Source organism: Halobacillus aidingensis (assembly GCF_900104185.1).
Lineage (GTDB): Bacteria > Bacillota > Bacilli > Bacillales > Halobacillaceae > Halobacillus > Halobacillus aidingensis.
In genome coordinates this window covers 129,374-187,044 of record NZ_FNIZ01000001.1, presented here as the reverse complement: position 1 = coordinate 187,044, position 57,671 = coordinate 129,374, and the positions used below count along the sequence as shown (strand labels likewise).

Here is a 57,671-nt window from a genome sequence, read left to right as displayed (position 1 = left end):
CCGAACATGCCCATTGCTGATCCTCTTTTTTCAATAGGGAAAACAAGGAACATAATCGTCTGCATTAAAGGAAGGATAATCCCGGCACCAGAAGCCTGTAACACTCTTCCTGTTAAAAGAACCGAAAAGTTAGGGGCGATCCCGCAGACAAGTGTACCGAAAGCGAACAATCCAACAGCTGTCATAAAGAGTCCTCTCGTAGAAAAACGTTCAATTAAAAAGGCTGTAATAGGGATCATGATTCCGTTCACTAACATAAAGATCGACTGCAGCCATTGCGCTGTATTCGCGTCCAAATTCAAATCGGCCATAATGTGAGGCAGGGCCGTAGCTAACAGGGTCTGGTTTAATATAGCTACAAAGGCGCCTGAAATAAGCACGATCATCAAAGGGACACGATTAATTTCTTGAGATGACATGATTTAACCTTCTTTCTAAATTACTTAGGCAACTAATGAAATATCATACCATAAGAAATGTAATTTGTTCAGTATCCTGCATATAATTCCTATTAAAAAATTAGGCCTCTAATATTATATCGCCGAAAAAACAACGCCTGCTCATGGCAGACGTTGTTTTGCTTAGGCTGTTTTCTTTTTTCCGAAGTAAAAGAGTCCGAAAAAGATACCGATTGCTGTCATGGCGACCGCTACGATCAACGTCGGCCAAGGCCCGAATTGAGCAATGAACGGAACGGATAAGGCCGTCACAAAGCCTCCGCCTAAGAAGGGTTCATAAAAGAGCTGTTTGTATCCGAATGCCTCAAAAGCAGGGGACTCGTTATCAGGATCGACGACGCGCATCAATAGTAACCCTGTTGCAGTGACACCCATCGATTGTCCAAAGTCTCCAATTCCACGTTCAAACCAGTACTGCGGAATCATTCTAGGAGCAAGCACGAGGAAACCGAACAAGTTCCATGCAATCCCTGCAGCCGCTAGAATGACAAATGGAACGAGGTATTCACCGATGACATCCAATGATACTGTAGAGATCGCCGACAGAATAAGGATATCAAGCGCAAGTCCTTGAATTCTGTTGATCATTCTTCGATCAACAAGGTTGTACTTGTCCTTTTTGCTGAAAAAGATTTGAAGAGCGATTCCGCCGATCATCGCGAGCGGGAATAATGGAATATAGCTCATAAAATCGGAACCTATGGTAATAGACTCAAGACCAATCAATCCTTGCAACAATAACCAACCAAGTAAAATAGCTATAAATACGATGGATAAATGGAAAGATAAGGGTTCAATTGATTCCGGGCGTAAGGTCATTTTCCCCGCTGGTTCACGGTTTTGATACTCCATAACTCCACGCTTTCTCAAATTAGAAAAGTCTTCCACGTCTTCAATCACTTTTGTCTTTTTATTACGAACACCCCAGTTGATGAGGATGATTCCAAAAATGACACCGGATAATACACCGATCGTCGCAAGGCCGATGGCTAAATCGAAAGCTTCGGCAAAACCAAGCTCTTCGAAAGTGCTCGCCATACCGGCAGCCGTCCCATGACCACCTTCAAAAGCGACCTCAATCAAAGCTCCTGACATAGCAGGGAGGTCAAAGAAAGGAACTAAGACGAGGACAGCAAGTGTAATCCCGACCACATACTGCCCCCAGCCAACAGACCATCCAAGCGCCAACTGTGGACCAGCGTAATGCCAAATATCTTTTAACTTAGGAATGGCAGCTCCGAGAAAAAGCGAAGCAAATACTACATTGATCATGAGTCCAGGAAGGGCAGACCAAACCTCTGTAATGGATTCTGTCATGACACCATTCGAGAAAAAGCTGTCTTCCGGCATGAATTTTCCGAGTACTTGGGGACCAAGGAAGAGTGCAATAAACCCACCGATAATGGATGAGGGTAAGAATAAATTTTGTAATAACGTCCACTTGACGCGGATGATTTTACCGATCAAAAGGAAGACACCGATATAAAGGAGTGCGAAACCTATTTCATTCGGAGTCATATGGTCACCTCTTTCTTACTGGGGTTATGTTTTCCCATTTGAGTAGTTTTAATATATACTCACTTTCCCTGGTATTTCTTTTGTTGAAACTACATTTTTTATAAAATTTTTTTCCATTTATAACTTCTTCAACTAAAACTCCCTATTGTGGAAGATTCAGTTTAGAGATAACCGGGATTCGTTTGCCTGGTTGAGCGTAAGGGGTGGTTGGGAAGCTACTCGCTTTCCTGTGGAGGAGTGGCGAGCTTCCTCGGGCGGGCTGAAGCACTAAGGGATCTCACCTATATCCTTTCTCCCACGGAAGTCACGCAGATTCCCAACCACCCCATTACATACAGGTGAGATACGAACTCCTTCACCAAGAAGGACTGTCTTCCACTATCCCTGGCTTGCAAGCATAAAGCGCTCTATATCATGCTTTAACATTCGGATTGACACTGGGGAGAGTACGTTGTTCTCCACTTCGCTTGAGCATACCAGCAGAGTTTCCGAGAAGTGGTTTCGAGACACTCCCATGTTAAAGGGGCGGAGGGGAATGGCGAGACTCCTGCGGGAAAAAAGTGCTTGGTGAGACCCCGCAAGGCGTCAGCCTGAGGAGGCTCACCGCGCTCCCGCGGAAAGCGAGTCATTCCCCGCAGCCCCATCCACTCAAAAAACATCTCGAAACTGAGCCTTCAAGAATCCTGCCATATAGCGAAAAATCCCCCGTCTGTTTAGGACGGAGGATTTCGGGTTTTTAAGATTGATTCTTTTCGGTTTTATTAATGAGTGAAGTTCCGACGAGGTCGCCGGTTACGTTTAGGGCTGTCGCTCCCATACCGATTAGAACGTCAACGGAGGCGAGGAGGGCGACAGCTTCCATAGGCAGTCCAACTTGTGAAAACACAGTCGCAATCATAATGATTCCGGCACCTGGGACTCCAGCTGTTCCGACAGAAGCGAGTGTTCCAACAAGGACGATTTGAAGGATGGAGACAAAGCTTAATGGATCACCAATAATGTTGGCTGCGAATACAGCAGATACCGCAATTCGAATAGCTGCACCATCCATATTGATCGTCGCTCCTAAAGGAAGGCTGAAGCCATACAAACTTTTATTCAACCCCATGTTATTCGCAGCATTTAGTGTAACAGGCAGCGTACCTGAACTGCTCTGTGTAACAAAGGCTGTTAACATCGGAGTGCGTGCTTCTTTGAAGAAAGCATTCGGCTTTCGCTTGCTCATAAATAGGAAAAGGATATAAATAGCTAATTGTACAAGTAAACCTACATAAAGGACGACGATGAAGTTCCCTAACTCCAACAGCGTGTTCGCCCCTTGTGTACCAACAACTTCAGCAATAATCGCAAATATGCCGATGGGTACATATTGAAGGATTCCCTTCATGACGATTAAAGTCGCTTCATTCAAAGCGTTTATAACTTTGTACAAATGCCCTCCCAGACTTTGATAAGCGTTGGTCGACCGCATGTAAGAGAGCGCCAAACCAAAGACGAACGCAGTAAAGATGATTCCAAGCAAGTTCATTTCCGTTAAGGCTGTAAGAATATTTTCAGGCACGATGTTTAAGAGCACGCTGGTGACTCCAGGATTATCAGGAACATCCACGGTTTCATTCCCAAGACTCATCCCTGTACCCGGATTAAACAAAGTTGCGACGGACACGCCCACTAATATAGCAAGGGCGGAAGTGCCAAGGTAATAAAGGAAGACCTTTCCTCCCATGCGTCCTAATGAACCGATGTTCGTCTGATTAATACCAACTATAAGGGTAAATAGAATTAACGGTACAATAATAAATTTCAGAAGACGGAGCAATAGGTCACCAAAAGGGGCCAGAACAGCAGCGTCTTCTCCGAACAGGAGACCGACGGATACACCGAGCACCAGGGCTACGGTGATTTTTTTAATCAATGATGTTTGTGTGTAGATTCTCCACAACTTACTCATGGTGAACCCCTCCTTTTTATTAATATTTAAACAGAATAATACTGATTGGTTTACTAAGGTTTACTAGAGTAAGATAAGGCATGTGGTCAAGGATGTCAACGGTGTTGCTTACCATTTACATACTCTTAATCAAAGCCTTCCTCAAATCCCATGCTTTATCTTCTATATAAATTCTCTATTGTAGAAAGGCTCAGTTTTGATAAATTTTTTGAGGTGTTGAAGGGCTTTGTGGGAAGGGACGCATTCACGCAGCCAAAACTCTTGTAAACATCTCGAAATCGAGTCTTCTACTATCCTGCCATATAGTTAAGTATTGCTCAAAGGATAGGGGTTACATGCGGAGTGGGTAAGGGTACTAGGCTTAAAAAGCGTAAAGGAAGTGACGTGTGTCGAGAAGAAAAATGTCGTTGCTCTTGCAGGGGCGAGTGGATATATAGGACAGAACTTAATGGAAAAGCTGAGAAGCCGTGCTGATATCATCGCTCTATCCCGGAATGGAGACGAAAAGGAAGACAGTGACCAAGTGACTTGGCGATCGTGCGATTTATACTCGATGGCTGATGCAGAAAAAGGCCTCGATGGAGCGGATATCGCTGTATATCTTGTGCACTCGATGATGCCCTCGGCTAAGTTGACCCAGGGATCTTTTGAAGATATGGATGTCATCCTTGCTGATAATTTCGCTCAGGCTGCAAAAAAAGTAGGAGTGAAGCAAATCGTTTATTTGAGCGGCATCATCCCTGAAGACCAACCAGGACTTTCCCGTCATTTGAAGAGTCGACTTGAAGTGGAAAAGATTCTAGGGGCATATGGAGTGCCTGTGACAACGATCCGTGCAGGACTTATCGTCGGCCCAAGAGGGTCTTCGTTTCCGATATTGAAAAAGTTAGTCAAGCGTCTTCCTTTTATGGTTCTCCCACAATGGACGAAGACGAAAACGCAGCCAATCGCCTTACCGGACGTCATCGGGTCGCTCGATCAAAGTATCGGCGAAGAGAGCTTAAAAGGACGTTCGATAGACGTTGGGGGGCCAGATGTGATGACATATGACGAGATGATGAAGAAAGTGGCAGGCGTTATAGGCAGGAAACCAATTATGGTCAATGTCCCTTTTTTGACCATTGATTTGTCTAAGCTATGGGTAAGACTCGTGACAGGAGCACCAAAAGAAATGGTGTACCCACTCATTGAAAGTCTTATTCATCCAATGGTCGCCCAGTCCCAAAATAAAGTGGATGGAATCAGTGAAGGGAAAACTCCTTTCGAGGAAGCGGCCGAGTGGGCTCTGAAAGAGGAAGAAAAGCAACCCAGAGAAAAATTGAACAGACCTAACCTACCTGCCATGCAGGATGATGTCCGCTCTGTCCAGCGTATCCCGCTCCCTCAGGGCCATTCTGCAGACTGGATTGGGAAGTACTATGTGAAGTGGCTAGAAAAGGTGTTGAATCCATGGGTGAAAACAACCGTAGATGAAACCCACTGTTGTCATATTGGGGTGATCTTTAATGACATCCCCCTACTGGAATTCACCTATTCAGCCGAAAGAAGCACGAAGGACCGTGCCTTATATTATATATCGGGGGGCCGGTTGACTAACAAAGAGAAAAACGTCAGGGGAAGACTTGAATTTAGGAAAATTCCGGGGAAAGATGAAGCGGTTGTAGCCATTCATGACTATATGCCATCATTGCCATGGTTCTTATACAAATACACCCAGGCAAAGGCACATTTGATCGTCATGGCCTTATTCCGCAGGCATTTGGAGAAATGGGGAACACATGAACCATCGTTTCAAGTTCATGAATAATTTCAGGTAATTGAAACATAATAACCGTGTAAGACATTATGTTTTACACGAGGTGATTAGGATGGGCAACAAGGAAAAAAAGCCGGATCGCCAGTTCAAGGAAAGAAAGAGTCATGGCGAGTACCGGAATGGCCGGAAAGCTCAATTCAAAAACCACAGTACACATTTCGGAGAAGTTCCGAATGAGTACGTAGACCGTGAGCGTTTAGGATACAACGCTGACGCGTAACCAAATCCCCCACACGGCATTATGCCGTGTGGGGGATTTTCTTTCCATTCACAAACTCACGTAGTTCAACTATAGGGGAGGATTGTTGATGACTCAGTTTCGAGATGTTTTTTGAGTGGATGGGGCTGCGGGGAATGAGTCGCTTTCCGCGGGAGCGCGATGAGCCTCCTCGGACTCCGTCCTGCGGGGTCTCACCTAGCACTCTTTTCCCGCAGGAGTCTCCCCATTCCCCTCCGCCCCTTTGCCATATCGATGCCTTGAAACCACCTCCGCACTGAGCCGATTTCACACACAGGTGGATAGGACGCTATTCTGGATGCTAAAGCTTGCTGTAGAGCACTGTGTGCTTATAACGCTAGGATAGTGGAAGATATCCTTTCATCGTAAAGAGGTTCGTTTCTCTCCTGCATGGAATGGGGTGGTTGGGAAGCTGCGAGACTCCCGTGGGAGAAGGAGATAGGCGAGATCCCGCAGGACGTAGTCCGAGGAAGCTCGGCGCTCCCCCACAGGAAAGCGAGTTGCTTCCCAGCCACCCCTGATGCTCAACTCAGCAACGAACCCCGGTTATCCCGAAATTGAGTCTTCCACAATAGGGAGCGTTTGGGGGAGAAGTGGAATCTTACTTAACTGTTCGATCATTTAAGTCGATATTACTAGAAGAGAGAGTCAACTTAAGGGGGATGAACATGGGTTTATTCATGACAAAGAAAAAAGAGGAAGTCAGGCCGCTTGGGGAAGGGTTTACTGGGGTCATTAACATACCAAAAGATTCTGATCTACATACACAGTTTAAAATGGTTCATCTTAGTGAACAGGATTTGGCGATCCTGCAATCATTAAAGCCAATGATCAGTAATCACATCGATCAAATCGTGACCCAATTTTATAAAAATTTGGAAAATGAACCATCCTTAGAACGGATCATCAATAATCATAGTTCTATCGATCGTTTAAAACAGACATTGACGGTTCATATTCAGGAAATGTTCAACGGGACGATTGATACCACTTTTATTGAAAAAAGAAAAAGAATTGCGACCGTGCATTTAAAAATTGGGCTGGAACCGAAATGGTACATGTGTGCTTTCCAGGACCTATTATTATCTTTCATGGACATTTATGAACAGGAGCTTCCAAGTGAGCATTATGGTCAGGCAACACGTGCAACGACTAAAATCCTAAATATTGAGCAGCAGCTCGTTCTTGAGATGTTCCAGGAAGAAGCAGAGGAGCTCCGTCAGATTGAAGTGGAGAAAAGGGAAGAGGCGTATCGTAGAGTGGATCAAATGTCTGAAGAGGTAGCAGCTGTCTCTCAACAGGCGAGTGCATCCACAGAGCAATTGACGGAACAGACAGATAAAATTGTCGGTGATTCCAAAAAAGGTTCCAAAGTCGCTCAACAAGTGGAGCAGCAGTCGATGGATGGGAAGAAGCGCCTGGAAATTCAGCAAAAACAAATGAACCAGATTCAAGAAAACATCAATGAAATCTCTGGGGACATGGAAAAATTGAAGCATGTCGCTGAAGAAATCAGTAAAATCGTAACGATCGTTTCTTCCATTGCAGAACAAACGAATTTACTCTCATTGAATGCGTCGATTGAAGCTGCAAGAGCTGGTGAGCATGGCGCAGGTTTTACCGTCGTCGCAAATGAAGTACGGAAGTTGTCTGAGCAGACGCAGAATTCAGTAGCAGAGGTGTCAGATTTAATCTCCACTACAAGTGGCCAGATCCATAACGTTTCTAGTAATGTCGGCAACATCAACACCATGATTTCTGAAGGTGCAGACAGCATGGATCAAATCAATCAATTTTTCACTGAAATCGTATCTGCGATGGGCCAAAACAAAGCGTATAATGCAGGGATTGAAGCAGAGCTTGAACAATTCGCTCAGGTCATCGAGGAAATCAATGGGGCGGTTTATAAGGTGGCGGCTTCCTCTCAACAGTTGACGGAGCTTACAGATTAGATGTGAAAAGCAAACCAGCTATACATTTCACGGTCAGACGGGGGTAGAACCAGGATACGAGAAGAAGGGGAAGGGGGAGGCCTGAAAAAGTAAGCGCTCCCCGTTCTCAATCCTGATTCTCAAGCCAATCCTTCAATACGATGGCATGGTTGTGCTTTTCATTTTTTGCTCCATACAAAAGAACCACCCGATGGTTTTGAGCGATTTCTTGCAATTCTTTTTTCTTTGATTTTGCCTCCTCAGATTGGTGCAGTTCCTTTTTGTACTTGGATTCAAATTCATTGAATTTGTCAGGGTCATGATTAAACCATTGTCTGAGGGAAGAGGTTGGCGTGAGTTCTTTAGCCCATTCATCCAGTTGCGCCTTTTCTTTTGAAATACCCCGTGGCCACACACGATCAATGAGGATCCGGTATCCTCCTGTTTGTTTTTCATCATCGTAAATACGTTTTAAAACGATGGACATGTATGTTTCTTCCTCCTTTGTTGTGAAAAATAAGAAGCCCTGCACGTTGGTGTGCGGGGCTTCTTTAATGCAAAATTGAATTAGCGTTGAGGATTAACCTCTACGACTTTTTCTTGTGGTACCGTTGCATTTTCCTCATCCGAATCTTCTGAAAGCTCGTCCTTCGCTTCTTTGGCTTTATCTCCAACTTCCTGCAAGTCTTCTCCGGCATCTTTTGCAGTGTTTATAATTTCTTCAGACTCTTCTTTAATATCTTTCGCTTTATCAGCAATTTCTTTCCCTTGGTTGTTAAATACATCTTGAACGGTTGCGGCTGCTTCACTTACAATGTTCACGACATTGCGGACGCGTGTGACAAGGTCATCTTTTTTCGCGGATGGATCCTCTTTCACCTCAGAAGCATAGCCGGAAACCGCATCTTTCGTTGAACGAGTGCCTTCTTTCAGACGCTTTCTTTCTTTAGGATCTTTAATAAGAATGAAAGCCCCGCCGACTAATGCTCCTGTTAAAATAGCAATCGGCAGTTTTTTGTTGCCTCTTTTTTTAGGTGTTTGTGGTTGCTGATTTACATTTTGATTTACATTTTGGTTTTCCATTAGGAAATTCCCCTTTCGGTTGTTAAATTTTTTTGTGCTTCGATACGCATTTTTTCTTTTGTCGCCTGGATGTCTTCGTATTGATTTCTACCCGTATCATAAAATTCCTCTTTTTTGCGGTCATACTTCATTTTTGAAACGGACGGTTCCTTGATCCATATCCTCAAAGCTAATCCACTGACGAAACCGGCGATGATGCCGATGATCCATTCGAGTGCCTTCATGATGAAGTGGTCTCCAACTGAGCGGCTTTCAATGCTTTTCGTTTTTGTGAAAAGTAATACGTTAAAGCAAGAGCTCCATAAACACCACGCCAACCTTCTTCGTTGATTTTTTGTTCGCCTTCATGGGTTGTTTGCTTCAGTGAATAAGTCATATCAACAAGAGAGGACGTAAGCTTCCTTGAAGATTCACCGATATCCCCGACGATATAGAAAAGAGGACTGAGAGCCCGAATCTTTTCATTGACGTCTGCTAATGTGTCGTTACTGTGGTGCAGGACACCTGTCGTTTCTTTCATGACAGAATCCAGTTGCTCTGGCAGTTGATCTACGGTTTTTTTGACACCGCCAAGGACACCTGCCAAGTTGTTCAATGCTTTAATGAGGAAGATAGAGACAATCGCAAAGGCGATTCCGATAATTAAAACACCGATTCCTAAAAAGTCCATTTAAAAAACCTCTCTTCTTTATTGTACTTTTTTTCTCTTCCATTTCAGATAAAGTTCAATAGCTGCATCTCCCCAGCGGAGCGCTTTTGTGACTTTTTCATCTCTTTCATGAGAAGCGTGTGCGACGCTTTCAGAAACGCCTTGAATGGATTGATTGACATGTCCGACCGTGGTACCGACATTGTCAAGGGCATCCATCAGACCATCAAGCGTCTTTGTCTTGGTTTCAATATCTGAAGCGATGTGATTCGTTTTCTTAAGTAAGCTCTCTGATTCTGTTGTGATACCCTGCATCTGCCCTTCGACCTTTTCTAACGTCTGTGAAACACTCGTCATTGTACTCGATGCAGCTTTCAGTGTTTTCACAACGAAGATGGCTATGAATGCAAAGGCAATTGCGATGATGAGTAAACTTATTCCCGCTAATGACATGACTCTTCACCTCTTTTATGTTTTAGGATTTCTCTACCTGCTTTTTGTCAATAGAGAAAAAAAGCCACCGGAGCATCTGCCTCCAGCTGACCCGATTAATTCTTGTAAAGCTATACCACTAATCTTTTTCAATGAAACACTCTCCGCGTTAGAAGTTTATGTAAATTCAAAAGATCGTCCATTTTCCTCAAATTAAGTAAGAGCCGTTTCTTTCCTTTAGTAGGGCCAATGGGCGTGGGAAACTTCTCACTTATATAAGGAAAACCAACCTAGAATCGGTCCGGTCCTCGTAACTCCTTCTTCTTAGCCAGATCAGTCCGTTCGCTGTTGACTGAAACGAATCTAAACCAGATCAAAAAGCAACTCTTCCAAACGACGAACCCTCTTCATCTATCACTATAAAAGTCCTGAATTTGGAATTTTTTGTCTGAGTAAGGTTTTTCCATAAAAGGAAGAGGGAAGTACATATTTATGCAAGCGCTTTCTTATAAACGTTGTTATGAAAGTAAGCAGGAATAATGAGTATGTATAAAAATTCGTCACGATTCGACAAAACTTTTCAGAAAATTTTTATTAATAGCAATTGTAAAAGAGGTTTACTGATTTTATGATGAATATAGGCAAAAATAAAACACGTAAATTTTTTGCATGTTCATCAACAGAAACTAAAAATCTACTAGTTTAAAGAGGAGTGATGGTGTGGTCCAAGATACAACTTTAGAGCATGATATCTATTTATTCCATGAAGGAAACCTCCGTTACAGTCACAGGCTGCTCGGAGCGCATCCGGATACAAGAAACGGAGAAAAAGGTATCCGTTTCACCGTTTGGGCTCCCCATGCGGTTCAGGTAAGTGTCGTCGGGATGTTCAACGATTGGGACGGCCGGGAGAACCCGATGGAAAAAATCAATGATAACGGAATTTGGATCGCCTTCATTCCGGGTCTTGAAAAAGGCACGATATACAAGTATGAGATATTAACGGCTCACGGACATCTTCAGCTGAAAGCGGATCCATATGCAATATCCAGCGAGCTTCGACCTGATACGGCTTCTGTCGTCTACCCATTAGACAATTACTCGTGGGGGGATGACGAATGGATGAAGCAGAGAAAAGCGAAGAACCCCTATGAATCTCCGATGTCCATCTACGAGCTTCATTTAGGTTCATGGAAAAACATCGAACCTGAGGTCTTCTATAATTACCGGGACTACGCCGATATGGTCATTCCTTACGTCAAAGATCTAGGGTACACCCATATCGAACTCCTTCCACTGACTGAGCACCCTTTTGATCGTTCATGGGGCTACCAGGCGACTGGGTACTATTCTGTCACCTCCCGTTATGGAACGCCCGATGATTTCAAGTATTTTGTCGACCAGTGTCATAAATATGGGATCGGTGTCATATTGGATTGGGTTCCTGGGCATTTTTGTAAGGATGCCCATGGGTTACGCCGGTTCGATGGTGAAGCTCTCTATGAATATGCTAATCCCAGTAAGGCGGAAAAAACACAGTGGGGCACGCTCACATTCGATTTTGCTAGAAACGAAGTTCAGAGCTTCCTGATTTCAAACGCGATCTACTGGCTGAAGGAATACCACCTCGATGGTCTACGGGTCGATGCCGTGGCGAGCATGCTTTATTTGGATTTCGGCAAGGAAGATGGCGATTGGGAGCTGAATGAGTACGGCGGCCGTGAAAACTTGGAAGCCGTATCGTTTATCAAAAAAATGAACGAAGCTATTTTTGAGGAAACACCGGATGTATTAATGATGGCCGAAGAGTCCACCTCATGGCCGCTCGTCAGTGCGCCGACCTATATCGGCGGGCTCGGATTCAATTATAAATGGAACATGGGCTGGATGAACGACATGCTCAAGTATATGGAGATGGATCCAGTTCACCGGAAGTATCATCATAACTTGATTACCTTCTCTTTGTTCTATGCTTTTTCTGAGAATTTTGTATTACCGATTTCTCATGATGAGGTCGTTCATGGCAAGAAATCGTTGCTAAATAAAATGCCGGGTGATTACTGGCAGAAGTTCGCGAACTTGCGCGCCTTTCTTGCCTATATGTATGCCCACCCTGGGAAGAAACTCATGTTCATGGGAGGTGAATTCGGACAGTTCGATGAGTGGAAAGATTTAGAGGATTTGGATTGGGAGCTATTGGACTATGATTCCCACGCCTCCATATTGGATTATACGAAACAATTGCACCAATTGTATCAAGATATGCCTGCCTTATGGGAACTCGATCATAAGGAAGAAGGCTTCATGTGGATCGATGCCAACAACTATGAGCAGAGCATCATCTCATTCGTCCGCAACAGTCGTACATCGAATGACCAACTGGTGGTCGTCTGCAACTTCACTCCAGAAGTCTACCACGATTACAGAGTAGGAGTACCGAAACATGGCTCATATAAAGAGATCTTCTCGAGCGACGCGGAACATTTCGGAGGTTCTGGGCAGACGAACGGGCTGCCTTTAGAAAGCGTACCTTCCCCATGGCAAGGACAGGATCAGCATATTACCATGACGATTCCCCCGCTCGGTGTGAGCTTCTTGAAAAGAACTTCAGTATCCAAGGAGGAAAATCATGAAAAATAAAGAATGTGTAGCAATGCTTCTGGCTGGCGGCCAAGGAACCAGACTGAAGTCATTAACCAAACAAATTGCAAAACCTGCCGTTTACTTTGGCGGAAAATATAGAATCATCGACTTTCCATTGAGCAATTGTACGAATTCAGGCATCGACACAGTCGGTGTTCTTACCCAATACGAACCGTTGATTTTGAACGACTATATCGGCATTGGGGACACATGGGACCTTGACCGTAAATATGGCGGTGTTTCCGTCCTGCCTCCATTCATGCAGGCAGAAGGCGGCGGTTGGTACACAGGTACAGCCAATGCCATTTACCGTAACTTGAAGTTTTTGAATCAATACGAACCTGAACACGTTCTTGTGCTGTCTGGAGACCACATTTATAAAATGGATTACGGTGCCATGCTTGATTATCATAAAGGGTCTGGCGCTGATGCAACGATTTCAGTTATCGAAGTGCCGTGGGATGACGCCAGCCGTTTTGGCATTATGAACACGGATGGAGAGGGAAGAATTACCGAGTTTGATGAAAAACCTGCGAATCCGAAGAGTAACCTGGCGTCCATGGGTGTCTACATTTTCCGTTGGGATGTTTTGAAACAGTACCTGATTGAAGATGCAGAAAAAGAAAATTCCTCCCATGACTTCGGGAAGGACATCATTCCAGCTCTTCTTTACGATTATAAAAAATTGATGGCTTACACATTCGAAGGTTACTGGAAGGATGTCGGTACGATTGACAGCCTTTGGGAAGCCAACATGGACCTTCTGAAAAGGGAGCCTGAGTTGGACTTGAATGATTCGAAGTGGCGCATTTACTCGAAGAACCCGAACCAGCCGCCGCAATATATCGCGCCGACCGCTCATGTGAGAAATGCTTTGATTAATGAGGGCTGCCGCATCAAGGGAAGCGTAGATACATCGATCATTTTCTATGGTGTGCACGTGGATGAATCTTCGGTTGTCAAAGATAGTGTCATCATGCCTGATGTGAAAATCGGTAAAAATGTGAAGATCCACCGTGCCATCATTTCAAAAGGCAGCGTCATTGAAGATGGAGCGGTCATCGGCGATCCATCACCAGACAGTGAAATTACACTCGTGGCAGACGAGGGAAGTGTCCTTGCCACAAGTTATGCTACCAATAGTTAAAGGGAGGATTTTATGGATCGTATAGCAGGAATCATAAACTTAGATCACGAACAAGACATGTTGGATGAGTTGACCTATTTCCGTTGTGGCGCGGCCGTACCATTTGGGGGGCGTTACCGGATGATCGACTTCGCCATTTCAAATATGACGAATTCCCGGATTGAATCCGTAGCGGTATTCGCTCGCAGAAAGTACCGCTCCCTGATGGACCATTTGGAGCAAGGCAAAGCATGGGACTTGGACCGCAAGCGTGGCGGGCTGTTCATCCTTCCTCCAGACTGGAATGATCCAACAGACATTTCACGTGGGGACTTGCAGCATTTCCACAACAATATCGATTTCATCAATCGGACATTAGCCAACTATATCGTTGTCTCAGGTTCTCAGCACATCTGCAACATCAATTATCAAGATGTTCTACAAGAACATAAGAGCTCTGGTGCAGATGTTACGGTTATCTACAAAAAAGTGGATGAACTTTACCCCGAGCATCAAAGAGCCCACAAGCTTGATGTTGATGAAAACAACCGGGTGACAGCGATCCACAATGATCATAGCAATAAAAATGTGTACATGGATATGTACATCATTGAGAAAGACCTCTTATACAATTTGATCGAAAAATGCATCGCTCATGGCTGCTCCCACTTTTTCCTGGACGGGATCAAAGCCCAATTGCCTGAAATCAATATCCATGCGTATGAATACCATGGTGGTCATGCTTTAGTGAACTCTGTTGAAAGCTACTATCGTAACAGCGCCAAGCTCTTGAATCCTGAAGAACATGATGAATTGTTCAAAGACGATGCTCCCGTGTTCACAAAAATTAAAAATGAAGCACCTTCCAACTATACCGTCACATCCAACGTTTCCAATACGATGGTCGCAAATGGGTGTGTCATTGAAGGTCATGTCGAGGACAGTATTCTCTTCCGCGGTGTGAAAGTCGCTGAAGGAGCTGTCATCAAAAATTCAATCATTATGCAACGCTGTGAAATTGATAGCAATGCCGTTTTAGAAAACGTCATTCTAGATAAAGATTGCAACATTTCAAACGGGAAGACATTGATCGGTGCTCCAGAGAAGCCGTATGTCGTCGCGAAAAGAAGAACAATGTAATACCCCAATGGAAGGGACTGTCCGGATCTTATCACTCTGACAGTCCTTTTCATGTAATCAGCTTATTCGTGATGTTTTGAACATGTTTCCAACAAATAATTAAAGGAGTGGGTCAAACGTGAATGTATTGATGATTGGTTCTGAGTGTACCCCTTTTATAAAAACGGGTGGTCTTGCCGATGTTCTGGGTTCTCTTCCTCATGCTTTGAAAAAGCAAGGTGCGGACGTCCGTGTCGTGCTTCCGAAATATGAAAATATGGATGACCTCTGGAAGGAACAGCTGGAGCACCTGGATGAATTGAACATAAAGCTGGGCTGGCGCAACCAGTATGCGGGTATCGAATATATTAAATATGAAGGTATTCCTGTTTATTTCATAGATAACGAGTATTATTTCAAGCGTTCAAATCTTTACGGATACGATGATGAAGCGGAACGGTTCGTATTCTTCAACCGTGCCGTCATGGATTGGGTCTGTGAAATGGACTGGACGCCTGATGTTTTACATTGCCACGACTGGCAGACAGGGTTGATTCCGGTTTACTTACATACCCATTACAAGGAAGTTGAGAAACTTCAAGGTATGAAAACCGTTTTTACCATCCATAATTTGAAGTATCAAGGCGTATTTGCCCAATCTGTGCTTCATGATTTGATGGACTTTGATGAGAACATGATGAGTGAAGATGCGTTTGAATTCTTCGGAGACATCAATTTCATGAAAGGGGCCTTGAATTACGCGGATTTCATTACAACGGTCAGTGAAACTTACGCAAAAGAGATTCAAACGCCTTATTATGGGGAAAACCTAGATGGAGTGTTAAGAAAGCGTACTGATGAATTGATCGGGATCGTCAACGGCATCGACGATCAAAACTATAACCCTATGAAAGACGATGCCCTGGCGTTTCCTTATCGCAGTTCTTTGATCAAGAAAGCCCAAAACAAAATGTGGCTGCAGGCGGAGCTTGGTTTGCCGGTCAGAAAAGATGTTCCGATGATTGGCATCGTTTCCAGGCTGGTGGAGCAAAAAGGATTCGATTTGATCGGGCGGGTCATCGATGAGTTGTTACATGAAGATGACGTCCAGATCGTGTTGCTTGGTACAGGTGAATACCAATATGAACAGATGCTCCAGTGGGCCCAGAACCGACACCCAGAGAAGATGTCTACGAATATCCGGTTTTCAGAACCTTTTTCCAGACAGATTTATGCGGCGAGCGATCTATTTCTCATGCCATCCCGTTTTGAACCATGCGGCATCGGCCAGTTAATCGCTTTACGATATTTGGCTGCTCCCATTGTAAGGGAAACGGGAGGACTTGCGGACACCGTTCAGCCATATAATGAAGAGACAGGAGAAGGGAACGGATTTACGTTTACCAACTACAACGCCCATGACATGCTGTACACCATTCGCAGAGCACTCGAATTCTATCAGGAACCTGCTGCTTGGCAGAATCTTGTGAAGAACATTTGCAAGAGTAAGTTCACATGGAAAAACTCTGCTGATCAATATATGGATCTTTATCAATCCATGTTCCGTTAGCAGGGGTGATAGGAGGAACCTTCATGGTGATGTTCAGTGACAAAGAAGAATTCAAGTCAGAGTTCAAAGCGCAGTTGGAAAGTAAGTTTGGTAAGACCATAGACACAGCTTCTGAGTTCGATACGTACCGGTCTCTTGGGGCGTTGATCCGAGAGAAGATCAATAAAGATTGGTTGAAGACAAACCGGGAGTACAAAACGAATAAAACAAAGCAGGTGTATTACTTTTCCATGGAATTTTTAATGGGACGTCTGCTTGGCAATAATTTATTGAACTTGGACGTACTCTCGCTCGTTGAAGAAGGATTAGCGGATCTCGGGCTTTCTTTATCGGAACTTGAAAAGAAGGAAAGTGATGCTGGTCTTGGTAATGGCGGATTAGGACGATTAGCTGCTTGTTTTCTCGATTCCCTTGCTTCTTTAGAATTAGCTGGACATGGCTATGGCCTGCGGTACCGATATGGAATGTTCGATCAGCATATCATTGATGGAAAACAGGTGGAATTCCCGGATTATTGGCTTTCAAAAGAATTCATTTGGGAAGTCCGCCGCCCGGAAGATGCAATCGAAGTCCGTTTCGGTGGGAATGTATCATCGACAAGAGATAAAGATGGAAAACTCCATTTCAAATATGAAAACTATGAACCAATTCAGGCCGTCCCTTACGATGTACCCGTTGTCGGCTACCACAACGATACGGTGAACACGTTAAGGCTCTGGTCCGCTGAACCTACGGTGGAGGATACGATGACGAAAGCCGAAAGAGAAGGGGTTTTCGGTCACTTTTTAGATCATAAACGATCCCTTGAATCCATCTCGGATTTCCTTTACCCCGATGACTCTACAGAGGAAGGTAAAAGCCTTCGTTTGAAGCAGGAATACTTCTTAGTGTCCTCTGGAGTGCAATCGGTTGTGCGTTCGTTTGAAAGGCTGGGACTTCCATGGTCCTCGTTCCCTGACAAGGTAGCGCTTCACATTAACGACACCCATCCGGCGCTTGTCATTCCTGAGCTGATGAGGATTCTTATGGATGAAAAAGGGATCGGCTGGGAGGAAGCCTGGGAAATTACACAGTCCTCTGTTTCTTATACGAACCACACAACATTAAGCGAAGCTCTCGAGTCGTGGCCGGTGGGCCTTGTACGGACATTGCTTCCACGGATTTTCATGATTATCGATGAAATCAATGAACGTTTTTGTCAGGGTTTATGGAAAACCTATCCTGGTGAATTCGACCGAATCGCGGATTTAGCCATCGTGGCAGATGGACAGGTGAAAATGGCCCATTTGAGTATTGTGGGCAGTCACAGCATCAATGGAGTGGCTAAGCTCCACACGGATATCCTGAAGGAACGTGAAATGAAACGTTTTTATAACACATTTCCTGAGCGCTTTAACAATAAAACGAACGGCATTACCCACCGGCGCTGGTTGATGCATGCCAACAGCCCATTGACCTCTGTCATTACCGAGGCCATTGGTGGGGAGTGGATGAAAGAGCCGAAACAATTGACCCGCTTGCTTGACCATAAAGATGATCTGGCTTTTCTTGACCAGCTTCATGAAATCAAGCAGGAGAATAAAGTGAATTTCGCCAAGTGGGTTAAACATACGCAAGGCATTACGGTCGACCCGAATTCCATCTTTGATGTCCATATTAAGCGACTGCATGGGTATAAACGCCAACTGCTTAATGCCCTTCATATTATGCATTTATATAATGAATTGAAGTCAGACCCGACGCTCGATATCGTTCCGAGAACCTTTTTCTTCGGAGCAAAAGCAGCGCCAAGCTATCACTTTGCAAAAAAAGTGATTCAACTCATCAACCGCATCGCATCTGTGGTCAATAATGACCCTGATGTGAAGGATTATATAAAAGTGGTTTTCCTGCCGAACTACTCGGTTTCCATCGCAGAGAAGATCATTCCTGCGAGCAATGTCAGTGAACAAATTTCGATGGTTACAAAAGAAGCCTCAGGAACAGGCAACATGAAGTTCATGATGAATGGAGCGCTGACCCTTGGAACCATGGACGGGGCGAATGTGGAAATCCATGATCTTGTCGGAGATGATAATATCTACATTTTCGGTTTAACGTCTGATGAAGTGTGGGACTATTACCGAAACGGATCCTATTCTTCCCGAACCGTTTATGAAAATGATGAGCGTGTCCGTCATATCATGGATGAACTCATTCATTACAGCCCTTTCTCCAAGGGGGAGACCGACTTTCAGGAGATTTATGATGCCCTTCTGACCTATAATGATGAATATTTCGTGCTTAAAGATTTTGCGAGCTACGTATTAGCTCAGAAAAAGGTGAGTCAGGATTATCAACGCAAACGTCAATGGAACTTGAAGAGTCTTGTCAATATTTCTCAATCCGGGGTTTTCTCAAGCGACCGGACCATTCAGGAATATGCCCGCGATATATGGGACATTCAACGTGTGAAGACGTTGAAGTGAGGTACTATTTAGGGGGACGGATGTGTGAGACAAAAGGATATGTATCACAATAGTTTTGAAGAATCTTATCGAGAGCCTTTCGGTGCAGCACCGAAGGGTTCTCCTGTTACGCTCAAAATTGACATCAGTGACCGGTACAGGGTTTCCCACGTCATCCTTCACTACATCTTAGACCGCACAGATGATGAGAAAACGAAGGAGATGGACCTCTGCAGTCAGGAACATCAGCAAGTGTCTTATGAAGCTACAATCCGGATGCCTGAAAGGCCGCAGCTCATCTGGTATTTTTTCGAAATCATCTTAGAGGACCAAACCCTTTTTTATGGACGGGAAAAAAGCTATGAAAGCGGGGAGGGAAAGGTGTACGATCATATACCTCCTTCGTGGCAGATCACGGTGTACGACCCTTCTTATAAAACCCCGGATTGGTGGAAAAACGCAACAATGTATCAAATCTTCCCGGACCGTTTTTATACGGCAGGAGAGCTCGAAAGGGATAATGCGCCCGAGACGAGTCTGATCCATGCCCATTGGGAAAATGATCCGGTGTACATTCGGAATGAACGAGGAGAAGTCATTCGTTGGGACTTCTTCGGCGGGAACCTTAAAGGAATCACTGAAAAGCTCGATTACATTGAAGGTTTAGGGGTATCCGTTATATATTTGAATCCTATTTTTGAAGCGGAGAGCAACCACCGATATGATACAGGCGATTACCACAAAATCGACCCTCTCCTCGGTACGAAAGAGGACTTGGAAACATTGATCAAGGAAGCGGCTGAGAGAGGGATTGAAATCATGCTGGATGGAGTCTTCAGTCATACCGGAAGCAACAGCATTTATTTTAATCGAGAAGGAAAATATGATTCTCTCGGCGCGTATCAGTCTAAAAACTCCCCGTACTACAGCTGGTACACCTTCCACCATTATCCGGATGAATATGATGCCTGGTGGGGTGTCGGGACGCTTCCAACATTGAATAAAGAAAATGAAGACTATCAGGACTTCCTCGTCCATGATGAAGAGAGTGTCATCAAGACCTGGCAGCAATCAGGGATGAAAAACTGGCGCCTGGACGTGGCTGATGAACTGACTGATGACTTGATCAGTCAAATTTATCGTCAGTTGAAGAAGAAGGATGAATCGAGTGTCCTCCTTGGGGAAGTTTGGGAGGATGCGTCTAACAAAACGGCATATGGAAAACGGCGGGACTACTTCTTGGGTGGTGTCCTGGATTCCGTGATGAACTACCCTATGCGCCGATTAATGCTTGACTTTATGAAAGGTGAAATGGATGCATATACCGTTCATCGCCGACTTATGACGTTAAGTGAACATTATCCGAAAGAGTATTTCTATGCCGTCATGAACATGCTTTCCAGTCACGATGTAGAGAGAATCCAAACGATGTTGGAAGACTATCTTCCAGATGATTTTAGTCAAGAGGAAGCAGAGAAGCTCATCATCAAGCAAATCAAATCTCTCAGTCTATGGCTCTATGCTTTTCCAGGCGTGCCTTCCTTGTACTATGGAGATGAAGCCGGCGTGACAGGTGGGGCTGACCCTGATAATCGCAAACCATACCCTTGGGGACGAGAGAATAAAGAGTTGCTGGATTGGTATAAGCAAATTGGACAGTGGAGGAAAGAACATACAGCTCTCCGGACTGGTCATTGGAAATCTTTCACCCTCGACAAAGATGTCATCGGTTTCGAACGCTGGACAGAAAACGGCGTTGATCATTTCAATGAAAAAACAAGCGATGAACGAATGCTGTATTTATTCAACCGCAATACAAGAAAGAAAATAGAGATCAACTTGCCGATTCAAAAAGGAAAGTGGCAGCACCTAGAAAACAAGAAACGAATTTTTAGTTCAAAAAACAATGTGTTAACGATTGAACTCGAACCTTGTGAAGCCATGTTATTGCGATTAATGAAATAGGAGGGATACCGATGGGATTCTTAGATGGACTGATGGGGAATGCCAGTCAGGTGGATGTTGATAAGATTGAAAGAGAGCTTGAAGGCATCCTTATTGAAGGAGAAAACATCCAAAGCGGGTATAAAGTTCTGAGAGATTCTTTCATTTTCACCGACCGCCGCTTGCTGCTTATCGATAAGCAAGGTATGACAGGGAAGAAGGTCGAGTATCACTCCATTCCTTATAAGAGCATCACTCACTTCAGTGTCGAGACAGCAGGCAGCTTTGACCTCGATTCTGAATTGAAAATCTGGATCTCCGGAACGAATGAACCGATTGGGAAACTCTTCAAAAAAGACAGTCCGATTGAAGAAGTACAACAAACCCTCGCCACCTACGTATTATAAATGTTTCACGTGAAACAATTCTGAAAATAGGCCTGGAAGTAAGAATCCAGGCCTGTTTTTTATGCTTTTGTTCAACTATATGGCAGGGTTGTGGAAGACTTGAATTCGAGACGTTTCGGGGTTCGTTTGCCGTGTGGAGCATAAGGGGGGGGGGGAAGCTACTCGTCCAGCTCCATCGCCCAGACACTCGCGTCATAAGCAGAACAGCAAAGGAATGAAAAAACACATTCCGTTGCTGTTCTGCTTATGCCAGTCGTGTCTACCAGGGCAATTCCGCATTTGAACACTTTCCTGTGGGGGAGTGGTGAGCTTCCTCGGACTACGTCCTGCGGGATCTCACCTATCTCCTTCTCCCACGGGATTCTCGCAGCTTCCCAACCACCCCATTCGATGCATGTGAGAAACGAACCCCTTTACCGAGAGGGGCTGTCTTCCACTATCCTTTTTGTTATATGCATAAAGTGCTCTATAAGAAAGCTTTATGCATGTAAAAATTCTTCAGGAGTTGATTCCCCTGCAATTAACATGTGCATAAAAGCAGCCTATTCCAGAAGTGGTTTCGAGATACTTATATGGCAAAGGGGCGGAGGGGAATGGGGAGACTTCTACCTTAAGTGTGCAGGCGACTCGATCAGCGGCGTATGGACTGGAATGAGCTGGCGGAGATAAAGGAAACACGAAGAACGGAGTGATTCGATGTTGACTTATCGTACAGAAGCGAGGGAAGTCTCACTAGCCGCTTGGCGCCGGAACCGGATATTGAAGAGGAAAAAAGTGCATGGTGAGACCCCGCAGAGCGAAGCTCGAGGAGGCTCACCGAGCTCCCGCGGAAAGCGATTCATTCCCCGCAGGCCCCATCCACTCAACAAAAGTCTCGAAACTGAGTCCTCCACAATCGGGAGCATTAGTGGTAAACCTACACTAGGAATCTAAAAATTCCATATATATTTGAATTTTTGGTCTGATTAGCCCATCATAAGTAATAGATATATACTGTTAAACAACAATGAAAGCGTTATCAAAACGAGGTGTGGACATGAAGCTTGAATTGACTCATAAGCAAACGACAGGCTTAGTAATGACAACACAAATGCGTCAAGCAATCACGATGCTTCAATGGACCTCAGCTGAATTGTGGGAACATATTCAGCAGGAGATCCATGAGAACCCCATTTTAACGTTAGAAACCCCGACTATGATTCCTTCCAATCGTCATCATCGAGAGGCCTATCACGATCCGATCGATCAAATCGTACCTGACGAAAAAAGCTGGCGGGATGGATTGGTGGAACAAGCAGGCTGGTTGAAGGTTGACCAGTCATTAAAAGAAGCGCTTCTTTTTTTAATTGGAAATTTAGATGAACGTGGTTTTTGTACAATTTCTGAGGAAGAAGCGTCACTGCAAACCGGTCAATCATTGAATACGCTCAAACGGGCGAGACGCCTTTTATTGCAATTTGAACCGTTGGGTGTCGGGTGCATGGATTTTAAAGAATTTTTACTCTTACAAGTGGAAAAGAAGCATCCGGATTCTTCCGTTTTATCTGTATTGATAGAAAATCACTTAGAAGACCTTGCTGCTCAGAACTTCAAAAGAGTAGCCTGTGAACTGGACATAGAGGAAGCGCTCGTCGTCGAAGCCTTGGAAGTCATCCAGTCTTTAGAACCACGTCCGTTGCTTCCGGATCACGGACCGAACAATATCCCGGCGATGCCTGATTTGATACTAGAAAAAAAAGACGGAGGCTATGTGCTGCGTGACCCTTTTTCTGTCAGTGGTCAAATCAAGTGGGATGAGCAGTTGGTTCGTATGTACAAAGAGGGAAAGGAAGCCCATGAATATTTGGACGGCTGCTATAAAAAAGCGCGCTGGCTTCTGCAAAGCATAGAGCAACGGCAAAACACCATTTTGCAAGTGGCGGAAATGATTATCAAGCACCAGAGAAACTTTTTAAATGGCGGTTCATTAAGGCCGCTCACTTTAAAAAAGTTGGCTAAAAAACTAGGTGTCCATGAGTCGACGATCAGCCGAACCGTTGCAAACAAAGTCTTGCAGACACCAAAGGGAATATACGAATTGAAAAGCTTTTTTGTCACGGGTTACCAATCCGCGGATGGAGCAGAAATTTCTTCCCAGCACATTAAAGCTTTAATAGGAGAGATGATTCAAAAAGAAAATCCTCTGAAAGCTTTATCTGATCAAAAGATGGCGACAGAGTTAAAGGAAAAGCATAATGTGAAAGTGTCGCGCCGAACCGTTGCCAAATATCGAGAGTCTCTCAATCTCCCTTCCTCATCCAAACGAAGAGCATCTGCACGTGAAGGGGGTTCTCCTATTCTTCTACATTCCTAGGTTATTTCCCTGAAAAAAAGGGGATAGTCTAGTAGAAGATAGTTGAGGAGGATTCCCTGGTGAAAAATTTGATATCCTATGTGAAAGATGTGATTGCTGAATTTCAAAAAGACAACATTCCCCTGCTTGGCGCAGCGCAGGCGTATTATTACTTATTGGCCATCGTTCCGCTTTTAATTTTAGTGTTATCGATTCTTCCCTATTTGAATATAGACGCTGAAACCGCCATTCAGGCCATAAGCAATGTTATCCCAAGTGATACAGCCGAAGTGTTCAGGGAGAACATCGTCGCTGTGGTGGAAAAACCAAGCGGTGGGCTTTTGACTGTTGGTATCTTAGGGACGCTTTGGTCTGCTTCGAACGGGATCAACGCGTTCATTCAGTCCTCGAACTTGGCTTATAATGTGGAAGAGACAAGGTCATTCATTAAAGTCCGTTTTCTTTCCATCGTGTTGACGATCGGGATGATACTAGCGATTATCGTTGCGCTCCTACTGCCTGTATTCGGCCAGGTCTTGATTGATATGATCAACATGCCATCTCAAACAGCCATCCTATTGCAAGTGCTGCGCTGGACGTTGAGTATCGTTGTCATTGGCGCCGTTCTTATGGCCCTTTATCACTTCGCGCCAAATAAGAACATTCCCTTTAAACATATCCTTCCTGGTGCGATTATCACGGCTGTGCTCTGGCAGTTGATTTCTCTTGCCTTCTCTTTCTATGTTAGTAACTTCGGAAATTATTCCGCAACCTATGGAAGTCTTGGAGGAATTATCATTTTAATGTTATGGTTCTTCCTTACAGGGATCATCTTAATGGTAGGCGCTGAAATTAATGTCATTTACCACCGTCGTCATGGCGGAGGCAAAAGGAAAGCAGCTTAACCCTTTTACAAAAATCATAGCTTTGTTATGAAGAAAGGTTCCGTACCCAAAGTGGTGGACGGAACCTTTTTCTATTTGTACTTAACCCCTGTGAACTAAAATTTGATTGGATAGCGTTCGAGGAGTTCCGTTAATGTAGGTCTTTGATGGTTGTCTCTCCCGGTCACCGGCGTCGCTTGAAAGAGGGATTCAAGAATGGATTCCTCGGTAGCTTCCCCAACAGCCCGGAAGGCTTCGTCCATATCTTCTTCATGGATAGATGAAAAAGTAATCGTTTCCTCAGGTTTCTCATGGGTGATGATTGTGGCCGTCGAGAATCCGAGGACAACATCGCCACTTCCATTTCCAATCATCGCCCCGGTCCTTGATAATCCAGTCACCGTTCGTTTGCATATCCTTTTCAATTGCCGATGTGACACTGGGAGGTCTGTTGCGACCACAATCATGATCGACCCTCTATCTTTTTCCTCTTCTGCTTGAATGCAGTCCTTCAGCTTTTGCCCAACCGGTTGACCATCAATCCTAAGATCACTCAGTTTACCGAAATTCGTAAGGGTTAGAACTCCTATCGTGTAGGTGCCATGTGCAAGCTGTACCTTCCGTGAAGAAGAACCGATTCCACCTTTCAATGAATAACAAAGCATCCCCCGCCCTGCTCCGACACAACCTTCCTTAAAGTGATCCTCGGCATCTGCAATGGCTTGAAGAACATGTTCTTTCGTCACCGCCTGTTCCCTAATATCATTGATATACATGTCGTTGCATTCCCCGATGACAGGGTTGACTGTCCCCGTGGCCCGGCCGATCTCCTGATTTCGCTCAAGAGTGTAAGCAACGAGAGCATCATAAGCGGCTCCTACACCGAACGTGTTGGTCAATATAATAGGGGTTTCCAGTGTCCCCAGTTCTTCAAGCTGAATCGTTCCTGCCGTTTTGCCGAACCCGTTAATGACATGAGCAGACGCCACCGTTTTTTTTTGAAAAAGGTTGCCCTGGTGAGGAAGAATGGCGGTAACTCCTGTCTGGACTCTATTCTTGTTTAATGTATAATGGCCGACGGTCACTCCAGGAACGTCGGTGATTTGATTTCGTTCACCGATAGGCATAGATCCTATGGTGATTCCGTGCTCTCGGGTTGTTTCATTCATCGTTACACCTCCACATGTCCTATTCGCAATGCATCGTGTGAATTCCTCCCTGGTGTATGTTCATACAACCGAAGGATTTTATATACATATTCCGATAGAAAAGTAGATTTATTATTGTATAAAACGAGTATAAGAGAAAAAAATTCTTCGTTTTTCTAAGTTTTTTTGTTTGCGCTTACATCCTTTTAATATTCGGGTTTCTCATGAATTTGAATTGTCGCATTAACGTGAAAATTCAGCAGTTGAGCGCGTCAAGAGCGTGATTCTTAAGGTCTTTCATGCTATACTAGTAAGAAACTGAAAAGACAGAATTTTTTAATTTTTGCCTGTAACCTACAAGAATATGTCCGCTAGGGGGAAAAAATATGCAAAAACACGGATATCCTGTTCCGCAGGGGCTATATCATCCGGAAAATGAGCATGAAGCTTGTGGTATCGGAGTGATTGCCAACATAGACGGAACGAAGAGTCACAGTATCGTAGAGAATGCCATCACTATTCTATGTAACTTAGAACACCGTGGTGGACAATCTGCTGATGTCAGTACAGGAGATGGGGCTGGAATACTGACGCAGATCCCTCACCATTTTTTCGAAGCGCAATGTGAGAAGGAAGATATATATTTGCCTGAAGCCGGTAAATATGGCATAGGCATGATTTTCTTTCCCGAAGATCATGAAACAAGAACCGAATGTATGCAGACGTTTGAGCGTATCGTCGCTGAAGAAGGACAAGAGTTCCTAGGATGGCGTACGGTACCGGTAAACGATTCGTTTGTTGGGGAAGATGCGAAGAAGACCAAACCATTTATTCGTCAGGCTTTCGTTGCTCCGTCTGGAAATGTCCAAACTCAAATGGATTTGGAGCGCCGCCTCTACATCATTCGTAAGCGAGCGGAAATCGAGATCACTGGAAAAGACGGGTACGATGACTTTTATATCAGCAGTTTGTCATCGAACACGATCGTCTATAAAGGGATGCTGATCCCTGAACAGCTGGATTCCTTTTATATCGATCTGAACCACCCGGATTTCAAAACGGCCCTCGCTTTAGTGCACTCCCGCTTTAGTACGAACACCTTCCCGAGCTGGAAACGTTCGCACCCGAACCGATTCACCATTCACAATGGAGAGTTTAATACATTACGAGGCAATGTCAACTGGATGAGAGCACGCCAGGAGCTTTGCAACTCGGAATATTTCAGTGAAGAAGATTTGCAAAAACTTCTTCCTGTCATCGATTCCAACGGTAGTGACTCTTCCATGTTTGATAATGCCTTTGAATTCTTATACTTGTCCGGTCGTTCACTTGCTCACACAGCCATGATGATGGTTCCTGAGCCATGGTCGAATGATGAAACGATTCAGGAAGACAAGAAGAATTTCTATGAATATCATAGCTGCTTAATGGAGCCGTGGGATGGGCCGGCTGCCCTTGCATACACGAATGGAAAACAAATCGGTGCATGCCTCGACCGTAACGGCTTGCGTCCTGCGCGTTATTACGTAACAAAAGACGGGATGATTGTCCTTGGGTCTGAAGTGGGTGCCCTCGATATTTTCGCTGACGACATTTTGTATAAAGATCGTCTCGCGCCAGGGAAGATGCTTCTTGTTGACCTTGAAGAAGGGAAAATCATTCCTGATGATGAAATTAAATTGCAAATTGCTCGTGAGAAGCCGTATAAAGAATGGATTGAAGAGAACAAATTCGATTTAGAAGACCTTCCTGAACCGATGACCGAACACCGGCCGGTTGAAAACTTGATCGATCAGCAGCTTGCTTTCGGTTATACGACTGAGGAATTAAACAAAATCCTCTTGCCAATGGTCAACGATAAAAAAGACCCCGTCGGCTCGATGGGTTACGATTCACCGCTTGCTGTGCTTTCTAAAAAGCCACAATTACTGTACAGCTATTTCAAGCAGTTGTTTGCTCAGGTAACGAACCCGCCGATTGACGCCATCCGTGAAAAGTTGATTACGATGGTGGAAACGACGATTGGAGCAGAAGGGAACCTGGTGGATCCCAAACCAGAAAGCTGTCGTCAAATCCGATTGCAGACACCGATTTTGACCAACCGTGAACTTGAACAGATCCGTCAGCAGGATTTAGAAGGGTTCGCAGCACGTACGCTTTCCATTCTTTTCGATGCAGAAGAAGGCGGTTTGAAGCCTGCGCTTGATCGTTTATGTGAAGAAGCGGATGCAGCGGTAGAGGATGGTACGACGCTGATTGTCCTATCGGATCGTGGGATCAGTGAAGAGTATGCAGCCATTCCTTCTCTGCTTGCCGTATCCGGTCTGCACCATCACCTCATTCGTAAAGGAACACGTACGAAAGTGAGCCTGATTATTGAATCTGGAGAGGCGCGTGAGGTGCATCATTTCGCGACACTGCTCGGTTATGGAGCGGAGGGAATCAACCCTTATCTTGCGTATGAATCCTTGAGGGATATGATGGAACGCGACCTGCTTGAAGCAGAATCTCATGAAGCGGCTGTTCAGACGTATATCAACTCTGCAACGGACGGAATCATCAAGGTCCTTTCTAAGATGGGAATTTCGACAATCCAAAGTTACCGTGGGGCACAAATTTTTGAAGCTGTCGGTATTCATAAAGATGTCATCGACCAGTATTTCACACGAACAGCTTCTCGTCTTGGCGGGATTGGTCTCGATATCATCGAAAAAGAAGTGCTTATGCGTCATGAAGTTGCTTATGGAGAAACACGTGGATCGAACCGTACACTTGAAGCAGGCGATGAATATCAGTACCGCCATAACGGGGAAGATCATCAGTACAACCCGCAGACGATTGCAACATTGCAGCACGCCTGCCGTTCGAACGACTATGACCTTTTCAAACAATATTCCAAGATGTTGACTGATGAAAAGAACAACTTACAGTCTCTCCGTGGATTGCTTTCCTTCAAGGATCGCCCGTCTATTCCGGTTGAAGAAGTTGAGTCTGTCGAAGATATTTGCAGACGTTTCAAAACGGGAGCTATGTCTTTCGGTTCCATCAGTGAAGAGGCTCACGAAGCCTTAGCCATTGCAATGAACCGTATTGGAGGCAGAAGTAATTCCGGTGAAGGTGGGGAAAATCCAAAACGCTTTACACCGGAAGAAAACGGTGACTTGAAACGGAGTGCCATCAAGCAGGTAGCATCCGGACGTTTCGGAGTGAACAGCCATTACCTTGTGAACGCGGATGAAATCCAAATTAAAGTCGCTCAGGGAGCCAAGCCGGGTGAAGGTGGTCACCTTCCAGGCAAGAAAGTGTATCCGTGGGTAGCAGAAGTCCGTGGTTCCACACCTGGTGTTGAATTGATTTCACCACCACCGCACCACGATATCTACTCCATTGAAGACTTGGCTGAGCTGATTTATAACTTGAAAAATGCCAATCCGAAAGCTCGTGTCAGCGTGAAGCTCGTTTCGGCTGTCGGTGTTGGAACGATTGCTGCAGGGGTAGCGAAGGGACGTGCCGATCTCGTACTGATCAGTGGATACGATGGAGGAACGGGTGCGGCACCGAGAACAAGTATTAAGCACACCGGTCTGCCTTGGGAAATCGGTCTTGCTGAAACGCACCAGACGCTTGTCCTTGACCGTCTGCGCGACCGGATCGTCGTTGAAACAGACGGAAAAATGATGACGGGTCGTGACGTTGTGGTCGCCTCCTTGTTAGGAGCGGAAGAATACGGATTTTCAACTGCACCACTTGTCGTCCTCGGTTGTGTCATGATGCGTGTCTGCCACTTGAACACATGTCCGGTCGGTGTAGCGACACAGGATCCTGAACTTCGTAAGAAATTCACAGGGGAAGCCGATCACCTCGAGAACTTTATGCGTTTCATCGCACAAGAAGCTCGTGAACTCATGGCAGAGCTCGGATTCCGTACGATCAATGAAATGATCGGCCGTACCGATGTTTTACAGACCAACGAAGCCGTTGATCACTGGAAAGCCAAAGGCGTCGACTTGTCTGCCTTGCTTTACCAGCCTGATGTTCCTGCCGACTATGGTCGTTTTGCCGTCAGAAAGCAGGATCATGGCCTTGAAAAGACGCTGGATATGGAAGAACTGATTCCGCTTTGCAAGAAAGCCATTGAAACCGGTGAGCCGGTGGAGGGTACAGGATCAATCCGTAACATCCATCGTGTCACAGGTACCATCCTTGGTAGTGAAATCACACGTCGATATGGAGCGGAAGGACTTCCAGAAGATACGATCAAGTTGACCTTCAAAGGTTCAGCAGGCCAAAGTTTTGGAGCCTTCATTCCCAAAGGTGTCACCCTTCGTCTTGTCGGTGATTCCAATGATTACGTAGGGAAAGGATTGTCCGGTGGTAAAATCATCGTCCATCCATCACCGAAGTCTTCATTCGTTCCGGAGGAAAACACGATTATCGGAAACGTGGCTTTATACGGCGCTTCAGCTGGAGAAGCTTACATCAATGGTCTTGCAGGTGAGCGATTCTGTGTCCGAAATAGTGGAGCAGACGTCGTTGTTGAAGGTGTCGGAGACCATGGATGCGAATATATGACAGGCGGGAAAGTCGTTGTCCTTGGAGGCACAGGGCGTAACTTTGCGGCAGGAATGTCCGGAGGAGTCGCTTACGTGCTGGATGAGTCTGAACTTCCTTTTGATACAAAATGCAATAAAGAGCTCGTTCATCTGCAGCAGTTGGCAGATGCGAATGAAATCCAAGAACTCTATGACATGATCGAAAAACATGTTTCCTATACAAACAGTCCACGTGGTCAACGGATTCTTGCCAATTGGAGCGACTATGTATCTAAATTCGTTAAAGTCATTCCGAGAGATTACTTGGCGATGCAAGAACGAATCAAGAACTTGAGAGCCAGTGGCCTCGAGAAGTTTGATGCTGAAATGACTGCTTTTGATGAACGCAACAAACCGGTAGAAACAGTCAAATAACGGAGAAGGGGGAGATCTGATGGGAAAGTCTACTGGATTCATGGAATACACACGCCAATCCACACCTGAGCGTGATCCTGAAACAAGAATAAAAGATTGGGAAGATTACAAGCTTCCCCTTTCAGATGAAGAAGCACAAAAGCAAGGGGCACGCTGCATGGACTGCGGCGTACCTACTTGTCATTCTGGAATGGAGATCAACGGCATCACAAGTGGTTGTCCTGTTTATCACTTGATACCCGAATGGAACGATCTGGTGTATCAGGGAAAATGGAAGGAAGCCCTTGCCAAAGAACACGAAATGAACAACTTCCCGGAGTTCACAGGGTTCGCATGTCCTGCTCCGTGTGAAGGGGCTTGTGTTCTTGGAATCAACGAACCACCAGTAGCCATTCGCAGTGTAGAGAGATCTATCATTGAAAAAGGATTTGAGGAAGGCTGGGTCACACCAGAACCTCCTGCTTATCGCACAGGTAAAAAAGTAGCGGTCGTCGGTTCCGGGCCTGCTGGTCTGGCAGCCGCTGCACAGCTGAACAAAGCTGGCCACTGGGTTACGGTTTATGAGCGTAACGACCGTGTCGGTGGGTTGCTCACTTATGGAATTCCTGAAATGAAGCTGCCTTATTCCGTGGTCGAGCGTCGCGTGAACATTTTAAAAGAAGAAGGCATCCAGTTCATGACGAACACAGAAGTTGGTCGTGACTATCCTGTCTCTCGTCTGAATGAAGAGTATGACACAGTCATTCTTTGTGGCGGAGCGACGACGCCAAGGAACCTGGAAGTAGATGGACGCAACTTGAAGGGCATCCACTATGCGATGGACTTCCTACACTCCAACACAAAGAGTCTTCTCGATTCCGATCATGAAGACGGAAACTACATCAGTGCGAAAGACAAAAATGTCATCGTCATCGGTGGCGGGGACACAGGAACCGACTGTATGGCGACATCCATGCGTCATGGCTGTAAGAGCCTGACTCAGTTTGATATTTATGATAAAAAAGGTTCTACACGTGACAATGAAGTCAACCCTTGGCCACAGTATCCGGTCATCCACCGCGTGGAGTATGGCCAAAAAGAAGCAGAAGCGAAATTCGACAAAGACCCACGTGCTTATGCAGTTATGACGAAGAGGTTCGTTGGGGATGAGAACAACCGTATTAAAGAAGTGCACACGATTGACGTCGCTCTTTCTTACGATGAAAATGGCAACAAAGTCCGTACTGAAATCCCAGGCACAGAAAAAGTATGGGAAGCAGACCTTGTCTTGCTTGCGATCGGTTTCAGCGGACCGGAACAAGATCTAATCGATAAACTCGGCATTGAAACGACCGTACGTTCAAACGTTGCCGCCCAGTACGGGAAGTACACGACGAATGTCGAAGGCGTATTCGCTGCCGGTGATATGCGCCGCGGGCAGAGCTTGATTGTTTGGGCTATCAATGAAGGCCGTGAAGTCGCACGCGAATGCGATCGATACATGATGGGCGCATCTCAGCTGCCATAAATATGACTTATGACTAACCCTTTTAGCCATCTCTGAAACAGAGGTGGCTTTTTTGTTTAGCACCTTAAACATATGATTGGTTTACTAAAAGGGATATTAAACAATATGGCAGGATTGCGGAAGACTCAGTTTCGAGATGTTTTCGGGGTTCGTTGCCATGTTGAGCGTCAGGGGTGGCTGGGAAGCTACTCGCTTTCCTGTGGGGGAGCGGCAAGCTTCCTCGGACTACGTCCTGCGGGATCTCGCCTATCTCCTTCTCCCACGGGAGTCTCGCAGCTTCCCAACCCCCCCATTTGATAAGTGTGAAACACGAACCCATTTAGCCCAGGATGAGTGTCTTCCCCCATCCCTGTCCTAGATTGATAAAGCGCTCTGTAGCAGGCTTTTCATGAAAAATGTACACTCTTTAGTATCTACACGCTACTTTTGGAAGTTCCGCTATTTGTTGAAGTGGTTTCGAGACACTTATATGGCAAAGGGGCGGAGGGGAAAGGCGAGACTCCTGCGGGAAAAAAGTGCATGGTGAGACCCCACAGGACGCAGTCCGAGGAGGCTCACCGCGCTCCCGCGGAAAGCGAGTCATTCCCCGCAGCCCCCATCCATTCAACAAAAGTCTCGAAACTGAGTCTTCAAGAATAGGGAGCTTTTACGAAATAATCACTATAAGGAATTACTTCTAAGAATTAGAGTTTCTTCGTTGTTTACGAACACCTTCCGACAAACTACTTTTTTAGAAAAATAATTGTGTGTTTATTCTGTCGAATCGGCGGGTACGTAGATTGTAATGTTTATTTATTACTTACCATTCTAAGGAGTGGTTTCTTAAGGAGGAGCTCAATGAGTAAGAAAAGATCAAGAAAAGATGAGCAGTTGGATCAGTTTCGGGTGGATGACTCCGGCAAACATTTGACGACGAACCATGGAGTCAAAGTATCAGAAGACGAATTTTCATTAAAAGCAGGCGTGCGTGGTCCTTCCCTATTAGAGGACTTTCATTTTCGTGAAAAAATGACTCATTTCGACCATGAGCGAATCCCTGAGCGTATTGTTCACGCGAGAGGTTTTTCCGCACATGGGGAATTTCAATTATACGAATCGCTTGAGAAATACACAAAAGCTGATTTTCTAAATGATACATCAAAAACTACGCCGACATTCGTAAGGTTTTCAACGGTTGCTGGTTCCAAAGGTTCCGCAGAAACGGTGCGTGACGCTAGAGGATTCGCAACGAAATTCTACACAGAAGAAGGAAACTATGACTTAGTCGGAAATAACATACCCGTCTTCTTTATCCAGGATGCTATTAAATTCCCTGACCTTGTCCATGCAGTCAAACCTGAACCACATAATGCTATGCCACAAGCTGCTTCCGCCCATGATACGTTCTGGGACTTCGTAGGACAAAACCAGGAATCTGCTCACATGGTGATGTGGACGATGTCTGACCGTGCTATTCCTAGAAGTCTGCGTATGATGGAAGGCTTCGGAGTTCACACGTTCCGTTTAGTCAACAATGAAGGTAAGGCACACTTTGTTAAGTTTCACTGGAAGCCTGTCCTTGGCACACACTCTCTTGTGTGGGATGAAGCGCAAAAAATCAATGGTAAAGACCCTGATTTCCACCGAGGAGATCTATATAACTCCATTGAAAACGGTGATTATCCTGAGTATGAGCTGGGTATCCAGGTCATTCCTGAAGAAGATGAGTTCAAGTTCGATTTCGATGTTCTTGATCCTACGAAGCTGTGGCCGGAAGAAGACGTTCCTGTTCAAATCGTCGGTAAAATGACGTTGAATCGTAATGTGGATAACGTGTTTGCTGAAAACGAACAGGTGGCCTACCACCCAGGAAACGTCGTACCAGGTATTGACTTTACGAATGATCCATTGTTGCAGGGGCGTTTGTTCTCCTATACAGATACACAGTTGATCCGTTTAGGTGGACCGAATTTCCATGAACTTCCGATCAACCGTCCTGTCTGTCCGTTCTTTAATAATCAGCGTGATGGCTATGGTCGCCAAACGATCAATAAAGGGCAGGTCAGTTATCACAAAAACTCACTTGCGAACAACACACCGACACCGGCAAGTGAAGAAGAGGGTGGTTATGCCCACTACCAGGAAAAAGTGGAAGGTTACAAAATCCGTGCCCGCAGTGATAGCTTTAAAGATCACTTCTCTCAGGCTACCCTGTTTTGGAACAGCATGAGTGATCATGAAAAAGAACATCTAATCAATGCGTTCAGCTTTGAACTTGGAAAAGTGGAAAGTGAAGCAGTGCGTGAGGAAGCAGTGAAAATGTTCGCTAACGTAAGCCTTGAGCTTGCACAAGGTTTTGCTAAAAATATTGGTGTCACTCCTCCAGAGAGCGGCGGATCAGATGTGAAGAAATCTTCTCCTGCACTCAGCCAGGCGAATACTGTTCACAAGCCATCCACTCGTAAAGTTGGAGTCATTTTAGCCAGCGGATTCAACGGAAAAGACGTCACTCAAGCACTGAAGGAGCTTTCTTCAGAAGGAATCATGACAGAAATCATTAGTGACAAGCAGGGAATGGTTAAAGGAGATGACGGTTCAGAATTTAAAGTCGACCACACCTTCCTTACGACTGATTCTGTTCTGTATGATGCGCTGTACGCGGTCGGAGGGAGCGATGAGGAAGAGGCGTTCAAGAAACATGCCTCTCATTTCCTTAATGAAGCATTCTCTCACTATAAACCGCTGGGTGCTACCCACAATGCTGTTCAGTGGTTGAGCGATAACAAGCTCGCCGATCACAGCGGTGTCGTAGCTGGTGATGATGTCAAAGGTTTCACAGAAGATTTCGTACAGGCAGTGGCTGCCCACCGCCACTGGGATCGTCAATTAATTTAACAACAACCCTGCCGCCCTTCTTTCACCCGGGGCCGGTGGGGTTTTTATTTTACTCTCATAAACGCTAGTCATAGAGGTTTGTTCTGCCTCAACTATCCATATCCAACGAAAAACATTTATAAAATAATAAGTAAGCCATAGACCAAAAGCCATTGATTCATCAAGTTGAGCATCGTCTTGAAAGGGAAAAAGGGACGATTTTTCGTATAGTTTGTTTAAATCACGTGATGATAAGGAAAAGGGTGAATAAATACAAAAAGACGAAGAGGTGATTCCATGATTCGTACAATCTTAATGATCATTGGTTTAATTGTAGTGATTAGCTTCATTATTTCCATGCTATAATAATTAATTTAATAAGAATGAAGAAGATGACCGGTATTCAAATACTGGTCATTTTTATGCTCAATGTTTTTTTAGCATGGCTGTGAATACAATAATTAGTTAAAGAATATGGCAGGATTGTGTAAGACTCGATTTCGAGACTTCGGGGTTCGTTTGACGTGTTGAGCGTTAGGGATGGCTGAGAAGCTACTCGCTTTCCTGTGGGGGAGTGGCAAGCTTCCTCGGACTTCGTCCTGCGGGATCTCGCCTATCTCCTTTCTCCCGCGGGAGTCTCACAGCTTCCCAACCACCCCATTCCATGAAGATGAGAAACGAACCCCTTTCCTGTGGGGGGGTGCCTTCCACTATCCTGGTGTTATAAGCATAAAGCGCTCTATAACAAGCTTTTCGTATGCAGAATAGCGTCCTTAGGAGTTCATTCCCTTCCAATTACCATGGGCATAAAAGCGGCTTAATTCGGAAGTGGTTTCGAGATACTTATATGGTAAAGGGGCGGAGGGGAATGGCGAGACTCCTGCGGGAAAAAAGTGCTTGGTGAGACCCCACAGGACGCAGTCCGAGGAGACTCACCGCGCTCCCGCGGAAAGCGAGCTATTCCTCTCCGTCCCCATCCACTTAACAAAAGTCTCGAAACTGAGTCTTAAAGAATAGGGAGCTTTTGTTGAAGGGAAGAGGTGTCTGTGTTTCAGCGATTAAGAAAATTTCGGTATAATGAGAGAAAATGAGTAGAAGGAGGACAATGAGGTGAAGGAAGCAGTTGCGTTACATAAAGATCAGTTTATTGAAGAATTAAAACAGTATTTAAGCATACCGAGTATTTCTTCCTTGTCTAAACATAAAGAAGACGTCAAAGAGGCGGCGGATTGGACAGCGAGTGCCTTAAAAAAAGCAGGCATGGAGAATGTGGAGGTCATCCCTACAGAGGGGCATCCAATTGTTTATGCGGATTGGCTTCATGCAGCAGGAAAGCCGACGGTTCTTGTGTACGGCCACTATGACGTACAGCCGGAAGATCCGCTCGACTTATGGGAAACACCGCCATTTGAACCGGTCATCAGAGACGGAAAAATTTTCGCCCGGGGAGCTACGGATGATAAAGGTCAACTGTATATCCATATCAAAGCCGTCGACCTTCTTATGAAGGAAATGGGGGAGCTTCCGGTCAATGTGAAGTTTGTCATTGAGGGAGAAGAGGAAATCGCAAGCCCGAACCTTGGCCCATTCATTCAGGAAAATGAGGAAAAGCTTGCTTGTGATGCTGTGGTCATAAGCGATACGTCCTTTAGCGAGAAAGGACAGCCGGCGATCTGTACATCTTTACGCGGTGCTTTAGCTATGGAGATGACCGTTTCAACCGCCAACTCGGATTTACATTCCGGCACCTATGGCGGTGGCGTACCTAATTCGATTCATGCCCTCGTCCAACTGTTGGATTCCCTGCATGAAGAAAATGGCCGGATTGCCGTTGACGGTTTTTACGAGGGTGTTCCAGAGCCCACAGAAGCTTTAAGAAAAGAAGTAGCGGAAGTCCCGTTCAATGAAGAACGTACAAAACAGGAACTCGAGCTTGACGAACTTTTCGGAGAGGAAGGGTTCACTTTCCAGGAACGTGTCGGCATCCGACCAACGCTTGAAATTAACGGAATTACTGGAGGCTTTCAAGGCGAAGGATTGAAAACGATCGTTCCTAAAGAAGCGAGTGCGAAAATTAGCTGCCGTCTAGTTGGTGAACAGGATCCCAAGAAGGTTTTTGAGGCGATTCAACGTCATGTAGCCGATAACCGACCAGTGGGTGCGAAGGTTGATCTTCATCAGTACATTAAAGCTGACCCGGTGGCGATTGATTCAAAAAATCCTTATATTCATTCAAAAAGCGGCAGATGCGTTTGAAAGTGTGTACGATGTGCGTCCGCTATTCCCCAAGGAGGGCGGTTCGATTCCGATTGTCGAAGTTTTCGGTCGTGTGTTAGATGCACCGGTCGTATTGATGGGCTTCGGACTTCCGACAGAAAACCTGCATGCGCCAAATGAACATTTTCATCTTGAGAATTTCACTAAAGGGATAGAAACGGTTTGTAAATACCTTCAAGAGTTATAAAGGGAAAAGGCTGAGAATGAAGCTCTCAGCCTTTTTTATATGCAAGATCAAGAATGGACTGGATGAAGGGCCCTTTTTTCTCTGTGTACACCGAGCGTTCTTCCCTATAGGTCTCAGCTAACTGTTTTTTTAGAGATTCATAGGCTTTGGCGGATCCCGGGTTCGCACGCAAGTAGTTTCGGAATATGATTTTTTCCTCCCACTCGGAGCCTTTCCATTCACAGATGTGCAGGTGGATGGTGTCGTTCGTATTGGTTTCTTTTTTGAAAAAGCGTCTTGTCCTTAATTCAGGCTTAGGAACATATTCATACCCTGCTTGTGAAAGGGGAGGAATGTAGCGTGTGAACTCATCAAGGTCCTCCACCCCTAATAAAATATCAATAATTGGCTTAGCGTGGAGGTTTGGTACAGAAGTACTCCCAATGTGCTCTATGGGAATAGTCGAATCCCCGACTTCTTGTATGATGGCGCTTTTTTCTCTAGCGAAGGTCTCAGGCCATTCGGATTGATAAGGAGAAAGCTGTACACGATTTTGGTGTTTCTGTTCATCGCAGGTGAAGCAGTTCAGTGTTTTGCTTTCCGACAATACCCCATTCAAGAACCCATTTTCACAATAGATCGTTGTGCCGCATTCAGCACACGTGCCAACTTTTTCGTGCACGACGGTCACTCCCTTACCTTTTAGATTTTGGATAAGTCTGTCTTTTTTTGTCAAAACGAAACGTTAAAATGTTAGAATAGTAGAAAGATACTAGTTAGGAGGATGATCATGGAACAACTACAGACAAAGCCAAAGACGTTTGGCGAAATACTTGATCATACATTCAGTATATCAAAGAAAAACTTCGGTCCTTTATTTCTTACGTTACTCATTATATTTGCGCCGCTCTACATATTTGATTACTTATTCATGGTGCTGAGCGGGATCAACTTGTTCCGCGAGCCGTCAGGAGGAGGATTCACAGAAGGGGTCCTGAACAACCTGGATACGGCAGCGGCTACCCAGGAGCTTGTAGCGACAAATCTTGGGATCGGTATGGAAATGTTGTATTTACTTGTTTCTACTGTTCTTGCCATTATCATCTATCCGATTGCCCAGGCATCGGTCATTGTAGCGACGAGTAAAGCACTGAAGAATGAAATTTGGTCCAAAGGTCAAGCGATTAAAGGGGCGTTCTCTAGGTTTTGGCCGCTCATCGGAAGCACAGCCTTGATGGGAGTCATATTCGGAGTCGCCGTCTTTATCGGGTTTCTCCTTTTCGGTATTTTAGGAGGCATTAGCTTTGCGAGGGATGGTTTTGGAGTCGGATTCATCATGTCGATCATCTTCGGTCTGTTGTTTTTCGCAGCAGTCGCTTTTTTTGTGACTAAACTGAGCATGTTCTTTGGAGCGATTGTATTTCAGAAGGTCGCCCCAGGCTTTTCAAAAAGCTGGCAGCTGACGAAAGGACGCTTCTGGTTCACATTCGGATTGTTCATTGTCTTCTTCATCATCACCATCTTGCTTACTTCTGTAATGGAGGGGGTCTCTGCGCTTCTTTTAGGTGGCAGTCTTCTCGGTCGTGTGCTGACGGACCTTGCCTCGATCATTACGACACTGTTTATGATGGTCGGTTATACGGTTTTGTTTTTTGACTTGAAAACAAGGAACGAAGCGGATGATTTGAAAGATATGATTGCTTCTTACAAAGAATCATGAACGTAGGTGAATCGTGTGAGTCGATCAAATGAAGGAAAAGAACAACTGAAGGAAATTCTCGAGCGTCCGGAGTATCAAGCGTATGAGCAGGAATCTCAGACGGCGAGTCAACGTCTTTTGGATGTCATTGCTCAGTGGGTGAAAGAGTTGCTTGAGACTTGGTTTCCTAATTTCCAAGTCTCTGATTCTGCCATCAATGGCTGGATCTATTTTTTCGGTTTCATCGGAATCGGCATCCTGTTGTTTTTTGTCATCAAGCTTGTGGGACGGCTCTCGGGTGAGAAGAAGTTGTCTGAAAAGCGTACGTTCAGTATGACTTCAGACTTGGCATGGTCGTCAGAGAAGCATGTGCAGGAAGCGGAAGCACGAGCGGCAGGTGGTCAATTTTCTGAGGCAGCCCGTCATGTTTTTCTTGGCATGCTGTTGGATTTTGATACGAGGGACCTTGTCGAGGTGAAAACTTGGAAAACGAACGGGGACTATGAAAACGAACTGCAAGACTCAAATCATGCACTAAGTGCTGACTTCTCTTTCCTTGCTAAAACCTTTGATCAAATCACCTATGGAAACCGGACACTCCAGAAAGAGGAGTTTGATGAATTCCGCTTTCGGGCGTTTCAGTGGATGGATCAAGAAGGGAGGAAAGAAGCGTGATCACTACAAAGAAAACGTGGCTTTGGATCGCTGTCACCTTTGCCCTTCTTGCAGGCATTCTCTATTGGCTCTCCAGCGGACGTCCAGAGCCGTACCCTCCTTATCTATCTGAATCCCCTTCACAGACAGGAATCAAGGCCTTTTACACGCTTCTTGAGGAACAAGGTGTTGAATCTGCACGCTGGGATAGCAAACCGAGCCGGCTGCCGGAAGCAAGTGGCCGACAAACGCTTTTGATGATCGAGCCTTTTTCCACCGTCAGCGGAGCTGAGATGCATCAGTATGAAGAGTGGATGGAAGAGGGGAATACCATCTGGCTGATGAAAAACAATCCTGTCGGTTATTTTGATACCCAAGTAGACTATGGTATTTTACCTGCAGGTGAAACGACGGTTGAGGATGAGAATGGTCGTACATATACCGTTGAGGTTCAACAGGAGCACCGTCTACAGACGAAGGACTCGGATGATGTCCTATTGAGTGATCGTCAAGGGGTGTTGGCCTTCGAGCGTTCTTATGGGGATGGTGCGCTGATTGTTGGCATGAATCCGGATTGGTTCACAAATGGAATGATTACGGACCGAGAACATTATGAAGTGATCACATCGATATTAGCATCAGAAGCCGAATACAGTAGGATTTGGTTTGATGAATATATCCATGGACAGGACGGTTTTTTTGCCGGATTGGACGTCTATCCGAAGTGGCTGATCGTCTTCACCCTACAACTTGCTTTGTTTATGCTTTTCTTTTTATGGATGCAGGGCAAAAGATTCGGTCCGTCGTTTATGCCGAGAGAAGCGGTTGTGCGATTCGGGGATGAACGCCTGCAGGCTCTTGCTGCCTGGTACCGAAAAGGTGAGTTTTACAGAGAATCGCTAGCCGTTCAGGAATCCTATATTCGAAAGCTTTTACAGGAGCGGTTTGGTGTATCATCCCAGGCGTCCTGGGAGGAGATTCGCCACACGCTATCGTATCGGTTGAATGATCAGGATTATCAGGGTTGGGAGAAATGGACGAAAACCGTGGAGCCGTTGGAAAACGTATCGGTTGTAGAGAAAAAGGCATTTTTAGATTGGTCGCATACGTTCGATCAGATGAGGAAAGAGGTGCAAGGGTCATGAATGAAAAATTATCTGAGTTGATACAAGCCTATGAACAAAGGGTTTATGGGCAGTCCGAGAATGTCCGTTTGATGCTCGCGTCCGTACTTGTTGGCGGACATGTGTTGCTAGAAGGTGTTCCTGGAACCGGGAAAACAAAAATGGTCCGAACGTTAGCGAACCTCCTTGGAGGCGACTTCAAGCGGATTCAGTTCACGCCGGACCTCTTACCGAGCGATATTACCGGAAGCATGATCTATAACATGAAAACCGGTGATTTTGAGACGATGAAAGGACCTGTGTTTACGAATGTCCTGCTTGCTGATGAAATCAACCGGACACCGGCGAAAACACAAGCGGCCTTGCTTGAAGCGATGGAAGAAAAGCAAATGACCATCCAGGGAGAAACGTACACACTTCCAGATCCTTTTTTCGTTGTCGCGACCCAAAACCCGGTGGAGTTTGAAGGGACGTACCCACTACCGGAAGCGCAGCAGGATCGCTTTTTGTTCAAATTACATATCGATTTTCCGTCCATGGAAGAAGAAGTGGCCGTGCTTAAGCAGATGATTATATCCAAACAAGAGGGATCGGTTCAACCACTGTTGACGGTTGAAGAGTTCAACAGGATCAGTGTTGAGATAGCGGGCGTCACGATGACCGACGAAATGTATGGTTACATCATGTCAATCGTTCGTAAGACGCGTGAAACGGAATCGATCCGCCATGGAGCAAGTACGCGGGCAGGTATTGCGATTGCGAAAGCAGCGAAAGCGTGGGCCTACCTGGAATCACGGGACTACGTCACCCCTGACGATGTCAAAAAGGTCGCGTTGGCTTCCTTGAGACACCGGGTGATTTTAGCGCCCCATATGGAACTGGAGGGAGTGACCCATGGCCAAATCATTCAAGAACTTGTGGGATCAGTTCCTGTTCCGCGATAAAGGGATTGTTCCAACGAAACGTCTGCTCTTGTTTATACTCGCCTTATCATTCGTATTGATTTTACTATCATGGATAGGTCTTTCCTGGCCTTTCATCATAGCTGCGAATGGAGCGATTTTATTACTGAGCTTGATTGACCTTACTTTCTCACCTAAACGGAAAGAGCTTCAAATTCGACGGGCGATGGATGAAGAAATGGAGCGGGGGATTGAAAACGAGGCCTCTGTGTTGGTCAGGAATGCTTCTGACAAAAGGCTGGCGATGAAAGTGATCGATCACTTTCCGCAATCGTTCAGCCAACCCTTTCCTTTGAAAAAAGAGATCCAGGGATATGAGGAAGCCCGCATTACCTATCTTTTTCACGCCGAACAACGCGGAGACTACACGCTTCCTCACCTTCATGTCCGCTATCGTTCTCGCTTTGGTTTGTGGGAAAAACAGATGAGGGTGGAGCAAACCGATAGCGTTCGGATCATTCCGGATCTCACGGAGAGCAGAAACTTCCTGGAGGACGCACAGCGATTTCTTCTTTACGAGGGAACACGACTGAAGAGACGTCAGGTGGGAACGGGAGAGTTCAGTAAAATCCGTTCTTATGTTGTGGGAGATGATATCCGGAAGATCAATTGGAGACAAACCGCGAAAGTTCAGAACCTGATGACCAACGAGTATGAACCAGAACACGGAAAGTTTGTTACCTTATTGATCGACTGTGGACGTATGATGGGCGTGGAGCTTGAGGAGAACAATCGATTGGAGAAGTCTCTCGAGGCTGCGATGACGTTGGCGACCGCTGCCTTGAAGCGCGGCGATTACGTGGCGGTTCTCGCTTTTTCAAAACACGTTCATGTGTATGTTCCGCCAGCAAAAGGGATGGCGCATATGCAAACCATCCTGAAAGAAATTTATAACTTGAAAGTCGAAGGATTCGAATCCAACTATACGGCTGTGTTCCAGCACCTGCAGAAGGTACAAAGCAGGAGGAGCCTCCTTTTATTGTTCAGTGATGTGAGCACTTTTCTATACGAAGAAGCAGCTTTGCATTATTTACAACGGTTGCGGCGCTCGCATTTGTTCTTAATGATCGGAATTGAAGACAGAGTCATAGATTCCCAGACAAGAAGAGAGCCTGAGGATCTACAGACCACATTAGTGAAAACGATGGCCCAAAAGCATGTCTTGGATAAAAAGCAGGAGCTGAAAAAATGGGAGCGACAAGGTCTCCAGATGATCGAGGCACCGGAAGAGGAGTTAGCGACTTCTACCGTTTCCCATTACATCAATATTATGAACCGTGGACTTCTTTAGTTTTGCCGGCATTAATTTTTCCAATGATCACGTATGCCAAAAGCCCGAGGACGGTAACGAATGCAAACGCGTATTTCGCTTCAAGGGATAAGGTAGAAGGGGTGATGTAACCTTCTACAATACCTGCGATGATAAAGAGCGGGAGTGTGCCAATCAACAACAGAACGGAGCGGTAGGCATAGGTTTTTAATTGATAGCTGCGCGTTCGTTTGCCGGGGACCCAGAGCTTATAGCCCATTAAAAGACCCGCACCGCCCGCGATGAAAATGGCTGTCAGTTCAATGATTCCATGCGGGACGATATAGGCCCAGAAGTCATAGGCTTTGCCATGAACCATGAACAAAGCAGCCAGGGCACCGACGATAATTCCGTTATAGATGAGAAGATAAACCGTCAGCAACCCGAAGGTCACGCCTCCGGCAAAAGCAAGAAAAGCAACTTGAATATTATTGGTCATAATTTCCGCTGACATGACAGGAGAATTAACCCCACCGTCCTGGCTGCCAAGCCGGCTCGGATCTACAGCTTGAGCGATAGAATCAGGTAAAATCGTGTAAAGGCTCATCGGATCCTGATAGACAGCAAGAAAAGCAGCCAAACCACCTAAAAAGAACAACAGCATGCTGATGACAACGAACTTCCATTGTTCACCGATGAGTGTAATGAATGAACTTCCGAACATTTGCTTCACTTGTTTCCAATTGGATGTGCTTTCCTGGTAAAGCATGTTATGCGCCTTTGTCACAAGGTCGTTCAAGTAACCGGTCGTTTCTTCTTCTGCAAAGTATGTTTGACTGTAAGCAAGATGCTGCGTGACTTTTTGGTACAGGCGCTGAAATTCTTCTAAATGTTTCGGTGCCCACTGGCGTCTGTTCTTATGTAGCAACTGAATCAGCTCTTCTAAACGTTTCCACTCTTCACGGTGGCGTTGGACGAAAGATCGATAGTTCATGGTTTCACCTGCAATACGGGAATTTTTTACATTCTACATCTATTATAGAAAAACAAAAGACATATGGGAACCCATAAGGAGGGAGGAAGAAGATGCAGGAAAGATGGAAAGTGAAGACCCCGGAACATGTGACTTTGAATTTCCAGCTGGCAGGCTTAGGAAGCAGGGGAGCGGCTCAAATTGTCGACTCCATTCTCTTGGGCTTATTATATAGCGGAATGATTGCGCTCCTCCTATTTACAGAAAACCACTTGAACTTCATGTTGGAAGGGCGCGGGTGGGTGATCGCTTTTGTCATTCTTATCTTATTTGGCATCCAATGGGGCTATTTCTTCTTATTCGAATGGCTCAGTGGGGGTAAAACCCTGGGCAAAATGTTGCTCGGCCTTCGTGTCGTCAAAGAAGATGGGGGAAAAGCAACCGTCCTATCTATATTGATTCGAAATTTATTACGAATCATCGATATGCTTCCCTTTTATTATCTGATTGGGATGTTGATGGTTTTCTTCCATCCCCAGCATAAGAGACTGGGCGATCTTGTCGGTGGAACGATCGTTATCCACGAACGGAAAAAACAACGTTCGAAAAAGAAACAGACACTCGTGGAAAAAGAGATTGAAAATCGTGACCTGAAATCGGACCAACAAGTCGTTGGAGACTGGGAGAGACAAAACGTTACGAAAAAAGATTGGAATCTATTGAAAACCTATGTTCATCGTTACCCGACCTTAAAACCTACAGAGCAAGATACCATGACCAGGGAAGTTGCTGAGATCCTTCTTCCTAAACTCGGATTAGAGGATGGAACGAAAAGTGAAGATGAGTTAGCTACTCGACTTTATGCTGCATATATAGATTTAAAGGAAGAGTGGGAATTCCAGTTATAACAAAGAAAGAACAGCCGTTTTTTGGGGGCAGAAAGCGGCTGTTTTTTATGTCTAAAAGAGATTTTATAAATGATCAATCTTTATGTATGCATTTGTAATTATAAGTATTTATGTGAATATACAAGAATTTGCAAATATATATTTACTTCAGTGTAGAATTTGGTATTATATACTAGGATTTAATAAAATACAGGCGAATAAACGGGCTGATCCATGGGGGGAGGTTAAGTTTGTTCCTACCTGAAATTATAAAAAGGAAAGGGGATCATAGCTCATGCTTACATCTCTTTATGTGTTGTCTTTAACCGTACTGCTTACGTTCCTTGTATTATATGCCGTCGATAAAGTTGCCCGTCGCTTTAAGAAAATCCAAACTCCTACAATCCAACAAGATCAAGTCCCAGCTGAAGTCGATTTCAGCCACCAGACATTCAAATAAATGCTTCAACAAAAGTGGCCCTGCATAAAAGGTGCCACTTTCTTTTTTAGACAGAGTTTACCCACATTATAGATTAGCTCCCTATACTTGAAGACTCAGTTTCGAGACTTTTGTTGAGTGGATGGGGGCTGCGGGGAATGGCTCGCTTTCCGCGGGAGCGCGGTGAGCCTCCTCGAGCTTCGCTCTGCGGGGTCTCACCAAGCACTTTTTTCCCGCAGGAGTCTCCCCATTCCCCTCCGCCCCTTTGCCATATAAGTTTTTCGAAACCACATCCGAAATAAGCTGCTTTTATGCACATGGTAATTGGAGGGGAATCAACTCCCAAGGACGCTATTGCGTATGCGGAAAGGTTGCTATAGTGCGCTTATGCTTAAAACCCCATCACTGTGGAAGGCACCCTCCCACAGTGATGGGGTTCGTTTCGCTCCTGCATCGAATGGGGTGGTTGGGAAGCTGCGAGGCTCCCGTGGGAGAAGAAGATAGGCGAGATCCCGCAGGACGAAGTCCGAGGAAGCTTGCCAATCCCCCACAGGAAAGCGAGTAGCTTCTCAGCCACCTCTAACGCTCAACACGGCAAACGAACCCCGAAAAGTCTCGAAATCGAGTCTTCCACAATCCTGCCATATACTTTAATAACTAAGAGTGTCACTGGGACTGGGGTTGTCTTGGGTAGAGGGGTTTACGTTTTGTTAGGTACCTGTTTGTGGTAAAATAGATATGTTTACATATAGAAAGAAAACAACCAAAATAAATACGTGTTCTATATATGATCAAGTACAATTCAACAGATGGAAAAGGGGATATCTCATGGCGAATAAAGCGGTTGTTCTAGGAGCGAACTATTATATTGGACTGAGTACGATCAGATGTCTAGGGATTCATGATGTTCACGTTGCAGCAGTGGACTATGACTGGGAAGGTGCCTACGGCCTTGAGTCCAAATATTGTACAGAAGCATTGATTGGGCCTCACTATAAGGAAGATCCAGAAGGTTTGAAGACTTTCTTGATCGATTATGCCAAAAAGCAGGACCATGCCCCTGTACTTATTCCGACAGCCGATCCATATGTGGAATTCGTGGATGAATATCTGCCGGAATTAAGGGAATATTTCCTTATTCCTCAAACGGAACAAGGATTATATACTAAGATAATGGACAAAGGCACTCTCCACACGCTGGCTTCCCAGCATGGAGTAGCTGTTCCGGAAACGGTTCAAGTGGATGATGAGAACCTTGTAGAAAGAGTAGAAGAGGAAATTCAATACCCTTGTCTCGTAAAGCCGGTGGACTCACCAGCTTTTGTATCCAAATTCAGAAGGAAGCTTTTCAAAGTTCATAATAAAGAAGAGTTAATAGAAAAAGTTGAACAAGCGAAAGAAGCGAATATAGAGGTCATCGTCCAGCGAATTATTCCTGGTTTTGATGACCATATGTACACGTTTGATGCCTACCTGGATCAAAACTCCAAGGTGACGCATTGGGTGACTTGCCAAAAGCTTCGCCAATTCCCTGTGAATTACGGCGCATCTGTTTACACCCAGCAAAAGTATGTGCCGGAGCTTTATGAACTTGGTGCGAAGTTCTTGGAAGGAATCGGATATAAAGGTTTCGCTGAAATTGAATTCAAAAAGGACGCCGAAACCGGCCAATACTATTTAATTGAAATCAATGTACGTATCACGAATTTGAATCACCTATTACAAAAAACAGGTATCAACATCCCTTATATCACGTATAAAGAGTTGATTGGGGACCCGGTGGAACCAAAAGCGGTGGAAGAGGATCAAAATCTTGTTTTCTGGTATGCCTACGAGGACCTTCTGGCAGTCAGGGAATATATCAAAACAGGACAACTCTCTCCTCAGAAGGTCTTGAAGTCTTATTTCAGACCGAAAGCCCATGCCATCTGGGATCCGAAAGATCCAAAACCAGCGTTCTCCTTTGGGAAGAAGTTGGCGAACCTTGTGGTAAACAAAGTAACGAAGAAAAACAGATAACTATACTCCGTCATGCTGCTGAGAATATAGATGGCGGACCGTAGGAAATGCTAACCAATAATCGAACGATATGGACGGAACGAAGTTGAATTCCATTGAACAGGCTAAAACAATGCAGGGAAGGTAGATAAGAATGGCTAAGTTGAAAGAATTATTATCATTCATCAATATACTGGAGTCATGGAATGATAGGGACCTGGACATCCGAGGACTCGCATACAATTCAAGAAGTGTAGAGCAGGGAGATGTGTTTGTCTGTATTAAAGGTTTCAAGACGGATGGACACCGTTATGTAGCGGAAGCAGTGAAAAATGGAGCGGCTGCCATTGTGGTCGAGGATTATCAGTCCGGATGGGAGGACCTTCCACAATATCAGGTGAAAGACAGCCGTCGTGCCCTGGCCGCACTAAGCGATGCTTTTTACAACCACCCTTCAAACGCAATGAAAACAATCGGGATTACAGCGACAAACGGGAAAACGTCCACTTCATTTATGACGGATGCCATTCTTGAAGAGCATGGTCTTAAGACAGGCTTGATTGGTACTGTCGTGGTCAAATTTGGTGACTACTCCGAGCCCACAAAGCTGACGACCCCGGAATCGCTCGACCTGCATCATTATTTTGCTCAAATGAGAGACCAGGATGTATCTCATGTCACGATGGAAGTTTCCTCCTCAGCTTTGGATTTAAGCAGAGTAGGAAGTGTAGATTTTGATATCGTTACACTAAATAATATCAGCCGCGAGCATATCGACCTGCATGGTTCTTTCGAAGAGTATTTCAACAGTAAAGCAAGCCTGATTCGCAATGCGGGTGAAGATAAATGGGCTATTTTGAACCTTGATGATTCTTATTCCGCATCCTTGATCGACGAAACGAAAGCCAATGTACTCACATTCAGCGTAGAAACAGGAGATGGGGATCTGGTATGTAAAGATTTGGACCTTTCCACAGGCCGCGCGAAATTCAACGTTGAAATCCGGAAACCATTTACCGTAGAGGGGAAAACTTATGAGCCCCAAGAGTTTCCTATTGAGCTTTCCACACCAGGGTATCATTCTGTTTACAATTCCATGGTAGCTATCACTGTAGGATTGTTAAATGAGGTACCGATTCCAACCATTCAAGCCGGATTGAAAGGCTTCGGTGGTGTAGAGCGACGCTTTGAAATGGTTTTTGAAGATGATATTAAAATATTGGACGACCACTTCGCCAATTACGGAAATATCAACGTCACCTTGAATACTTTGCAGCAAATGGAATATTCAAATCTTAAGCTCGTCTATGCGATTCGAGGAAGTCGTGGGATTACAGTCAACAGAGAAAATGCAAAAGCTATTGTGGAATGGGCTCCGAAATTGGGTCTGACGGAAGTGATTGCAACCCTCAGCCATTCCCATGTGGATGAAAAAGACCGGGTGACAGAAGAAGAGCTGCGTGTCTTCCAGGAAATGATGGAGGAAGCGGGCATCCATGTAGACTTGTATAAAGAGTTGGATGATGCCATCCACCATGCGCTCTCAGAAGCAGAAAAAGACGATGTGGTCTTGTTAGCAGGATGTCAGGGGATGGACCCTGGGGCGAAAATCGCCCTCGAACAGTTGAACAAGACACGTCCGGAAATGGATGAAGAGAAATTGTTCAAGCCATTGAAAAACAGAGTAGCAGGAATCCTCTGATTAAATCGATACAGCAAGGTCCCGGTCTTTCGTTAGGAGGCATAACAGTGAATGATAAAATTATCGGCATACTCGGGGGAATGGGACCTGAGGCAACCGCCGAATGTTATATGAAGATTATAAGAGCGACGAATGCAAGTAAAGATCAAGAGCATTATCGCGTGATCATAGACAGCAATGCGAAGATTCCTGACCGTACAGAAGCCATTTCAGGAAAAGGGAAAAACCCTGTTCCTGAAATGGTCCATGCGGCTAAGAATTTAGAAAAGCTCGACGTGGACGTGGCGTGTATTCCATGTATGACCGCCCATTACTTCATTGAAGAAGTCCAAAAGTCTGTATCCTTCCCATTACTGAATGCTTTTTTGGAACTGAAGAAATTCATCCAGGATCATTATCCAACCGTTCCAAAAATCGGGGTGCTCGCCACTACCGGCACCTTGGAAACAGGACTTTTCCAGAAGTACTTTGATCATTTGGAAGTGATCGCTCCAACACCATATACACAAAATGAAAAAGTGATGCGAGCCATCTATGGTGAAAACGGGATTAAAAGTGGAAACACGGATGGAGAACCCCTTCAACTATTGAAAGACGCTTCCCAGGAACTGTTGGACAATGGGGCAGAATTGATTATTTCAGGCTGTACCGAGATTGGTCTCGTGTTGAAGCCTTACCACCTGCCCGTTCCTCTGATCGACCCTATGGAAGTTGTCGCAAACGTCGTCGTAAAAGAAACTGTTTATCAAAAGTCATGAAAAGCGTACCCCCTTCTTATATTTGTAACAAGAACCATTCATCAGGAGGGGTGCGTATCATGTCCAAAAGCGAGTTTGACCAATTTTTGTCAGATTCCTTCAAAGAGGGGATATCCTTCAGAGAATTGAGGCTTTCTGAAAAAGAAGTATCTCACTTGAAGTCCCATTATCCTTCAGCCATTATCAGAAGGACGAGTGATGTCAACGACGCGTTTAAAAAATCATGGTATGAAGTCCATTTATCGCCGATTCAAAGAAAACCGGAGAGCCTGGATTCTATACGTCAAGAAAATATCCGGCTCAAGCGCGAGCTGGAAACCTTGAAGAAATTGAAAAATTAAGCTCATGAAGACAATTCCAAAAGATTGTCTTATTTTTTTGCTCTTTTTTAGATGTTCATCCGCAGCTATACTCCTCTATTGTTGGAAAATTTTCCTTAAAATCAAGGAGGGAATAATTAGTTCTATTAACCTATGACTTTAATCACCAACCCAGCTCTTATTAAGAGCATATTTTGTCGACGGAAAAGGCGAACATACGTGTGTTTTGTTATGGTTTGAAACATAAATGTAATAATAATTTGTCTTTATTTAGCGAATATCTTTGATATAATGAGATAGGAAAATGCAACAGACGACTCAAAGTACATACAACAGACAACATAGATTCACAAAATGAGAGTTTAGTAGGAAGTGATATAAATTGTTCGATCTGCATCACCGCAGTCTAGCACCTTATGTTCTGAGGGATTCCGTTCTATACAGTGGAGAGATTGAACGGATTACACGGGGTGACCACCACTATGAAATTTAAAACATTCGGTCGCCACGGCAAAGAGGGCGTAAAAAGCTTAGCTAGAAACAGGTGGATGTCCATAGCTTCTATTTCAGCTGTGACCGTAACCTTATTGCTAGTTGGAGTTTTTGCCACATTGCTATTGAATTTAAACGACTTTGCATCACAGATCGAAGAAGATGTAGAAGTCCGCGTCTTTATTGATAGAACGGCTGAAGATACGAGTCGTGAAGCCTTAAAGGATAAAATTGAAGAAGTATCAGCGGTTTCTTCCGTGAAGTTCCAGTCCAAAGAAGAAGGGTTGGATCGACTGATTGATAGTCTAGGCGATGATGGAGAAGTGTTTGAATCCTTGAAGGATGAAAACCCACTGAATGACGTCTACATCGTCAAAACAGTCGAACCTGAAGATACGATAACAGTCGCACAGACGATTGAAGATTTTAATAGTGTAGCCAAAGTCGAATACGCCAAAGAAACCGTTCAGCGTTTATTCAGTGTCATGGATGTGGCACGTAATGTAGGGCTTGCGATAATTGCCGGTCTCCTTTTCACAGCCATGTTCTTGATTGCAAATACGATTCGAATTACCATCGTTGCTCGTAAGAAAGAAATTGAAATCATGAAAATGGTCGGAGCGACAAATTGGTTTATCCGTTGGCCATTTCTTTTTGAGGGATTGATGATCGGTATTCTTGGTTCACTCATACCGATCGCGGTCGTTGTGTTCGGATATGATTATCTTTACACAGAAGTGACCACACGATACCCTACATTGTTCATTGAATTGTTGCCCGTTTACCCATTCGTGTTGAAAGTATCTGCACTCCTGATCCTTATGGGGATCGTAATTGGTTTATGGGGAAGTTTCACGTCTATACGTAAGTATTTAAGAGTTTAAATCTATTGATCTGCCAAAAATAAACAGGTAAGGATTCGGGGGAGGAAGAAAGTTTGAAGTTGAGAGTTTTAGTAGCCACTCTGACCGTCAGTCTAATTCTATCCGGTTTTCCACTCTATTCTAATACAGTCAACGCAGAAACGAACCAAGATAAACTAGAGGAGAACCGTGCCAAGCAGTCTGAAATTGAAAAAGAAAAACAAGAAAAGCAGGAAGAAATCGAAAAGCTTCAACAACAACAAGAAAAAGTGAACGCAGAAATCGCACAGTTGGACAAACAAGTGATGGAAGCGATGGATAAGATTGAAACGAAAGAAAATGAAATTGCGAAAACAAGAGAAAACATCGAGCAATTAAAAGCAGATATTGCTGAACTTGAAAAAAGAATTGCTGAACGTGATGAACTTTTAAAGGATCGCGTTAAATCCATGCACCAAAACGGTGGAGCGATTGATTACCTAGATGTTCTTATGGGTGCTGAAAGCTTCGGAAACTTCTTAGAGCGTGTCATGAGCCTTAACACCATCGCTACACAGGATAAAGAAATTCTAGAGCAACATAAAGCAGATAAAGAAGAAGTAGAAAAGAAAAAAGCACAAGTTGAAAAAGAATTAGCATCTCTCGAGCAAAAGCTACAAGAATTAGAAGCTTTGAAACAAGGACTCGACCAGAAAAAACAAGAAAAAAATGAACTGATGGAGAGTCTTGAACGAGATGAAGAGCTTGCACATAACCATGTAATGGACATTGAAGAAGAGCAGGATACCCTTGCTGCGCAGGAAGCTGCGATCCAGAAGGAAATTGAACGTGAACGTGAAAGAAAACGTAAAGCGGAGGAAGAAGCTAGAAAGAGAGCAGCAGAAAAAGCTGCGGCTGAAAAAGCAGCTGCTGAAAAGAAAGCAAGTGCTTCAAACACAAGCAGCAATAACTCAAGTTCTAGTTCCAACTCTAGTTCCAACTCAAGCTCGTCCAACGAATCTTCTTCTTCCAATAGTGGAGCGCTATTCAGTTGGCCCGCAAATGCAGGAGTTACTTCTGAGTTTGATCGCAATCGTATCCATCCGATTACAGGAGTACCAAAGTTACACTCAGGAATTGATTTAGCTGGCGGAGGCACCATTCCGATTCGTGCCGCAGCAGATGGAACAGTTATCCGTGCCAATTACTCATCAAGCTACGGGAATGTGGTCATGATTTCCCACCGTATGAATGGACAAACTTTCACGACGGTATATGCTCATATGAGAAGTACACCTGCCGTATCTTCAGGACAATCTGTATCTAGAGGTCAGTTTCTTGGAAACATGGGTAGTACAGGGGCTTCGACTGGACAGCACCTTCACTTTGAGATCCATGAAGGAAGCTGGAACGGAGCACGTTCTAATTCTGTAAACCCACGTAAATACTTGCCTTAAAAATATAGCCAAAGAAAGAAACCGATGGAAAATCGTAAAGATTTCCCATCGGTTTTTTGTTTCGTTTTCCCCATGGGGGTACTTTCCTACTCAGCTATGAAAGTATGGGAATGTATGATGTAAGAGAGATTTCACTAACGTACAGCTTGAACGATCAATCGATGAGTTGGATTTGGGATTGGGTCACAGGTAATTAAAGCCCCTATGAGCTGCAAGAGCGGTATTTCCGTTGTTTTCAAGGTCTAAGGAGTTGTTCATGATTCCCACTCCGTAAGAAAGGATTTCTTCCGTAAATCCTTCAAACACAGGTAGTACTAATTGGATTGTAGGAATTTCAAGAATAGCAATCGCCTGTAGTTCTTGTGGAAATTGTGTTAATTGGGGAGAGGGAGGGGGCTTATCTAATAAGTTATTCACATGTGTATATCTTTCTAAGGTTTTATTAAAGGATGTGGCAGTATCTTCTCTTCCTTTATTGAATTTGTCTATAATCTTGTCCTGTTGGTAAGAGATATTCTGGTCTTCCATAGGGGGTATCGTAGGAAACTGATGCCGATGAGAATGAAAAACTAGTGAACCATTTCATAAGACCGTCTTATTTTTAATATATATTTGAATTACTTTCTTTTTAGGGGTGCGTAGCTCTTTAGAATGTATGGGAAGGGGTGCTGAATCTGTGAGGTCTTCGTTGCAAATAGGACAATCCCAGGGTCCGTAATTACTACTACTGTAAGATGCTCTGTGACAGCGGGTACATACTTTCTTTATCACGAAATCTCCTCCAATACTAGACACTCACCTGACTTGTGTGTTCTTTATAAAGAATTTTCACTCCCTATTATACCTCAATCATGTTATATAACAAGCATTATTGAGAACAATTGTTCATTTAATCTTACACTATATCGTATATAAGTCCTTATTTTCTTTATAATGTAAACGTAACATACGTTCGGTGTTATACTTAAGGAAGATCATTCTTCATGACCAGTCTTCCAGCTTGTAGTTCATAAATGAAGGAGGAAGAGGATGAATCGAATGAAACTGATCCCTTACAGAATGGATGCTATTTTGGATACGACGAAGGAAGTCCCAAAAGGTGTGCATATGGTTGAGGCTCAAAGTATATGGGACGAGACGCGCCAGGGAGAGAGCAGCATTATAGCTGTCATTGATACAGGTTGTCAGAGTGATCATCCAGACTTACAAGGACAAATTGTAGGCGGACGTAACTTTACAGATGATCATGATGGAGACCCTGACAATTATCAAGATAATAACGGACATGGAACTCACGTTGCAGGGACCATTGCTGCTAAGGAAGATGGAGAAGGCGTTGTTGGTGTTGCGCCTCAAGCCAAGCTTCTTATTCTTAAGGTGCTCTCTGAAGAGGGGAGTGGGCAATATCAGTGGATTACTGATGCCATTGATTATGCGGTTCAATGGAGAGGGAAAAACAATGAGCGGGTTCGAGTGATCTCTATGTCTCTTGGAGGACCAGATGATACGCCCGAACTTAAAAAATCGATCTTGAATGCCATTTCCAAAGGGGTTTCTGTTGTATGTGCGGCAGGTAATGAAGGGGATGGGCGGGAAGATACGATGGAGTACGCTTATCCCGGAGCCTATAATGAAGTCATTCAAGTGGGAGCTGTTGATGAAGGACGGCGCCTAGCCTCATTTACGAACACAAATGATCAAATTGATCTTGTAGCTCCAGGTGTCAATGTCCTCTCCACCTATCTTGAAGGTAAATATGCTCGATTATCAGGTACATCTATGGCAACTCCACATGTTTCTGGTGGTCTTGCATTAATCATTCCTTTAGTAGAGGCTCAATTTCAGAGGGAAATGTCCGAAACTGAAGTGTTTTCACAACTTATTAAGCGGACTACACCACTAGGTCACTCTAAAGTCGCTGAAGGAAATGGATTGATGACCTTGGCACTGACAAAAAAATTAGAAGATTTATTCAGCACCTATATCACATAATCATATATTTTAATGGAGAGGTTTAAAAACCTCTCTTTTTTTATGCAAACCAAGTCCACCAACTAGAAAGAGAATTAAAATCTCAGGCCGTGATTTTGTGTCGAAAATAGTAAAATGATGGTAAGAATGTGATTGTTTACATATATGCATACATGTTTGCAAAAATGATTACTTGCACACAAAAATGAATACATCGCGTGTGCAATCACGTTTACATGTACACAAAAGTGTACGCATGTTGTTTTAAAGGGATGTGTGCAGTTATGCATACATGTACACAATAATATATACAAGTACACAATTATGAACACGTAAAAAGGCGCATTGACTATTTTCTGATTGTTTAATAGATTTAAAGTAAGGTGAGGTCAAATCTAGCAAAAGAAAAGGAGAGCTGTGTAATGATGAAATCTAGAATTGCAGCTGTTGATGTTGGTAACGATGCCGTGAAGGCGAACTTTGGAAAATTGGAATCTTCTTTATATATTCCTAACGTGGTCGCTAGAGATCTTGAGGACCGTCCGGTTATCGGAATTGAAGATCTAGATGATAAGGATCCACTCGATAATCTACATATCCGAGTGCATTCCCCTGCTTTACGTGAAAACAATGCTATTTATCGTGTAGGGAATTTAGCTACGAAGACTACAAATTCTGCGGAGTTGGATCCTGGAAGTTACAAATCAGAAGAAGATCAAACATTGATCATGCTGTTTGCATCTCTTGCTATGGACGCTGTTACTGGGAAAGATGCGCAATCAGCTAAAAACAATGTGCTTGAAGCGAACTATACACTTGGTACAGGTTTACCATTGCGTGAAGTGAAAGAAGGAAAAGATGTAGGTTACCGTTCCCAGCTTCTAGGCTCTGTACACCAGGTGGAATTTTTAGTCACACCTAAATATCAAGGAATGAAAGTAAACATCAAGTTTGATGAGGTCAAAGTTTATCCAGAAGGATTTGCTGCTTATGTAAACCTTGTCATGGATAATGATTTGAACATTATTAATAAAGAGTTGGTAGATAAACAAATCCTGATTCAAGACATCGGGGGACTTTCTACTGATATCGCCGTTATTAGAAATCGCAACGTGGATGATGACAAGGCTCAAGGATTCAACTTGGGAGTGTCTGAATCATTGGAGATGATCCGTGACGAGATCCTTACGAAGCATGGGGTTGAATTAGACAGCCGTCGTGACGTCGTCGATATCATCACGCGTAAAAATGATCGCCACCACATCATGGTTCGAGGAAGCCGTACAAATGTGCACGACATTACGGACCGAATTTTACTTGAACTTGCGAAGAAACAGTATCGTTATTTAAGAAATGTATGGCAGAAGAATTCCCAGTCTGAAATCTGCTATTTCGTAGGTGGCGGTTCAGCAGTATTGAAAGACTATATTAAGACATTGAATAACAAACTGGATGGCTTTAACATTGAATTCTTTGAAGATGAGAATGAAAGCATCTGGATGATGGCCAATGCTTATTATAAGCTCATTTCTGACTATATCCGCAAGAATTCGAAGATAGAAGATAAGTCTAATAAAAAAGTAGAACAAAAAGCCGGATCTTCTAAGTAAGGTGATTGGATGAGTTCTTCTAGAAAAAGTGTGGAGAGGGGCCAGTCGATTACGTTCCGGGTCCCCTCGGACACACCGGATCATTTATTAAAACAGCTGTCCCAGTTAAAAGAGAAGGAACGTAGAAATTTTTCAAGTAAAATCGCTCAGTTCGTCCTTGATGGAGTGAACCAGTCCTTTACGAAAGATAAGGAAACCGTGACCATTCCGCTTCCAAAAGCTCTTACGAAAGAGCAGAAAAGTTGGATCAAACATGAACACTCAGAAGCTCTCATCGGCAGCATCCTTTATCAGCTCATGATGGATCCTGTTAGGGCAACGACTTTACTTGCATCGTTAAATAGCAACGCCTATAACATTGATGATGCTCTGTATCTTCAAGAAGAGGCGGCTACAGAGGAAGAAGCCCCGATTCCGACAGAGATCGAACCTGAGAAGGAGAAAGCTGGGTTGCCTGAAACCCCACTCGAAGTAGATGGGGATGATGATTTGGATGATTTGGATTTGGACAATCTTCAAGCTGATTTTCAGGAACAACGGGAAGAAGATGTTCTGGAAGAAGATGACGATGACTTGCTCGGTGACTTTTTATCAAGAATGAATAAATGATCATAAGCCCCTCGTATAAGCGGAGAGGGCTTATTTTTATGGACCTCTAAAAAACCCCGATCTTTCTTCAATATAAGCTCCCATTTCTGGAAGACTCAGTTTCGAAACTTTTGTGTGAGTTTAGGGGCTGCGGGAAAAGGTTCGCTTTCCATGGGGCGGGCGGTGAGCCTCCTCAGGCTACGCCTTCCGGGGTCTCACCTGTCCCACACGTCCCATAGGAGTCTCACCGTTTCCCTCCGCCCCTTTGCCATATAAGTGTCTCGAAACCACTTCCAGAATAAGTTGCTTTTATGCACAGATTTAATGGAGGATACGAACTTGCAGGCAATCTATTCTGGGTGCGGAAAGCTTGTTATGTAGCGCTTTATGCATATAACACAAGGATAGTGGAAGACCCCCCACACAGTAATGGGGTTCGTTTCTCACATTCATCGAATGGGGTGGTTGGGAAGCTGCGAG

43 protein-coding genes and 1 pseudogene (1 of these 44 cut by a window edge) are annotated in these 57,671 nt (G+C 44.6%); 32 read left to right on the top strand and 12 right to left on the bottom strand.

Annotated features, from left to right (window positions below; all coding sequences use genetic code 11):
* From BLS23_RS00820 to BLS23_RS00810, 3 genes are all read right to left on the bottom strand, one after another.
* On the bottom strand, positions 1-419 hold the 5' end (the start) of the coding sequence (locus BLS23_RS00820) for an MDR family MFS transporter (protein ID WP_089650617.1). Its footprint begins 979 nt before the window's first position; 419 of the gene's 1,398 nt are visible here — the first part of the coding sequence; its start codon is at positions 417-419; its stop codon lies beyond the left edge, outside the window.
* 162 nt (positions 420-581) lie between these two features.
* Complete coding sequence (locus BLS23_RS00815) at positions 582-1,976, bottom strand: sodium/glutamate symporter (protein WP_089650616.1); 1,395 nt, start codon at positions 1,974-1,976, stop codon at positions 582-584.
* A 736-nt stretch (positions 1,977-2,712) separates the two neighbouring features.
* Positions 2,713-3,927: a dicarboxylate/amino acid:cation symporter gene (locus tag BLS23_RS00810; RefSeq protein WP_089650615.1), complete on the bottom strand. Its 1,215-nt coding sequence runs from the start codon at positions 3,925-3,927 to the stop codon at positions 2,713-2,715.
* A 379-nt stretch (positions 3,928-4,306) separates the two neighbouring features.
* Here BLS23_RS00810 and BLS23_RS00805 point away from each other — a divergent pair, with 379 nt between their 5' ends.
* The 3 genes from BLS23_RS00805 (at position 4,307) to BLS23_RS00800 (ending at position 7,933) form a co-directional block, all read left to right on the top strand.
* Entirely contained in the window at positions 4,307-5,734 is a 1,428-nt protein-coding gene (locus BLS23_RS00805) for an NAD(P)H-binding protein (RefSeq protein WP_279615109.1), read from the top strand.
* A 61-nt stretch (positions 5,735-5,795) separates the two neighbouring features.
* Positions 5,796-5,963, top strand: coding sequence for a hypothetical protein (locus tag BLS23_RS21595; RefSeq protein WP_167355966.1), 168 nt, complete (start codon positions 5,796-5,798; stop codon positions 5,961-5,963).
* Between the two features lie 686 nt (positions 5,964-6,649).
* Positions 6,650-7,933 carry a globin-coupled sensor protein gene (locus tag BLS23_RS00800; protein WP_167355965.1) on the top strand — a complete coding sequence of 428 codons (1,284 nt, stop codon included), beginning with the start codon at positions 6,650-6,652 and terminating at the stop codon, positions 7,931-7,933.
* Between the two features lie 106 nt (positions 7,934-8,039).
* On the opposite strand, the gene BLS23_RS00795 is transcribed toward BLS23_RS00800, so the two are convergent.
* The 5 genes from BLS23_RS00795 to BLS23_RS00780 all read right to left on the bottom strand — a co-directional run bounded on the left by BLS23_RS00795 (position 8,040) and on the right by BLS23_RS00780 (position 10,097).
* Positions 8,040-8,399, bottom strand: a complete 360-nt coding sequence (locus BLS23_RS00795; protein ID WP_089650612.1) for a DUF488 domain-containing protein — start codon at positions 8,397-8,399, stop codon at positions 8,040-8,042.
* Positions 8,400-8,479: 80 nt separating this feature from the next.
* Entirely contained in the window at positions 8,480-8,995 is a 516-nt protein-coding gene (locus tag BLS23_RS00790) for a hypothetical protein (RefSeq protein ID WP_244157016.1), read from the bottom strand.
* On the bottom strand, positions 8,995-9,219 hold the full coding sequence (locus BLS23_RS21950) for a hypothetical protein (protein ID WP_244157015.1): 225 nt from the start codon (positions 9,217-9,219) through the stop codon (positions 8,995-8,997). The genes BLS23_RS00790 and BLS23_RS21950 overlap by 1 nt, the downstream gene beginning before the upstream one ends.
* Positions 9,216-9,665: a DUF948 domain-containing protein gene (locus BLS23_RS00785; protein WP_089650611.1), complete on the bottom strand. Its 450-nt coding sequence runs from the start codon at positions 9,663-9,665 to the stop codon at positions 9,216-9,218. Before BLS23_RS00785 ends, BLS23_RS21950 begins: the two co-directional genes overlap by 4 nt.
* A gap of 18 nt (positions 9,666-9,683) precedes the next feature.
* Complete coding sequence (locus tag BLS23_RS00780) at positions 9,684-10,097, bottom strand: DUF948 domain-containing protein (protein WP_089650610.1); 414 nt, start codon at positions 10,095-10,097, stop codon at positions 9,684-9,686.
* Positions 10,098-10,796: 699 nt separating this feature from the next.
* Here BLS23_RS00780 and glgB point away from each other — a divergent pair.
* The 9 genes from glgB (at position 10,797) to BLS23_RS00735 (ending at position 24,569) form a co-directional block, all read left to right on the top strand.
* Positions 10,797-12,716, top strand: a complete 1,920-nt coding sequence (gene glgB, locus BLS23_RS00775) for a 1,4-alpha-glucan branching protein GlgB (protein ID WP_089650609.1) — start codon at positions 10,797-10,799, stop codon at positions 12,714-12,716.
* Positions 12,706-13,866 (top strand): glucose-1-phosphate adenylyltransferase, encoded by a 1,161-nt coding sequence (locus BLS23_RS00770; protein WP_089650608.1) that lies wholly within the window; start codon positions 12,706-12,708, stop codon positions 13,864-13,866. The genes glgB and BLS23_RS00770 overlap by 11 nt, the downstream gene beginning before the upstream one ends.
* Positions 13,867-13,878: 12 nt before the next feature.
* Entirely contained in the window at positions 13,879-14,985 is a 1,107-nt protein-coding gene (gene glgD, locus BLS23_RS00765; RefSeq protein WP_089650607.1) for a glucose-1-phosphate adenylyltransferase subunit GlgD, read from the top strand.
* Between the two features lie 118 nt (positions 14,986-15,103).
* On the top strand, positions 15,104-16,534 hold the full coding sequence (gene glgA / locus BLS23_RS00760) for a glycogen synthase GlgA (RefSeq protein WP_089650606.1): 1,431 nt from the start codon (positions 15,104-15,106) through the stop codon (positions 16,532-16,534).
* Positions 16,535-16,563: 29 nt separating this feature from the next.
* Positions 16,564-19,002, top strand: a complete 2,439-nt coding sequence (locus BLS23_RS00755; RefSeq protein WP_089650788.1) for a glycogen/starch/alpha-glucan phosphorylase — start codon at positions 16,564-16,566, stop codon at positions 19,000-19,002.
* 24 nt (positions 19,003-19,026) lie between these two features.
* Positions 19,027-20,946, top strand: a complete 1,920-nt coding sequence (locus BLS23_RS00750) for a glycoside hydrolase family 13 protein (protein ID WP_089650605.1) — start codon at positions 19,027-19,029, stop codon at positions 20,944-20,946.
* An 11-nt stretch (positions 20,947-20,957) separates the two neighbouring features.
* Entirely contained in the window at positions 20,958-21,332 is a 375-nt protein-coding gene (locus BLS23_RS00745) for a PH domain-containing protein (RefSeq protein WP_089650604.1), read from the top strand.
* 1,036 nt (positions 21,333-22,368) lie between these two features.
* Entirely contained in the window at positions 22,369-23,685 is a 1,317-nt protein-coding gene (gene rpoN, locus BLS23_RS00740; RefSeq protein ID WP_167355964.1) for an RNA polymerase factor sigma-54, read from the top strand.
* A 59-nt stretch (positions 23,686-23,744) separates the two neighbouring features.
* Positions 23,745-24,569 (top strand): YihY/virulence factor BrkB family protein, encoded by an 825-nt coding sequence (locus tag BLS23_RS00735; RefSeq protein WP_089650602.1) that lies wholly within the window; start codon positions 23,745-23,747, stop codon positions 24,567-24,569.
* 95 nt (positions 24,570-24,664) lie between these two features.
* Here the strand turns inward: BLS23_RS00735 and BLS23_RS00730 are convergent, their stop codons facing one another.
* Positions 24,665-25,717, bottom strand: coding sequence for a DmpA family aminopeptidase (locus BLS23_RS00730; RefSeq protein WP_089650601.1), 1,053 nt, complete (start codon positions 25,715-25,717; stop codon positions 24,665-24,667).
* 365 nt (positions 25,718-26,082) lie between these two features.
* Here BLS23_RS00730 and gltB point away from each other — a divergent pair, with 365 nt between their 5' ends.
* From gltB to BLS23_RS00710, 4 genes and pseudogenes are all read left to right on the top strand, one after another.
* The gene (gene gltB / locus BLS23_RS00725) at positions 26,083-30,663 is read left to right on the top strand and encodes a glutamate synthase large subunit (RefSeq protein WP_089650600.1); all 4,581 of its coding nucleotides are present in this window, start codon (positions 26,083-26,085) and stop codon (positions 30,661-30,663) included.
* Positions 30,664-30,682: 19 nt separating this feature from the next.
* The gene (locus BLS23_RS00720; RefSeq protein ID WP_089650599.1) at positions 30,683-32,170 is read left to right on the top strand and encodes a glutamate synthase subunit beta; all 1,488 of its coding nucleotides are present in this window, start codon (positions 30,683-30,685) and stop codon (positions 32,168-32,170) included.
* An 837-nt stretch (positions 32,171-33,007) separates the two neighbouring features.
* Positions 33,008-35,044 carry a catalase gene (locus BLS23_RS00715; protein WP_089650598.1) on the top strand — a complete coding sequence of 679 codons (2,037 nt, stop codon included), beginning with the start codon at positions 33,008-33,010 and terminating at the stop codon, positions 35,042-35,044.
* 1,089 nt (positions 35,045-36,133) lie between these two features.
* Positions 36,134-37,487, top strand: a pseudogene (locus BLS23_RS00710) (dipeptidase).
* 25 nt (positions 37,488-37,512) lie between these two features.
* On the opposite strand, the gene BLS23_RS00705 reads toward BLS23_RS00710, so the two are convergent.
* A complete protein-coding gene (locus tag BLS23_RS00705; RefSeq protein ID WP_167355963.1) occupies positions 37,513-38,148 on the bottom strand; it encodes a GrpB family protein in 636 nt (211 codons plus the stop codon).
* A gap of 108 nt (positions 38,149-38,256) precedes the next feature.
* Here BLS23_RS00705 and BLS23_RS00700 point away from each other — a divergent pair, with 108 nt between their 5' ends.
* From BLS23_RS00700 to BLS23_RS00680, 5 genes are read left to right on the top strand one after another with little or no spacing between them, the layout of a single operon-like run.
* Complete coding sequence (locus BLS23_RS00700) at positions 38,257-39,186, top strand: hypothetical protein (RefSeq protein WP_089650597.1); 930 nt, start codon at positions 38,257-38,259, stop codon at positions 39,184-39,186.
* A 15-nt stretch (positions 39,187-39,201) separates the two neighbouring features.
* Positions 39,202-39,840 carry a DUF4129 domain-containing protein gene (locus BLS23_RS00695; protein WP_089650596.1) on the top strand — a complete coding sequence of 213 codons (639 nt, stop codon included), beginning with the start codon at positions 39,202-39,204 and terminating at the stop codon, positions 39,838-39,840.
* Positions 39,837-40,964, top strand: coding sequence for a DUF4350 domain-containing protein (locus BLS23_RS00690; RefSeq protein ID WP_167355962.1), 1,128 nt, complete (start codon positions 39,837-39,839; stop codon positions 40,962-40,964). The genes BLS23_RS00695 and BLS23_RS00690 overlap by 4 nt, the downstream gene beginning before the upstream one ends.
* Positions 40,961-41,887 (top strand): AAA family ATPase, encoded by a 927-nt coding sequence (locus BLS23_RS00685; protein ID WP_089650594.1) that lies wholly within the window; start codon positions 40,961-40,963, stop codon positions 41,885-41,887. The genes BLS23_RS00690 and BLS23_RS00685 overlap by 4 nt, the downstream gene beginning before the upstream one ends.
* Positions 41,838-43,196 carry a DUF58 domain-containing protein gene (locus BLS23_RS00680; protein ID WP_089650593.1) on the top strand — a complete coding sequence of 453 codons (1,359 nt, stop codon included), beginning with the start codon at positions 41,838-41,840 and terminating at the stop codon, positions 43,194-43,196. The genes BLS23_RS00685 and BLS23_RS00680 overlap by 50 nt, the downstream gene beginning before the upstream one ends.
* Here the strand turns inward: BLS23_RS00680 and BLS23_RS00675 are convergent.
* On the bottom strand, positions 43,174-44,148 hold the full coding sequence (locus BLS23_RS00675) for a stage II sporulation protein M (protein WP_089650592.1): 975 nt from the start codon (positions 44,146-44,148) through the stop codon (positions 43,174-43,176). The genes BLS23_RS00680 and BLS23_RS00675 overlap by 23 nt on opposite strands.
* 92 nt (positions 44,149-44,240) lie before the next feature.
* Between BLS23_RS00675 and BLS23_RS00670 the strand changes: the two genes are divergently transcribed.
* The 8 genes from BLS23_RS00670 (at position 44,241) to BLS23_RS00640 (ending at position 53,022) form a co-directional block, all read left to right on the top strand.
* The gene (locus BLS23_RS00670) at positions 44,241-45,035 is read left to right on the top strand and encodes an RDD family protein (RefSeq protein WP_089650591.1); all 795 of its coding nucleotides are present in this window, start codon (positions 44,241-44,243) and stop codon (positions 45,033-45,035) included.
* A 274-nt stretch (positions 45,036-45,309) separates the two neighbouring features.
* Positions 45,310-45,474 (top strand): hypothetical protein, encoded by a 165-nt coding sequence (locus tag BLS23_RS21590; protein WP_167355961.1) that lies wholly within the window; start codon positions 45,310-45,312, stop codon positions 45,472-45,474.
* A gap of 807 nt (positions 45,475-46,281) precedes the next feature.
* Positions 46,282-47,472, top strand: coding sequence for a carboxylate--amine ligase (locus BLS23_RS00665; RefSeq protein ID WP_089650590.1), 1,191 nt, complete (start codon positions 46,282-46,284; stop codon positions 47,470-47,472).
* 133 nt (positions 47,473-47,605) lie between these two features.
* Positions 47,606-49,153 carry a Mur ligase family protein gene (locus tag BLS23_RS00660; protein WP_089650589.1) on the top strand — a complete coding sequence of 516 codons (1,548 nt, stop codon included), beginning with the start codon at positions 47,606-47,608 and terminating at the stop codon, positions 49,151-49,153.
* Between the two features lie 47 nt (positions 49,154-49,200).
* On the top strand, positions 49,201-49,911 hold the full coding sequence (gene cuyB / locus BLS23_RS00655; protein ID WP_089650588.1) for a cysteate racemase: 711 nt from the start codon (positions 49,201-49,203) through the stop codon (positions 49,909-49,911).
* A 59-nt stretch (positions 49,912-49,970) separates the two neighbouring features.
* On the top strand, positions 49,971-50,252 hold the full coding sequence (locus tag BLS23_RS00650) for a hypothetical protein (RefSeq protein WP_089650587.1): 282 nt from the start codon (positions 49,971-49,973) through the stop codon (positions 50,250-50,252).
* Between the two features lie 461 nt (positions 50,253-50,713).
* Complete coding sequence (gene ftsX, locus BLS23_RS00645) at positions 50,714-51,607, top strand: permease-like cell division protein FtsX (RefSeq protein ID WP_089650586.1); 894 nt, start codon at positions 50,714-50,716, stop codon at positions 51,605-51,607.
* A 53-nt stretch (positions 51,608-51,660) separates the two neighbouring features.
* Complete coding sequence (locus BLS23_RS00640; RefSeq protein ID WP_089650585.1) at positions 51,661-53,022, top strand: murein hydrolase activator EnvC family protein; 1,362 nt, start codon at positions 51,661-51,663, stop codon at positions 53,020-53,022.
* 183 nt (positions 53,023-53,205) lie between these two features.
* Here the strand turns inward: BLS23_RS00640 and BLS23_RS00635 are convergent, their stop codons facing one another.
* On the bottom strand, positions 53,206-53,550 hold the full coding sequence (locus BLS23_RS00635; RefSeq protein WP_089650584.1) for a sortase domain-containing protein: 345 nt from the start codon (positions 53,548-53,550) through the stop codon (positions 53,206-53,208).
* A 501-nt stretch (positions 53,551-54,051) separates the two neighbouring features.
* Between BLS23_RS00635 and BLS23_RS00630 the strand changes: the two genes are divergently transcribed.
* From BLS23_RS00630 to BLS23_RS00620, 3 genes are all read left to right on the top strand, one after another.
* Positions 54,052-55,014, top strand: coding sequence for a S8 family peptidase (locus BLS23_RS00630; protein ID WP_089650583.1), 963 nt, complete (start codon positions 54,052-54,054; stop codon positions 55,012-55,014).
* Between the two features lie 401 nt (positions 55,015-55,415).
* On the top strand, positions 55,416-56,603 hold the full coding sequence (locus tag BLS23_RS00625; RefSeq protein WP_089650582.1) for a ParM/StbA family protein: 1,188 nt from the start codon (positions 55,416-55,418) through the stop codon (positions 56,601-56,603).
* A gap of 9 nt (positions 56,604-56,612) precedes the next feature.
* Positions 56,613-57,212: a hypothetical protein gene (locus tag BLS23_RS00620; RefSeq protein WP_089650581.1), complete on the top strand. Its 600-nt coding sequence runs from the start codon at positions 56,613-56,615 to the stop codon at positions 57,210-57,212.
* Positions 57,213-57,671 lie beyond the last annotated feature (459 nt).

What these genes read in the sequence shown, in the direction of transcription:
- BLS23_RS00815 (WP_089650616.1), bottom strand. Translation starts at nt 1,976, where the DNA reads ATGACTCCGAATGAAATAGGTTTCGCACTCCTTTATATCGGTGTCTTC.
- BLS23_RS00810 (WP_089650615.1), bottom strand. Translation starts at nt 3,927, where the DNA reads ATGAGTAAGTTGTGGAGAATCTACACACAAACATCATTGATTAAAAAA.
- BLS23_RS21595 (WP_167355966.1), top strand. Translation starts at nt 5,796, where the DNA reads ATGGGCAACAAGGAAAAAAAGCCGGATCGCCAGTTCAAGGAAAGAAAG.
- BLS23_RS00800 (WP_167355965.1), top strand. Translation starts at nt 6,650, where the DNA reads ATGGGTTTATTCATGACAAAGAAAAAAGAGGAAGTCAGGCCGCTTGGG.
- BLS23_RS00795 (WP_089650612.1), bottom strand. Translation starts at nt 8,399, where the DNA reads ATGTCCATCGTTTTAAAACGTATTTACGATGATGAAAAACAAACAGGA.
- BLS23_RS00790 (WP_244157016.1), bottom strand. Translation starts at nt 8,995, where the DNA reads ATGGAAAACCAAAATGTAAATCAAAATGTAAATCAGCAACCACAAACA.
- BLS23_RS21950 (WP_244157015.1), bottom strand. Translation starts at nt 9,219, where the DNA reads ATGAAGGCACTCGAATGGATCATCGGCATCATCGCCGGTTTCGTCAGT.
- BLS23_RS00785 (WP_089650611.1), bottom strand. Translation starts at nt 9,665, where the DNA reads ATGGACTTTTTAGGAATCGGTGTTTTAATTATCGGAATCGCCTTTGCG.
- BLS23_RS00780 (WP_089650610.1), bottom strand. Translation starts at nt 10,097, where the DNA reads ATGTCATTAGCGGGAATAAGTTTACTCATCATCGCAATTGCCTTTGCA.
- BLS23_RS00770 (WP_089650608.1), top strand. Translation starts at nt 12,706, where the DNA reads ATGAAAAATAAAGAATGTGTAGCAATGCTTCTGGCTGGCGGCCAAGGA.
- glgD (WP_089650607.1), top strand. Translation starts at nt 13,879, where the DNA reads ATGGATCGTATAGCAGGAATCATAAACTTAGATCACGAACAAGACATG.
- BLS23_RS00755 (WP_089650788.1), top strand. Translation starts at nt 16,564, where the DNA reads ATGTTCAGTGACAAAGAAGAATTCAAGTCAGAGTTCAAAGCGCAGTTG.
- BLS23_RS00745 (WP_089650604.1), top strand. Translation starts at nt 20,958, where the DNA reads ATGGGATTCTTAGATGGACTGATGGGGAATGCCAGTCAGGTGGATGTT.
- rpoN (WP_167355964.1), top strand. Translation starts at nt 22,369, where the DNA reads ATGAAGCTTGAATTGACTCATAAGCAAACGACAGGCTTAGTAATGACA.
- BLS23_RS00730 (WP_089650601.1), bottom strand. Translation starts at nt 25,717, where the DNA reads ATGAATGAAACAACCCGAGAGCACGGAATCACCATAGGATCTATGCCT.
- gltB (WP_089650600.1), top strand. Translation starts at nt 26,083, where the DNA reads ATGCAAAAACACGGATATCCTGTTCCGCAGGGGCTATATCATCCGGAA.
- BLS23_RS00720 (WP_089650599.1), top strand. Translation starts at nt 30,683, where the DNA reads ATGGGAAAGTCTACTGGATTCATGGAATACACACGCCAATCCACACCT.
- BLS23_RS00715 (WP_089650598.1), top strand. Translation starts at nt 33,008, where the DNA reads ATGAGTAAGAAAAGATCAAGAAAAGATGAGCAGTTGGATCAGTTTCGG.
- BLS23_RS00700 (WP_089650597.1), top strand. Translation starts at nt 38,257, where the DNA reads ATGGAACAACTACAGACAAAGCCAAAGACGTTTGGCGAAATACTTGAT.
- BLS23_RS00685 (WP_089650594.1), top strand. Translation starts at nt 40,961, where the DNA reads ATGAATGAAAAATTATCTGAGTTGATACAAGCCTATGAACAAAGGGTT.
- BLS23_RS00680 (WP_089650593.1), top strand. Translation starts at nt 41,838, where the DNA reads ATGGCCAAATCATTCAAGAACTTGTGGGATCAGTTCCTGTTCCGCGAT.
- BLS23_RS00675 (WP_089650592.1), bottom strand. Translation starts at nt 44,148, where the DNA reads ATGAACTATCGATCTTTCGTCCAACGCCACCGTGAAGAGTGGAAACGT.
- BLS23_RS00670 (WP_089650591.1), top strand. Translation starts at nt 44,241, where the DNA reads ATGCAGGAAAGATGGAAAGTGAAGACCCCGGAACATGTGACTTTGAAT.
- BLS23_RS21590 (WP_167355961.1), top strand. Translation starts at nt 45,310, where the DNA reads ATGCTTACATCTCTTTATGTGTTGTCTTTAACCGTACTGCTTACGTTC.
- BLS23_RS00665 (WP_089650590.1), top strand. Translation starts at nt 46,282, where the DNA reads ATGGCGAATAAAGCGGTTGTTCTAGGAGCGAACTATTATATTGGACTG.
- BLS23_RS00660 (WP_089650589.1), top strand. Translation starts at nt 47,606, where the DNA reads ATGGCTAAGTTGAAAGAATTATTATCATTCATCAATATACTGGAGTCA.
- BLS23_RS00650 (WP_089650587.1), top strand. Translation starts at nt 49,971, where the DNA reads ATGTCCAAAAGCGAGTTTGACCAATTTTTGTCAGATTCCTTCAAAGAG.
- ftsX (WP_089650586.1), top strand. Translation starts at nt 50,714, where the DNA reads ATGAAATTTAAAACATTCGGTCGCCACGGCAAAGAGGGCGTAAAAAGC.
- BLS23_RS00635 (WP_089650584.1), bottom strand. Translation starts at nt 53,550, where the DNA reads ATGGAAGACCAGAATATCTCTTACCAACAGGACAAGATTATAGACAAA.
- BLS23_RS00630 (WP_089650583.1), top strand. Translation starts at nt 54,052, where the DNA reads ATGAATCGAATGAAACTGATCCCTTACAGAATGGATGCTATTTTGGAT.
- BLS23_RS00625 (WP_089650582.1), top strand. Translation starts at nt 55,416, where the DNA reads ATGATGAAATCTAGAATTGCAGCTGTTGATGTTGGTAACGATGCCGTG.
- BLS23_RS00620 (WP_089650581.1), top strand. Translation starts at nt 56,613, where the DNA reads ATGAGTTCTTCTAGAAAAAGTGTGGAGAGGGGCCAGTCGATTACGTTC.